Consider the following 57671-nt stretch of genomic DNA (forward strand, 5'->3'; position numbering starts at 1 on the left):
GGGTGAGAATGTTGCGATTACTGTAGAACTGATTGCACCGATTGCTATGGAAGAAGGCTTGCGCTTTGCGATTCGTGAAGGTGGCCGTACCGTAGGTGCTGGTGTGGTTTCTTCTATCATTGCTTAAAAGTTAGAGGCCAGTAGCTCAATTGGTAGAGTATCGGTCTCCAAAACCGAGGGTTGGGGGTTCGAGACCCTCCTGGCCTGCCAAATCAAAAAAACTAACCGGCCATCTGAGTCGGTTAGTTTTTATTAATTTTAAGTTAGGTTTAAAATGACAGAGAAAACACCGTCTGAATCACATTCATCTGAAACAGGCATCAACCAATGGGATAAAAAAAGTAACTCGGCAAAAAAGAAAATAGGCGTTGTTGATTATGCGAAATCTATTGTTGCATTTTCTGTATTTGGTTTAGGGTTGTTGGCATATTATACTAATGTCTTAAGTATTCCATTGTATTTAAGATATGTGATTTTAGCTTTGAGTGGGCTAATTGCAGTGGTGTTGATCTTGTCTTGGTGTCAGTATGGTAGGGACTTTCTTCTCTATGTAAAAGATTCATATGCTGAATTTAAGAAAGTTGTTTGGCCTACTAGATCTGAGTCAACTAGAATTACGATTAGAGTGATCATGTTTGCGCTAGTATTGTCGGCATTTATTTATGCTGTAGACAGCCTGATTACTGTAGTGTTTAATGCGGTATTGTTAAAGGGTTAAAGAAATGTCTAAACGTTGGTATGTTGTCCAAGCCTATTCTGGTTTTGAAAAAAACGTCCAAAAAACCCTAAAGGAGCGAATTGCTCGTGAGAATATGGAAAAATATTTTGGTGAGATTCTTGTGCCAGTTGAGGAGGTTGTTGACATTAAGAATGGGCGACGTACTGTAAGTGAGCGGAAATTCTTTCCAGGGTATGTGCTTGTGGAAATGGAAATGACGGATGAATCGTGGCATTTGGTAAAAAGCACTCCTAGAGTAAATGGTTTTATTGGTGGTACTGCAAATCGTCCTCTTCCTATCTCTCAGGAAGAAGTTGAGGCTCTTATGAGCCAAGTAGTTAAAAGTGGTGTTGATCGTAAACCTAAGCCCAAGGTTGAATTTGATGTTGGTCAGCAAGTAAGAGTAAATGAAGGGCCTTTCGCTGACTTTAATGGTGTTGTTGAAGATGTTGATTACGAGCGTAATAAGCTAAGAGTTTTAGTTCAGATCTTCGGTAGAGAGACGCCAGTTGAGTTAGAGTTTAGTCAGGTTGAAAAAATCTAAGTCTTGTTTAATTTATTTTGTTTAAATGTAAATATGAAGCTGCTTATGAAATATTAAGCGGCTTTTTATTTTTGGATAATGAAAGTTTATTTCATAGATTGCAATTGGAAGAAATAGATGTTATACTTCGAAGCTTGATTTTTGGGGAGTGGAATTGTTTCTACGTTGTACCCGTTATTAGGAGTTTCATTGTGGCAAAAAAAATTATTGGTTATATCAAACTGCAAATCCCTGCAGGTAAGGCTAATCCTTCTCCGCCAGTTGGCCCCGCATTGGGTCAACGTGGTTTGAATATTATGGAATTTTGTAAAGCATTTAATGCTGCAACTCAAGGGATGGAGCCGGGGCTTCCTATTCCTGTTGTGATTACAGCGTTTGCTGATAAATCTTTTACTTTTGTTATGAAAACGCCTCCGGCTGCAATTTTGTTGAAAAAGGCTGCTGGTCTGCAAAAGGGTAGTTCGAATCCTTTAACTAATAAGGTAGGTAAAATAACTCGTGCGCAATTGGAAGAAATTGCGAAAACAAAAGAGCCTGATTTGACTGCTGCTGATTTGGACGCTGCTGTTCGCACCATTGCTGGTTCTGCACGTTCTATGGGTCTTGATGTGGAGGGTGTGTAATGGCTAAGGTATCTAAACGTTTGAAGACATTGAGAGAGTCGGTTGATGCTAGTAAATTGTATTCAATTGATGAAGCTATTTCTTTAGTAAAGAAAGCTGCAACAGCTAAATTTGATGAGTCAGTTGATGCCTCTTTTAATTTGGGTGTTGATCCGCGTAAATCTGATCAGGTGATTCGTGGTTCTGTAGTGTTGCCAAAAGGAACAGGTAAAGTTACTAGAGTAGCCGTGTTTACTCAGGGAGCTAATGCTGAGGCTGCTAAGACAGCCGGCGCTGACGTGGTTGGCTTCGAAGATTTAGCAGAAGAAGTCAAAAAAGGCAATTTGGATTTTGATGTTGTTATTGCATCTCCTGATGCTATGCGTATAGTAGGACAGTTAGGGACTATTCTAGGCCCTCGTGGTCTAATGCCAAACCCTAAAGTGGGAACGGTAACTCCAAATGTTGCAGAAGCTGTTAAGAATGCAAAAGCGGGGCAAATTCAATATCGTACAGATAAAGCCGGTATTGTACATGCAACCATTGGTCGAGCCTCTTTCTCCGAAGCTGATTTAAAAGAAAACTTTGATGCTTTGTTGGATGCTTTGATTAAAGCCAAACCTGCAGCAGCAAAAGGCCAATATTTGAAAAAAGTGGCTGTTAGTAGCACTATGGGTTTAGGCGTTCGTGTTGATACGGCAAGTGTGAATAACTAAATTATATGATTTTAAGCAACTTCTGGATTACTCAGGAGTATTTGGAAGTTGCTTAAGAGTGGGCTACTTAATCAATAATTTTAAGTAGGTGTCCAAGACCGTAGGGATCGAGAGATTTAATATAAAACCCTACGCAGACGGTAGTCCTGAAGTTTTTAAGCAAAATTGCTTGTGAAATGTCTTTTCAGGTTGCCGCGCTGGTGAAATATCTTTTTTTTAAAATATTTCGATTATGAAACAGTGGGAGGTAGGCCTTGAGTCTCAATATTGAAACCAAGAAAGCAGCCGTAGAAGAAATTAGTAAAAATATTGCTAATGCTCAAACTATGGTTATCGCTGAATATCGTGGTATCAGTGTTGCTAGCATGACCGAATTGCGCTCCAATGCACGAAAAGAAGGCGTATATTTACGTGTTCTTAAGAATACATTGGTTCGTCGCGCAGTAGAAGGTACTTCATTTGCTGCTTTGGCAGATCAAATGGTTGGTCCTTTAGTTTATGCTGCATCAGAAGATGCCGTTGCTGCTGCAAAAGTATTGCATCAGTTTGCGAAAAAAGACGACAAAATTATTATTAAGGCAGGTTCTTATAATGGCGAATTAATGGATGCAAGTCAGGTTAGCGACTTAGCATCTATCCCAAGTCGTGAAGAATTGTTGTCTAAGTTGTTGTTTGTTATGCAAGCACCTGTTTCAAGCTTTGCACGTGGACTTGCTGCTTTGGCAGAGAAGAAAGAAAGCGAAGCTGCTTAATAAACAGTTTTGTTATATTTAAAAATTAATTTATTTTAAATTTAAAATATTTAGGAGTTGGATAGCATGGCTATTACTAAAGAAGACATTTTAGAAGCGGTTGGTAATTTGACTGTTATGGAATTGAACGATTTGGTTAAAGCGTTCGAAGAAAAATTTGGTGTATCAGCAGCTGCAGTTGCAGTTGCGGCTGGTCCTGCTGCTGGTGGTGCTGCTGCTGAAGCTAAAACTGAATTTGATGTTGTTTTGGCTTCTGCTGGTGATCAAAAAGTGGGTGTGATTAAAGTTGTGCGCGCTATTACTGGATTAGGCTTGAAAGAAGCAAAAGATATGGTTGATGGTGCTCCAAAAACCCTTAAAGAAGGCGTTTCTCAAGCAGAAGCTGACGATATTAAGAAGCAGTTGGAAGAAGCAGGCGCTAAAGTCGAAATTAAGTAAGCTTTTATCTAAAAGATTGGGCTGGCAGTTTACTGCCAGCCTTATTTCGCTTTATGTGAAAATGTTATTTGAAATTTACATAAATTTGCTGATTGGGGTAATCATTTTGTAAATTTATATAAATTTAGTAATATAAATTGGGCCTTTAAAATTTAATGTTCCAATAAATTCATTTTTATTCTCTTTCCATATTTTGGAGTATCTACATGAGCTATTCGTTTACTGAAAAAAAGCGTATTCGCAAGAGTTTTGCGAAACGCGCGAATGTCTTGAATGTACCATTTTTGTTGGCAACGCAATTGGATTCTTATTCTAAGTTTTTACAGCAAGAAAAACCTTTTGATAAACGTAGTGACAATGGCCTACAAGCTGCATTTAATTCTATTTTTCCAATTATTAGTCATAATGGTTATGCGCGCCTTGAATTTGTGCACTACATTTTAGGTGAGCCTCTATTTGATATTGCTGAATGTCAATTGCGAGGTATTACTTATGCAGCTCCTTTGCGTGCCCGTATCAGATTAGTAATTTTGGATAAGGAATCTTCTAAGCCTACAATAAAAGAAGTGCGTGAAAATGAAGTATATATGGGTGAAATCCCACTAATGACGCCTAGTGGCTCCTTTGTAATCAATGGAACTGAGCGGGTTATCGTATCTCAGCTTCATCGGTCTCCCGGCGTATTTTTTGAGCACGACCGAGGTAAAACACATTCTTCCGGCAAGTTATTGTTTTCTGCCCGTGTGATTCCTTATCGAGGGTCATGGTTGGATTTTGAATTCGATCCAAAAGATTTGTTGTATTTTCGTATTGACCGTCGACGGAAAATGCCAGTAACCATCCTTCTGAAAGCTTTAGGTTACAACAATGAGCAGATCTTAGACACTTTTTATGACAAAGAAACTTTTTATTTGTCTAAAAATGGTATTGAAACAGACTTGGTACCTACCCGTTTAAAGGGTGAAACAGCCAAGTTGGATATCGTTGATGCGAATGGTAATGTATTAGTTAATGCTGGCAAGCGTATTACTGCCAAAAATATCCGTGATATTGAAAAGTCAGGCCTTAAGCGCTTAGCTGTTGAGCCAGATTCATTGTTAGGTAAGATTTTGGCCAAAGATGTTATCGTGCCCGACACAGGGGAAGTATTAGCGGTTGCTAATCATGAGATTACAGAGGAATTGTTAGCACAATTAGATATTCACGGCGTTACTAATTTAGAAACACTTTATATCAACGAGCTTGATCAAGGTGGTTATATTTCAGCAACATTGAGTACCGATGAAACAGCTGATCAGCAAGCTGCGCGCGTAGCGATTTATCGTATGATGCGCCCTGGTGAGCCGCCCACGGAAGAAGCGGTTGAGTTGTTGTTTAACCGTTTATTCTTTAATGAAGATAGCTATGATTTGTCACGTGTTGGTCGCATGAAATTTAATACACGGACATATGAACAAAAATTGACTGATGTTCAAAAAGCGTCTTGGTATGGTCGTTTAATTAATGAAACTTTTGCGGATGCTGCTGATAAGGGTGGCTATGTATTAAGCGTAGAGGATATCGTCGTTTCGATTGCAACATTGGTTGAGTTACGTAATGGCCATGGTGAAGTGGACGATATTGACCATTTGGGTAACCGTCGTGTTCGTTCGGTTGGTGAGTTAACTGAAAATCAATTTAGAAGTGGTTTGTCGCGAGTAGAGCGTGCAGTAAAAGAGCGCTTGAATCAGGCAGAGTCAGAAAATCTGATGCCTACCGATTTAATCAATGCCAAACCTGTTTCTGCGGCTATTAAAGAGTTTTTCGGTTCCAGTCAGTTGAGTCAGTTTATGGATCAGACCAATCCCCTGTCTGAAATTACCCATAAACGCCGTGTATCAGCTTTAGGCCCGGGCGGTTTGACTCGTGAGCGCGCAGGTTTTGAGGTGCGTGACGTACACCCGACCCATTACGGTCGCGTATGCCCGATTGAAACTCCAGAAGGTCCGAACATTGGTTTGATTAACTCGCTATCTGTATATGCCAGAACTAATGAGTACGGTTTCTTGGAGACACCTTATCGCCGTGTAATCGATGGAAAAGTAACCAACGAAATTGATTATTTGTCCGCCATTGAGGAGGGCAGATATGTGATTGCGCAGGCAAATGCCGAGCTGGACGAAGAAGGCAATTTGACCGGTGATTTGATTACCTGTCGCGAAAAAGGCGAAACCATTATGGCAACTGCCGATCGTGTTCAATATATGGACGTTGCAACCGGTCAAGTCGTTTCTGTGGCAGCTTCATTGATTCCTTTCTTGGAGCATGATGATGCGAACCGTGCTTTGATGGGAGCGAACATGCAACGTCAGGCTGTTCCGTGTTTACGTCCTGAAAAACCGATGGTGGGCACAGGTATTGAGCGTTCTGTTGCTGTTGATTCTGCCACTGCCATTGTTGCCCGTCGTGGTGGCGTGGTGGAATATGTGGATGCTAACCGTATTGTTGTGCGTGTGCATGATGACGAGGCTACAGCTGGTGAGGTAGGTGTTGATATTTACAATTTAGTGAAATTCACTCGTTCTAACCAATCTACCAATATTAACCAGCGTCCTGTTGTGAAAGCAGGTGATGTGCTGCAGCGTGGTGACGTGGTGGCTGACGGTGCTTCTACTGATTTAGGAGAATTGGCGTTAGGTCAAAATATGACCATCGCTTTCATGCCTTGGAACGGTTACAACTATGAAGACTCAATTTTGATTTCAGAAAAGGTAGCCGCGGATGATCGTTATACTTCTATTCACATCGAAGAGTTGAACGTAGTTGCCCGGGATACCAAATTGGGTGCAGAAGAAATTACCTGTGACATCCCGAATCTTTCTGAGCGCATGCAAAATCGTTTGGATGAGAGCGGCATTGTGTATATAGGTGCTGAAGTCGAAGCAGGTGACGTGTTAGTAGGTAAAGTAACGCCTAAAGGAGAAACCCAACTAACGCCAGAGGAAAAACTGCTACGTGCGATCTTCGGTGAGAAAGCCAGTGACGTAAAAGACACTTCCTTGCGTATGCCTACCGGCATGAGTGGAACTGTCATCGATGTTCAAGTGTTTACGCGAGAAGGTATCCAGCGCGACAAGCGAGCGCAATCGATTATTGATGCCGAGCTGAAGCGTTACCGCCAAGATTTGGGTGACCAATTGCGTATTTTTGACAATGATGCGTTTGACCGTATCGAACGTATGCTGGTTGGCCAAAAAGCAAATGGCGGTCCGATGAAGCTTACCAAAGGAAGCGAGATTACTGCAGAGTATTTGGCAAGTTTGCCCAGCAAGCATGACTGGTTCGATATTCGTCCGGTTGACGAAGATTTGGCTAAGCAACTTGAGCTGATCAAACTCAGCTTGAAACAAAAACGCGAAGAGTCTGAAGTTCTTTATGAAATTAAAAAGAAAAAAATGACTCAAGGCGATGAGTTGCAACCTGGTGTGCAAAAAATGGTGAAAGTATTTATCGCCATTAAACGCCGTTTGCAAGCCGGTGACAAAATGGCCGGTCGTCACGGTAATAAAGGTGTGGTATCACGTATTTTGCCGGTAGAAGATATGCCTTATATGGCAGATGGTCGTCCTGTTGATATTGTATTAAACCCTCTGGGTGTGCCTTCTCGTATGAATATCGGCCAGATTCTGGAAGTACATTTGGGCTGGGCGGCAAAAGGTATCGGTGAGCGCATCGACCGCATGCTGGCGGAACAGCGTAAAGTCGGCGAAATCCGTGAGTTCCTTAACCGTTTATACAACGGCAGCGGCAAGCAAGAAAATCTGGAGGAGTTGAGCGATGAAGAAATTCTGGCATTAGCTGAGAATTTGAAAGAAGGCGTAACTTTTGCTTCTCCAGTATTCGATGGTGCTAAAGAAGCAGAAATCTACGAGATGCTAGATTTAGCTTATCCGAGCGATGATCCGGAAGTTCAAAAAATGGGCTTCAACGATAGCAAAACACAAATCACATTGTATGATGGCCGTTCAGGCGAACCGTTTGACCGTAAGGTTACCGTCGGTGTGATGCATTACCTTAAGCTGCACCATTTGGTAGATGAGAAAATGCACGCACGTTCGACTGGACCATATTCACTGGTTACTCAGCAACCGCTTGGTGGTAAAGCGCAATTCGGTGGCCAGCGTTTCGGTGAGATGGAGGTTTGGGCACTGGAAGCTTACGGTGCGGCTTATACCTTACAAGAAATGCTTACTGTTAAATCGGATGATGTTACCGGTCGTACGAAGATGTATGAAAACATTGTTAAAGGCGAACACAAAATTGATGCAGGTATGCCGGAATCTTTCAATGTGTTGGTAAAAGAGATTCGCTCGCTGGGCTTGGATATCGATTTGGAGCGCTTCTAGGTTTAAGAAGCAATCATGCCTGTCTGAAAATATCTTTCAGACAGGCATAACTAGACAATCCGATTAAGATCAAGCTATTTATACAAAATAGCCCAGCCTGACAATGATGCCTGTCTGAAACGACCGGATAGGCAAAGCAAGATACTTCCTTTAAGGAGCAAAAATGAAAGCTTTATTAGACTTGTTCAATCCCCTGCAATCAGGAGGCATGGAAGAAGAGTTTGACGCGATTAAAATCGGCATTGCGTCTCCGGAAACCATCCGTTCATGGTCTTACGGTGAAGTGAAGAAGCCGGAAACCATCAACTACCGTACTTTCAAGCCTGAGCGTGACGGCTTGTTCTGCGCTAAGATTTTCGGTCCGGTTAAAGATTATGAATGTTTGTGTGGTAAATACAAACGTTTGAAATTTAAAGGTGTAACCTGTGAAAAATGTGGCGTGGAAGTAACTTTGTCCAAAGTACGTCGTGAGCGCATGGGCCACATTGAATTGGCCGCACCAATTGCACATATTTGGTTTTTGAAATCATTACCTTCCCGCTTGGGTATGGTATTGGATATGACTTTACGCGATATTGAGCGCGTATTGTATTTTGAAGCTTTTGTCGTTACCGATCCCGGCATGACCCCGTTGCAACGCCGCCAATTGCTGACTGAAGAAGATTATTACAGCAAATTGGAAGAATATGGCGATGATTTTGATGCAAAAATGGGTGCCGAAGGTATTCGTGATTTGTTGCGTAATCTAGATATTGCATCAGAAATTGAATTATTGCGCCAAGAGTTGGAATCAACTGGTTCAGACACGAAAATCAAGAAAATTGCCAAACGTTTGAAAGTATTAGAGGCTTTTCAGCGTTCAGGCATGAAGCTTGAGTGGATGATTATGGATGTACTGCCAGTTCTGCCACCAGATTTGCGTCCGTTGGTTCCGCTTGACGGTGGTCGTTTTGCGACTTCTGATTTGAATGATTTGTATCGCCGTGTTATCAACCGTAATAACCGTTTGAAACGTCTGTTGGAACTGCACGCGCCGGATATTATCGTGCGTAACGAAAAGCGTATGCTGCAAGAAGCGGTAGATTCATTGCTGGATAACGGCCGCCGCGGTAAAGCGATGACAGGTGCCAACAAACGTCCGCTGAAATCGCTGGCCGATATGATTAAAGGTAAAGGCGGTCGTTTCCGTCAAAACCTGTTGGGCAAACGTGTTGACTATTCAGGCCGTTCTGTAATTACTGTAGGCCCATACCTGCGCCTGCATCAATGCGGTTTACCGAAGAAAATGGCCTTGGAGCTATTCAAGCCCTTCATCTTCCACAAATTGGAATTGCAAGGTTTGGCTTCAACCGTTAAGGCTGCGAAAAAATTGGTAGAGCAGGAAGTGCCGGAAGTTTGGGATATCTTGGAGGAAGTGATTCGAGAGCATCCGATTATGCTTAACCGTGCACCGACTTTGCACCGTTTGGGTATCCAAGCATTTGAGCCGATTCTAATTGAAGGTAAAGCCATTCAGTTGCACCCGCTTGTTTGTGCGGCATTCAATGCCGACTTCGACGGTGACCAAATGGCTGTTCACGTTCCATTGAGCTTGGAAGCACAAATGGAAGCACGTACCTTGATGTTGGCTTCTAATAACGTATTGTCGCCTGCCAACGGCGAGCCGATTATCGTTCCTTCACAAGATATTGTATTGGGCTTGTATTACATGACCCGAGACAAAATCAATGGTAGAGGTGAAGGCAGCCTATTTGCCGATGTGAAAGAAGTGCACCGTGCTTACCACACGAAACAAGTAGAGCTCGGCACAAAAATTACTGTGCGCGTACGTGAGTGGGTGAAAAATGACGAAGGTGAATTCGAGCCGGTAGTTAACCGTTACGAAACTACTGTCGGCCGTGCGTTGTTAAGTGAAATTTTACCTAAAGGCCTGCCGTTTGAATATGTAAATAAGGCATTGAAGAAGAAAGAAATTTCTAAGTTGATTAATGCATCATTCCGTTTGTGCGGTTTGCGTGATACGGTAATTTTTGCCGACCATTTGATGTACACCGGTTTTGCATTGGCAGCTAAAGGAGGTATTTCGATTTGCGTGGACGATATGGAAGTACCGGAGCAAAAAGCAACCTTACTGGCCGAAGCGCAAAGCGAAGTGAAGGAAATTGAAAATCAATACCGCCAAGGTTTGGTAACGAATGGCGAGCGTTATAACAAAGTAGTAGATATCTGGGGTCGCACCGGCGATAAAATTGCTAAAGCGATGATGGATAATCTTTCTAGTCAGAAAGTAACCGACCGAGAAGGCAATGAAGTTGATCAAGAGTCGTTTAACTCTATTTATATGATGGCTGACTCAGGTGCACGTGGTTCGGCAGCCCAGATTAAACAGCTTTCCGGTATGCGTGGTTTGATGGCCAAACCTGATGGGTCGATTATCGAAACCCCGATTACCGCAAACTTCCGTGAAGGTTTGACTGTATTGCAATACTTTATTTCCACTCACGGTGCACGTAAAGGTTTGGCGGATACGGCATTGAAAACTGCAAACTCAGGTTATCTGACCCGCCGTTTGGTGGACGTAACCCAAGATTTGGTAGTTATTGAAGATGATTGCGGTACTTCCGACGGATTTGTAATGAAAGCCGTGGTTCAAGGCGGTGATGTGATTGAACCGCTGCGTGACCGTATCTTAGGTCGCGTAACTGCTGCTGATGTGGTTGACCCTTCCAGCGGTGAAACCTTGGTTGAAGTGGGTACTCTGTTAAGCGAGCAGCTGGTCGATTTGATCGATAACTCAGGTGTGGACGAAGTAAAAGTACGTACACCGATTACCTGTAAGACCCGCTACGGTTTATGTGCTAAATGTTATGGTCGAGACTTGGCGCGCGGCAAACTGGTGAATGCCGGTGAAGCAGTGGGCGTAATTGCTGCGCAATCCATCGGAGAACCGGGTACTCAGTTGACAATGCGTACCTTCCACATTGGTGGTGCGGCATCTCGAGCTGCAGCGGCCAGCCAAGTTGAGGCTAAATCTAACGGTACGGCCCGTTTTAACAGTCAAATGCGTTATGTAATGAACAACAAAGGCGAGTTGATTGTGATTGGCCGCTCTTCCGAAGTGGTGATTCATGACGAAATCGGCCGTGAGCGTGAGCGTCATAAAGTACCTTATGGTGCCACTTTGTTGGTCAATGATGGTTCAGGCGTAAAAGCAGGCCAAACTTTGGCTACTTGGGATCCGCATACCCGACCGATGATTACTGAGCATGAAGGCCGTGTGAAGTTTGAAAATATCGAAGAAGGTGTAACTGTTACCAAACAAACCGACGAAGTGACCGGCTTGTCTACTTTAGTGGTTATTGATGGTAAACGTCGTGCTTCCAGTGCTTCCAAATTATTGCGTCCAACGGTGAAACTGTTGGATGAGAATGGTGAGGAAGTGAAAATCCCAGGTACGGAAACGTCTGTATCTATGGCATTCCCAGTGGGTGCGATTATTACCGTGCGTGAAGATCAGGAAGTGGGTAAAGGTGACGTGTTGGCGCGTATCCCGCAGGCTTCTTCGAAAACCCGTGATATTACCGGTGGTCTGCCGCGAGTAGCTGAGTTGTTTGAAGCGCGTGTACCAAAAGATGCCGGTATGCTGGCCGAAGTAACAGGTACTGTGTCGTTCGGTAAAGAAACCAAAGGCAAGCAGCGTCTGATTATCACTGATTTAGACGGTGTAGCATATGAAACGCTGATTTCTAAAGAGAAACAGATTTTGGTGCATGACGGCCAGGTGGTGAACCGGGGTGAAACCATTGTAGACGGTGCTGTAGACCCGCATGATATTTTGCGTTTGCAGGGAGTTGAGGCGCTGGCGCGTTATATTGTGCAAGAGGTACAGGAAGTTTACCGTCTGCAAGGTGTGAAGATTTCAGACAAGCATATTGAAGTTATTATCCGTCAAATGCTGCGTCGCGTGAACATTGCCGATGCAGGTGAAACCGGCTTTATTCCTGGCGAGCAGGTAGAACGCGCCGATGTAATGCAAGCAAATGAAAAAGCAATTGCGGAAGGCAAGGAGCCTGCGCGCTTTGATAACATTCTGCTGGGCATTACCAAAGCGTCATTGTCGACCGATAGCTTTATCTCTGCCGCATCGTTCCAAGAAACTACACGCGTGTTGACTGAGGCAGCCATCATGGGTAAACATGACGAATTGCGTGGTCTGAAAGAAAACGTTATTGTAGGCCGCCTGATTCCTGCCGGTACCGGTTTGACCTACCATCGTACACGCCGTAATGAATGGGCTGAAGCTAATGAGGTTGAACAGACAGGTGAAGAAATACCAGAATAAATTCTGATATTTCTAAGCTTGGTTAAAGAACCGTCGACTGATTATAGTTGGCGGTTTTGTTTTTCAGACAGGCCTTGTATGAGGTTCTTGCACAAGATTCGAAAAAGTCATAAGGTTATATGTAACCGTAAAGATTAAATTCCGCGCCAAGTTGGTTTATCTGACTTGAATAGTGCGTCTATTATCTTGTATTAATTTATTATGAGTTTCACCGTATAAAATAGTAATAAATCCGTACTATTCACGCTATATGGTTACAAAAACAAAAAAGCAATAATGATATAAAGGAAAAATAATGAGTAAACGTGAAACCGCTCGTGCTGTGGCCGAGACCATGCTGGCAGGCTTTAACCGCCACTACACACTTTATCGTGAAGCGTCTGCGCGGGCGAAAGGCTTATTTGAAGCCGCTGATTGGAAAGGAATACAGGAATTGGTTGCTTTGCGCATCCAAATGTATGATAACCGTGTTGCTGAAGCAGTGGATGTGCTGCGTGGGCAATACAATGCGGGTAATTTGCCGGATGAAGTTTGGGCGGCAGCAAAAAAAGAATATATAGCCTTATTGATTGATCACAAACAACCTGAATTGGCAGAAACATTTTTCAATTCAGTATCAACTAAACTGCTTGCCAAAGAATATTTCAACAATCAATTTATTTTTGTAAAGCCCGCAACCAGTACAGAGTTCATTGATTCGGAAGAACCGATTTTTCAATCTTTTTATCCCGATATACAAGGTTTGCGAGGCTGCCTGCGTAAAATCCTGCATCATTTTAACTGGAAGGTGCCATTTGAGAACATGAAGCAAGATATTAGCGGTATCTTGCATGCAGCAAAGAATTATTTAAAAGAAGAGTGGCCGCCAAAAGAATTAAATCTACATATTCAAGTATTGAACTCTGCATTTTACCGTAATAAGTCTGCTTATATCTTTGGGATGATTATTAATGGTAGCAGTAAGCATCCGTTTGCATTGGCTGTGGTGCATAATGGGCAGGAACAACTGCAGATTGATGCGGCTTTGTTTGACCCTCAGCAGATTTCTGTACTTTTCTCGTTTGCGCGTGCCTATTTTTTGGTGGATATGCCAGTACCCAGTGGGTATGTGGGTTTCTTGCGTGAAATGCTGCCTATGCGTTCAAATGGGGATTTTTACACATTGGTTGGTTTACATAAGCAAGGTAAAAACATTTTCTGGCGCGAATTTACCCGCCATTTGAGCAATTCGCAAGATAAATTTATTCTCGCTCCCGGCATTAAAGGCTTGGTAATGAGCGTATTTACGTTACCTTCTTTTCCATATGTATTCAAAGTGATCAAAGACACGTTCGGACCCAATAAGGATTTTGATCGGGAATACGTGCGTCAAAAATACCTTTTAGTGAAAAAACATGATAGGGTAGGGCGAATGGCTGACACATTGGAGTTTTCCGATGTGGCGCTGCCGAAAAACCGCTGTGATGAAGCATTTTTAGAAGAGATGCGTACACTCGCCCCCAGCCAGATAGAAGAAACCGATGATTTGGTAGTGATTAAGCATGTTTATATCGAATATCGCTTGAAGCCGCTCAACCTTTTTATGCAAAAAGCTTCACCTGAAGAAAAAGCAGCAGCTGTTATTGACTATGGTTTTGCTTTAAAAGAGTTGGCTAGTGCCAATATTTTTCCGGGTGATATGTTGTATAAAAACTTTGGTATGACTCGTTTCGGACGCGTGATTTTCTATGATTATGATGAAATCGAATATATGACGGACTGTAATTTCCGTAAAATTCCTCCTGCACCGAACCCTGAATATGAAATGTCGGGGGAAGTATGGTATCCGGTAAATAAAGGTGATGTGTTTCCTGAAGAATTTGCACCGTTTTTACTTGGCGAGCCAGACGTACGGCAGGTGTTTTTACAACATCATAAAGACTTGCTTACCCCCGAATTTTGGCAAGGTAAGAAAGACCGTTTGATGAAAGGAGAATTGGATGATTTTTATCCGTATCCACAGTCATTGCGTTTCCGACCAGGAAAAACAGAAGTAGGTTTGGTGGATCGTACAGACGTTTGATGTTTTTAATGTTATATAGAAAATGCCTGTCTGAACGTTTTCAGACAGGCATTGTTTCTAAGCTATCAATATAGATTGATATAAAAGCGGCTTAGCAGCAAATTTGAGATTGTATTTGGATTTGCTCTTGGATAGAGTTTGACAAACCGGTATCAGCGCAAGAGTAGCAGTTAACTGCATCAGCGATTTGTTTGGCATTCCAAGTTACATTGCTATCGGTAAACACGAACTCTTCGATTTGGAATTGGCTGCCTTTAAACCAGTTGTTGATGGTTACGCTGTCTTCAGAAGTTTTGCCGCCATCTTCCGCTTGGCTGGCAATATTGATCAACAGGTCGTTACCAACACGCTCAAAGCACAGATCTGAAGCGGTAATGTCACCGTTGAATTGAAGGATATCTTTGTGCTCAGGATTGGTGTCACAGTCATAAATCACATCGTTATCGAAGCCGCGTGCAAATACATATGTGTCACAACCTTCACCACCATTTAGGATATCGCAGCCTGCGCCGCCGTTTAGGAAGTCGTTACCTTTGCCGCCCACGAGAATGTCATTACCTGCATGACCGTAAAGGTTGTCGTTACCTTCCAATGATTTCAGGAAGTTGTGACCATCATTACCGTGTAATACGTTGTTCAACTTGTTACCGATGGCAGACAGGTTGTTATCAGTCAGCAAGCTGATATTTTCAACATTGCTGGGTGCCGCAATATTTACACTGCTCAGAATAGTGTCATTGCCTTCATTTGCTTTTTCGATAACAACATCGCATTGGTTATCAACATAATAAGTATCGTCACCTTTGCCGCCGATCATGATGTCGTGACCAGACTCTCCATCAAGAATATCATTGCCTTTTTTGGCGATAATGATGTCATTGCCTTTGCCGGTAGAAATATCATCATCTTTGTCGGTGCCGTAAACGATGTCGTTTTTGTCTGAGGGAACTTTGCTTTGTGGCTCGAAATACCAGCCTTTTTTGGTGTCCCAGCACCAAGAACCTTTGATTTGTTTGCCGTAACCGCAATCCCAGCCTTTGCCGTAACTCCAGCCTTTGCCATAGCCAAAATCTTTACCACCCCAGCATTTTATATTACAAGAATCCTTGCTGTATCCCCAGCTTTTGCCGAAGTCTTTACCCCAACCTTTACCATAGTAGGAATCTTTTTCATAACTACAGCCTTTGCTAAAGAAATCTTTGCTGTAACCCCAGCTTTTACCCCAGCCGCCTTTGTGGCCATAGCTATGGCTTGTGTGCCATTTTTGACCGCCTTTAGGCAGGCAATATCCGTAAAAACCTTTAAAGCCGTATGACATTGTATTAACCTCCGAAATTGATATTTTAAAATTGCCTTAAAAATAATGATAAAAATCATTAGAAATCGTGTGTAAAGGCAATGTTTATATTAACTAATGCGGAGAGAATAAATATGTTTTTACGAAACGTGGCCTATTAATAGAACAAACGGTATATTGATAATGATTTGTCATGGTTTTTATACAACAGTTTAAAATATATTAGTTTTAAAACTAAAAATATTCATTTTGGCTAATTTGACTTGTAACAATATGGATATGATATTATTATAATTATTATGAATATTTATTGATATATAGTAACGTTTGTTTTTTTTATTGGTGAGGATGTCAATATACGTCGAGAAATGAAAATGTTAAAAAAAGAATTAATATTTTTATACGATTAGATAGAATTTTTAAAATAATAACAAAACAGGGTATTGTAATTGAATGAACACGTCAGCGCAAACAAACGCTCAAGCAGCTTAGTTATAGGCTATGATTATTCGAACTTCGAACTTCTTTTAACACGGCTTCAGCAGCAAGCTTGGCCGTATCTTTTCGCAATAATTCGTGTAAATGATAAAAATCAGCTCTAAGGGATGCAATACGTTCTGGAGATTCGTACCAATCAGAGGCCGCTAATGCAATAAACTCAGGTTTGGCCATTTCTTGCATGAGTTCGGGCACGGCTTCTTTGTTGAGTAAAATGTTGGGTAAACCGACATGAGGCACTTTAATTTGAGGGCGCACATAGGCATATGTAAGCGGGGAGATTTTATAACTGATAACCATCGGTCGTTTGCACAACGCTACTTCCAAAGTTGCCGTACCGCTGGTAACGATAACTACATCTGCTGCAATCGCGGCCAGAGTAGCATTACCTTCAGTCATTAATACATCAAGTTGGCTGAAATCAGGTTTCGCCAACAGGAGCTTTAGGCGGCGGCGAGTGGCTTCTGTGGCAGCAGGTAATACAAAGCGGGCTAATGGGTAATGTTGTTGCAGAAGGCGGGCTGCTTCTAAAAAAACGGGTGCCATATAATCGATTTCACTGACACGGCTGCCCGGTAATAATGCGAATACGGGAATTTCTCTGGGTATGCCTAATGAGTCGCGAGCAGAGTTTTTGTCTGTCTCCATTGGCATGGTTTCGGCCAGAGGATGACCGACAAATTCAGCCTGCCCTCCGGCTTCGGTATAAAGCTGGGGCTCCATTGGAAACAGGCAGAGCACTTTATTGGTTTGCTTAACGATTTTGTTGACCCGTTTACGCCGCCATGCCCAAACTGAAGGGCTGACATAATGAATTGTGGGAATGCCTGCTTGCTTGAGTTTGGCTTCTACGCCTAAGTTAAAATCCGGAGCGTCAATGCCTACAAAAACATCGGGTTTTAATGCCAGCATTTGTTTTATTAAACCTTTGCGGATTTTTAAAATTTCAGGCAGGCGTTTGACTACTTCGGCGAACCCTCGAACGGCTAGTTTTTCTTGCTCATAAAGACTGTTAAAGCCCAGGGCTATCATTTTAGGGCCGCCTATGCCGATAAAGCGTGCATTGGGATAACGTTGCTGAATAGCTTCGATTAAATGTGCGCCAAGTAGATCGCCGGAAGCTTCTCCGGCGCACATAGCAATAGTAAGAGAAGTAGATGTCATGAAGTAGGGCTGTATTTTAAAATGCGGCAACGCAGATCAATGGATGATATCTTGATTTTATTATTTATCGTTTTAGGGATTTGGCAGGAACACCGATAGCCGTAGTTTCGTCAGGTAAGTTACCAAGTACTACAGCTCCCGCGCCGACGATACAATGATTGCCGATTGTGCTGCCTTCCCGTGTGCAACTTCCGATTCCCATCCAGCTAAAATTGCCAACCCGAGTGTTACCGGCTAAACGCGCTCCGGGGCTGATATGGACAAAGTCTCCTAAAATGCTGTCGTGATCCACAGAGGCGGCCGTGTTGATGATGGCACCTTTACCGATTTTTGCATCGGCATTAACCACCGCTTGGGCAAAAAATACGCTGCCTTCGCTGATTTCGGCAAATTTGCTGATTACGGCACTGGGATGGCATAAACAGGGCAGGGTGAATCCTAGTTTTTTCACAAGATTGAACATTCTGCCGCGGACGATATTGTCGCCAATGGCAACAACAGCATCATATTCATCGGGATGGATACTTTTTCCTAACAGACTGCTGTCGCCCAATAACGGAATACCCATAAATTCGGTTTCATTATCGTTGAAGTCGTCGATAAACACGATTTCCGACCACTTCTGCATTAATAGGGCGGTATCCATCACCACTTTAGCGTGTCCGCCGGCGCCGAGAATAACCAGTTTTTTTTGGGAGGAGGAGGCTGAGGTATCCGTCATGGGTGCAATCCTTAAGTTGTCATTATTAGTTTGTTAGGAATGGTTGTTGATATGTTTAAACGGTGTGACGGACAGAAAGTCATCCGGTTATTTAGATGCTAATGGGAAATTATGCTATATGGGATTTTAGCTTATCTATACTGTTTATGAACAACCAATAGTCATTACATTAATATGATTATCTTATTTTATAAAGACATTTTCCTGAATGGATAGTTTATTTTTTTTAGAAAAATTATGTATGTTTTAGTTTGTGGCCTGTCTGAAACAATCAGTTTGTTTTCAGACAGGCATTAATCATGATGCTAGGTCAGCGCACAATTCCCCGGGTTGATTGCTCAAAGAATGGCTTGAATACATGCAGTTCAGGCTCGGTATCGCTTAACTCCATCACTTGCTGTTTGGCTTCTTCGAAACTTAAACCTTGGCGGTAAATCAGTTTGTAGATATTTTTGACATTGGCGATCTGTTCTGGCGTGAATCCACGGCGTCGCATGCCTTCGGTATTGAGACCTGCCGGTTCGGCACGATAGCCTGCTGCCATCACGTAGGGCGGTACGTCTTTGTGCACGCCTGCGGCAAACGCTGTCATGGCATGGTTGCCGATAATGCAAAATTGGAATACGAGTGTGTAGCCTCCGAGAATAACCCAATCGCCAATGGTAACGTGGCCTGCCAGTGATGCATTATTGGCAAAAATAGTATGGTTACCGATAACACAGTCGTGGGCAATGTGAACGTAAGCCATCAACCAGTTGTCATCACCTATTCGGGTCTCACCTATACCGGTAACGGTGCCGGTATTGAAAGTTGTGAATTCACGGATGGTGTTGCCTTTGCCGATAATCAGCCGTGTAGGTTCATCTTGATATTTTTTATCTTGGGGTTGTGCGCCAAGCGAGGCAAATTGGAAAATCCTATTATTTTCGCCGATAGTAGTATGCCCTTCGATAACCGTATGCGGGCCGATTTCAGTTCCGGCGCCAATTTGTACATTAGGGCCGATGATGGTATAAGGCCCAACTTTGACGCTGCTGTCCAGCTCTGCTTTGGGATCGATAATGGCAGTAGGGTGAATCAAACTCATGGCTGCTTTCTTTATTGGAGGAAATGCCTGTCTGAAAATTCAGACAGGCATAGTTGATCGGCTATTCAACAATACGTTGGGCGCACATGATTTGTGCTTCTACTGCAAGTTGGCCGTCTATTTTGGCAACGGCATTGAATTTACCGATACCGCGTTTATGCGCCAAAAGTTCGACTTCAAAAACAAGCTGGTCTCCGGGGATAACCTGGCGTTTGAAGCGTACATTATCCAAGCCTGCGAAAAGGGTAATTTCACCTTCTTTGCGTTGGGTGCTGCCTTGGGAAAGTACCGCTAACACACCGCAAGCTTGTGCCATGGCTTCAATAATCAATACGCCGGGCATAACGGGCGATTCGGGAAAGTGGCCTTGGAAAAACGATTCATTGAAAGAAACGTTTTTAATGGCTGTGAGTGATTTCCCGGGTTCCGCTGCAATCACGCGATCCAATAATAAAAAAGGAAAGCGGTGCGGTAATAAGTTTTGAATTTCACGAACTTCAATCGGTAATTTGATTTCCATTTTTTTATTGTCCTAAAGTATGGGCGGTCTGTTGAAAGGCGGCCGGTTTCATGCTTTGTTTGTGTGCTGCAGGGCAGCAAGATCTTGCTCAAGTTGTTTGATTTTTTTTGACATTTCGCTTAAATGCCGTATATGTACTGCGTTGCGTGCCCATTCCTTATGGGTTTGCATCGGATAGCAGGTGGCATAATGCCCCGGCTCTTTAATCGAATGTGTTACAGCCGTGCCGCCACCGATAGTGGTTTTATCGGCAATTTCAATATGGCCGACAAACATGGCGGCGCCGCCGATAATGCAATACGAACCGATTTTTGTGCTGCCCGAAATGCCTGCACAAGCTGCGATAACCGTATGTTCGCCAATTTGGCAGTTATGACCGATTTGCACCTGATTGTCGATTTTCGTACCGCGTCCTACCACCGTATCCGTCATGGCACCCCGGTCTATCATGCTGTTGGCGCCGATTTCGACATCATCGTGCAGGGTAACGCCGCCGGTTTGGGGAATTTTAAACCAAGAATCGCCGGCAAAAGCCAAACCGAAGCCGTCGGCACCAATGACGCTGCCGCCATGGATTTCGACTCGGTTGCCTAAAGTACAACCGTGGTAAATCACAGCATTGGGATGGATGACTACTTCATTTCCGAGTTTACAATCATGTTCAATAACCGCGCCAGCCAAAATCCGACAGCCTTCTCCTAAAACAGTATTCGCGCCGACATACGTGTGCGCGCCAATTTCGCAACTGGCAGGTACGGTGGCCGAAGGTTCAATGACGGCAGTAGGATGTATGCCGCTATTGGCTTCGACGACAGGAGAGAACAGTCTGGCAACTTTGGCAAAGTATAAGTAAGGGTCGGAAACCACTATCAGGTTGCGGTTGGTGAACTCATCGGCCACTTTGGCGTTGACAATAATCGCACCTGCTGAACTTTCGCCAACGGTTGCTTTGTATTTTGGATTGGCAAGAAACCCTATGTGGTTGGAGCCGGCACTGTCAAGCGGGCGTACACCTGTAACGGGTATATCTTGGCCACGCCATTCTCCGCCAAGTTCTGCAACAATTTGCGATAGTGTATAGGATGTCATGTTTAAGCCTGAATATTTAAAGCCGATTAACCGAAAGCAGCTTTTCATTGAACCCGGATAGATTCAATGAAAAGCTTGAAATAAAGTATGCCTGTCTGAAAGCTACTGATTCAGTAGTTTGATAACTTGGTCTGTAATATCGAATTTTCCGGTTACATAAACGGCATCCTGAATAATCAGGTCATAGCCTTCCCTTTTTGCCAAATTAACAATGACACGATTGGCATTTTGCTGCAATGCTGCAAATTTTTCATTACGGCTCAAGTTGTAATCTTCAGTTAGCTTGGCTTGCTCCAAGCGGAATTCTTGAATCATATCAGTCAGTTTTTTTACTGCTGCTTCGCGCTCTGCTTCCGGTATCTGGCCTGAAGATAAACGCTTTTCTAATGCTTCACCTTCTTGTTGCATTTTTTGTAACTTGCTTTGGCGCGCGGCAAACTCGCTTTGAAGCGAGGTTTGGATACGCTGAGCCTGTTTGGATTCACGGTACACTCGCTCCGTATCAATAAAGCCAAGCTTTTGAATGCCATCAGCCAAAGCACTACCCGCCATACAGCAGCCTAATACTAAAGACGCTGTAATACGGGAAACGGAATGAATTCTACTCATTAATCAACCTTTATATAAATTTTGCGTTATATTTAGAATGTTGTACCCAATTGGAATTGGAAACGCTGGATCTCATCGGTGGATTTTTTCTTAATCGGATACGCATAACTAAACTTCATCGGACCTAACGGAGAAAGCCAAGTAACGGCCGCTCCGGCAGAATAGCGGAGCTCTTCCTTGAAAGTAGATTTATGCGTTTTACCCAAGCCGTAAACATTTTGCGTTGTATTATTGGTATGGTATTTATCGCTGCTGTCGTCATTATAAGTTTTACCATCCCATACGCTGCCTGCGTCGGCGAACAGGCTTAAACGAACGGTACGGCTGTCTTTGACACCGGGGAACGGAAAGAGGAGTTCAGCCGAGCCGGCTACCATTTTGTCACCACCATAGCTGACTTTATCACCTTCACGGTCATAAACTTTCGGGCCGAGCGTACCGCTTTCATAGCCGCGTACAGAGCCTAAACCGCCGCCATAGAAGTTTTCAAAGAAAGGCAATTCTTTAGTTTTGCCGTAACCATCGGCATAGCCGATATTGCCGCCCAACATTAAAGTAAGGTTTTTATTTAAAGGGAAAAACCATTTTTGATTGTGGGTCAGGCTATAATATTGAAGATCGCCGCCGGGTAAGCCCGCTTCAAGATTTACATCTGTCATGTAACCACGGGTTGGCCATAAGGCATTGTCGGTTTTATTGCGGCCCCAGCCCAAAGTGCTTTTCAGAGTCCAGCCGCTGAATGAGCCTTCACCAGTGGTTTCATTATCAAGCTTGCCATATTCTTTTACAAAATCACGGTAACGTTTCGGCGCATTCTGATAAGTGTTCACTTTAAAATGCTCTGGTGCCAAGCCCAAGTTGATTCGGTCATACTCAGTAACCGGAATGCCTGTGCGGACACCTGCGCCGAATGTAGTAGTCTTATATTGCTGGCGGGTTGAAGTGTCAGATTTTCTCGGGTCATAAATTTTGCCGTATAAATCGTAACCTAAGCTGATGCCGTCAGGAGTAAAATAGGGATCGGTAAACGATAGGGAAGCATTCTTAGTGGTTTTGCTGCGTGATAAGCGGGCAGAAAGGGATTTACCTGTGCCAAACAGATTGTCTTGTGCTACACCAAAAGAAAGCACCAATCCGGTATCTTGCACCCAGCCTGCACTTAAATCCAATGAACCGGTTGAGCGCTCTTCTACACTCATATCAATGTCGACTTGGTCGGGCGTGCCTTCCACCGGCTTTGCGTCAAATTTCACATTGTCGAAATAACCTAATAATTCCACACGTTCTTTAGAACGTTGCAATTTGGAAGAATCATAAGGAGCAGATTCAAGTTGACGTAATTCGCGGCGGATTACCTCATCACGGGTTTTATTATTGCCGGTAATATGAATTTCGTTTACATAAACTTTGCGGCCCGGATCAACCAATAAAACAAAGTCAACTTTGCCGGTTTCAGGATTAGGGCGCGGCTGCACATTTACTTCGCTATATGCGTAGCCCGCACTACCCATAGCATTTTGGATATCTTGCAAACTTTGAACCATGAGTTCGCGTTCATACCATTTGCCTTCTTTCATTTTCAGCAATTTGTATAAATCTTCTTTCGCGACTTCATTGGTGTCGCCTTCAATAGTTACATTACCCCAACGGTAACGTTCGCCTTCATGCAGTTTGACCGTAATGGTTTGCTTGGCTTTATCTTCTTCTACGGTTTGCACTTCGGCATCTAAAATGCGGAAATCAAAATAGCCGTTGTTTTGATAGAAGTCGCTCAGGCGCTCCATGTCTTGATTGAATTTTTCTTGGTTAAATTGGTTACTTTTTGTCAACCAACTCCACATGCTGCCTTCGCTGAGTGACATTTGTCTCAACAAGCGGCGGTCTGAATATTTCTGATTGCCTTCGAAGCGAATGTCGGCAATCTTGGTAGTTTTGCCTTCTTCGATTTTAAGATCGATTGATACACGGTTACGTGCGAGCTTGTTAACGGTCGGAGTAATATTGACCATTTGCTTGCCACGATTGATATATTCTTCTTTTAAGCCGGCAACAGCTTGGTTGAGTTTTGCCTGGCTGAAAGGTTGGGATTGACCCAGCCCAAAAGACGCCAAGTTTTTCTTAAGAGAATCAGCGGGTAGGGATTTTGCGCCGGTAATGGTTAATTCGCTGATGGTCGGACGTTCAACTACAGTAAGCAGGACTTGGTCGCCCATCGTTTCAACGCGAACGTCATCGAAGAAGCCGGTTGCATACAGTTCTTTAATAATCTCTTCGCCGCGTGCATCAGTAAACGTATCGCCCACTTTTACAGGCAGATAAGAAAACACAGTTACCGGTTCGGTACTTTGCAAGCCTTCGATGCGGATATCTCTAATGGTGAAATCAGCCAAGGCCAATGGAGCAAGGCCCATCAATACTAAAGCAGCGGTAATCTTTTTCAGTTTCATAAACTCTATCCAAACAGACGGGTAATATCGTTAAAGAAAGCCAAAAGCATCAGCATCAGCATGGCAGCGATGCCGAAGCGTATGCCTATCATTTGTACGCGTTCACTTAAAGGTTTGCCACGCAGCCATTCAAGGGTATAAAACACCAAATGGCCGCCGTCAAGAACGGGAACCGGCATTAAATTCAATACACCCAGGCTAACACTTACCAGGGCTAAAAATTCTAAATAAGCCTGCGCGCTGATGGCTGCTGTTTTTCCAGCTACATCAGCTATGGTCAAAGGGCCGGAAATATGGTTAATAGAAGCTTGGCCTGTCAGCAGCTTGCCGAAAAATTTTACGGTTAACGTTGAAAATTCTACGGTTTTATCCCAGCCCATTTTAAAAGCTTGGCCGACTGAAGGCGTATATTCTCGGCTGATTTTTTTCTCCCAAGCTTTATCAATACCCGAAGAAACGCCAATTAGGCCTACCAGACGGTTACGGTCGCGCGTTGTTTGCGACTCAGGGCGTATTGCTATTTGTATATTTTGCCCGTTACGCTCAACACCAAGCATCAATTTTTGCCCCGGGCTGTTGCGTATGATTGAGCTCCAGTCTTGCCATGAGGGTGTCATTTTACCGTCAACTGAAATAATGCGGTCACCTTTTTTTAAGCCCGCTTTATCAGCAGCGCTGTTTGCTTTGACTTCCTCTATTAAATCGGAACGTTTAAACGCATCTAAACCGATATAGCCGTTGCGTTTGGCCGCAAGAGAGGCTTCCGGGGTACCGGCAATGTTAATCTGACGTAACGCGGGTTGGTTTTGGTTGTCGACTACCTGTACATCAACTTTCCCGGCATCAAGATTCAGCGTGATTTTTGTACGGGCATCTGGCCAATCTGTAACGGTTTCACCATTAACGCTTAAAACCAAATCACCTTCACGAAAGCCAGATTTGTCAGCAATGCTGTTCTTTTCTACAGTACCGATAAAAGGTTTGACTTCGGTTACACCGAAAGAAAAACTGAGACCGAAAAGCAAAACGGCCAGCAATAAGTTGGTAATCGGCCCTGCGGCAACAATGGCAATACGTTTGGCGGGATGTTGCTTATCAAAAGCATAGGGCAAATCTTTTTCTGCAACATCGCCTTCTCGGGTGTCGACCATTTTAACATAGCCGCCCAATGGAATCGGGGCGAGACACCATTCGGTATCGCCAATCCGTTTGGTATAAAACGGTTTGCCGAAGCCCACGCTGAAGCGCAATACTTTTACACCACATCGGCGAGCAACAAAATAATGGCCGAATTCGTGAAGGCTCACTAATAACAGGATTGCCACCAAAAAGGCAATAATTGTCAGCAAATCAAACTCCTAGCGGTCTAATGCCGCAATAAACTGTGTTGCCTCTGCGCGGGTTTGTGTGTCTTGGGCCAAGAGGCTCTCAAGGCTGTTGCCGTCATTGGAAAAGTTTTGTTCCAAGCAATGTGCAACCACGCGGGCGATGTCTGTAAAACGGATTTTTTCTGCCAAAAAAGCATCTACGGCTATTTCGTTGGCTGCATTCAACACACAAGGCGCGTTACCGCCTGCTTGCATGGCCTGATAAGCCAATTTAAGACAAGGAAAGCGGTTAAAATCCGGTGTTTTAAATGTTAAGCCGCTTAAGGTGTTGAAATCTAATGGCTTAACACCTGCGTCAATGCGAATTGGCAGGCCTAAACAATAGGCAATCGGGGTACGCATGTCAGGGTTGCCCATTTGTGCCAAAACCGATCCGTCAAGATAGCGCACCATGCTGTGAATGACGCTTTGTGGGTGGACAACCACTTCCAGTTTCTCCGGCGGGCAGTGAAATAACCAATGTGCTTCAATTAGCTCCAGCCCTTTATTCATCATGCTGGCCGAATCAACCGATATTTTTTTACCCATGCTCCAGTTGGGGTGTTTTATAGCTTGAGCAGGTGTGATGGTATCAAACGTGTTTAAATCAGTCTCAAGGAAAGGGCCGCCGGAGGCGGTCAGAATGATAGACTGAATTCCGTGTTTGTGCGGATTATCTGTGTAATGTTCGGGCAAAACTTGGTAAATGGCATTGTGTTCGCTATCAATCGGCAGCACTTTTGCTCCCGATTTTGCGGCGGTTTCTATAAAGAGCGCTCCGGAAACAACCAAGGTTTCTTTGTTGGCCAGATAAATGGTTTTGCCTTTTTCGGCAGCCGCTAAAGTGGGCGGCAGGCCGGCTGCGCCGACAATGGCGGCCATTACGCCGGTTACTTCCTCTGCTGTGGCAACATCAATCAATGCCTGCGGCCCGAATAGTACTTCTGTGTCTGTGTTGCTTGCTTTCAGACAGGCATTTAACTCTTGGGCGCAGGCTTCATCCGCTACTACGGCAAATTTGGGGCGGAAAGTATGGCATTGTTCTGCCAGTTTGTTTACCTGGCGATGGCCTGCAAGTGCGAAAACTTCGAATTTTTCGGGGTGCCGGGCGATGACGTCCAGTGTGCTGACGCCGATACTGCCGGTTGCACCAAGTATGGTTAGAGTTTGTTTCATGATGTTGGTTCGTTTTCAGACAGGCATTTACAAGATGCTTATCTGATATGTTTTTTATTTGTTATGTCGTTCAGACAGGCATTGTGCGGGTTATATAGAATGCCTGTCTGAAAAGAAGTAATTAGGCAAACAGGAAATTAATGGCTGCATAAACGCTCAATACGGCAAGTAATGAGTCTGTCCGATCGAGTACGCCGCCGTGGCCGGGTAGCAGATTGCTGCTGTCTTTTACACCGGCGGCACGTTTGAGCCAGCTTTCCAGTAAGTCTCCGCAAATGCTGACAATAGTTAAAATAGCAGCGATACACGCAGCTCCAAGCCATGTGGTTTCAAATCCGAGCCAGCCGGCGCTGCGCACCAGCAGCATATAAATTATGGCGCATAGCATGCCGCCTGCGGCACCTTCCCAGCTTTTGCCCGGGCTGATTGAGGGAGCGATTTTGCGTTTACCGTATGCTCTGCCTACAAAATAGGCAAAAGAATCGGCAACCCAAACTAGCCCCATAATTGCTAAAAGCGGCAGCGCGGATTCAGGTTCGGGGCGTAAGCCGACTAGGGCAAACCAGAATGGCAGCATCAGCATCCAGCCGACAGTCAGGCCTTTCCAGTCATTAGGCAAGGACCATTTATTTTTAAGCCATAAAGGCATCACCAGTAGCCAGAAGCCCAAAACCAGCCACCAAGCAAGTGCGGGAAGCTGCCAGCCGCCTGAGTGGGCAAGCAGCATGAATAAAGCTGTTCCTGCCAGATAGGGCATTTTCTGTTGATATTCCATTTTGCACAAACGGCTGTATTCCCATAGGGCAATCAGGGCAATTAAGCTGCAGAAAAAAGCCCAAAGGCCGTTTGGTGCATAAAACAGCATGCCCAGCATTAAGGGCAGCAATACTAACGCGGTAAGAATGCGTTGTAACATGGTTTAATTCCGTTGCTGGTCCGCCGGCAATTGCTCGGATGTGCGGCCGAAGCGGCGCTCACGTTTTTGAAATGATGCGATGGCTTCGTTGAATGCTGCTGCATCGAAATCCGGCCATAATGTGTCGGTAAAATAAAATTCGGCGTAAGCCATTTGCCAAAGCAGGAAGTTGCTGATGCGTGTTTCACCGCCTGTTCGGATGAATAAATCGGGTTCGGGTGCTTCTGCAAGCATCAGGTGTTTGGCTAAGTCGGCTTCCGTTAGCTCGGTTTTGCCTTCTTTCAAGGCACGATTGGCCGCCTGAAGAATATCCCAGCGGCCGCCGTAATCGGCGGCAACCACCAGAGTGAGGCCGGTGTTGTTTGCGGTAAGCGCTTCGGCTTCTTCAATGCCGTGGCGGATTTCGGCATTAAAGTGGGCGCGCTCGCCGATCACTTTCAGGCGCAAGTTGTTTTTGTGCATTTTGTGTACCCGTTTTTTTAATGCTTGCAAAAACAAACCCATCAAGAAAGACACTTCTTCTTCCGGCCTGCGCCAGTTTTCGGTGGAAAACGCGAAAACGGTCAGGTATTGAACACCCAGTTTGGAGCACTCTTTGCATAGGTTTTCCAAGACCTTAAGCCCGCGTTTGTGCCCCATTACCCGGGGTAACAGACGCTTTTTTGCCCAGCGGCCGTTGCCGTCCATAATCACGGCGATATGGCGGGGAATCTGGGTATGTTCCAGAATGGTTTGGGTGCTGCTCTTCACGGTGTCGCTCCTTCAGGCAGGCCTGTCTGAAAACGGGCCGGGATTAAGCGGCTTAAACAGCCATTAAGTCTTCTTCTTTGGCTGCGAGCGTTTTATCGGTTTCGGCGATGTATTTGTCGGTCAGCTTTTGAATGGCTTCTTCGGCACGGCGTGCTTCGTCTTCTGAAATTTCTTTTTCTTTCAGAAGGTTTTTGATTTCGGTGTTGGCATCACGGCGGACATTTCGAATGGCAACACGGCCTTCTTCCACTTCCCCGCGCACAACTTTAATCAAATCTTTACGGCGCTCTTCCGTGAGCATGGGCATGGGTACGCGTATAACATCGCCCATGGCGGCCGGGTTCAAGCCAAGGTTGGAATCGCGGATGGCTTTTTCGACCGCGGCAGCCATGTTGCTTTCATATACTTTCACGCCGATGGTGCGCGCGTCGAGTAGGGTAACATTGGCTACTTGGCTTACGGGTACGGGGCTGCCGTAATATTCAACGTCTACTTGGTCAAGCAGACCCGTATGGGCGCGGCCGGTACGCACTTTGGCTAAATTGTCTTTCAATACTTCCAAAGATTTCTGCATTTTGCTTTCGGCGCTTTTTTGAATGTCATTAATCATATAGGGTTCTCTTTAAAAATGCTTAAGTTTGCCCAACCGTAAAGTCGGAGTGGATGAAAGGGCCGGATATGGGGCAGGGGTCGGCTGCGTTGGGTATATTCCGGCAATTTGGGTGTAATCGGCTTATTCTAGCCGCGGTTAGATGCCTTCGGCAAATATAATGTCTAAATCCCTTGTGGGGATGAAATTGTGTTTGACGGCGCGGAAATGGTTTGGGCCGACTTTTTTCAGTGATTTATCCCAGCACAATGATACTAATTCGTTTGGATCACGTTCGATGGTGAGCGTAAAGGTACCGATAGGTCCGGCCCAGTTGGCGCCGGTAGTCAGTATATAGCTTAATGCGCTGTGAGCCGGATAATTTTTTCCGCTTGTTTTCATTTTACGGCGGAAATTGTCATCAATACAGTAGGTGGTATAAAAGGTATTTTCTTTATTTTTTCGTGCATCGAAGTGAATGCTGCTGCCTACCAGCGGCGTGTATTGATGTTGGACTTCGGTTATTGAGCTTGCTTTAAAAGTTTGCTTCCAACTGTATATGATTTGGGCAGCCCAAGGAGAAAAGTGGCCGGTGTCTTCTTGTTGGTTAAGGGCGGCTTTTAATTTGTGTATTTGCGGATTGTTGCACCGGCTTAGTTTTTTATGCAGCTTGATGTTGTTGTGTTGTTCAGTCCAGGGCGCCATTAATTCTGAATCGCTGAAGCCGCATTTTTTCAGTGATTCGGTTACATCAACCGGTTTGCCGGTTTGCCCGTGTGCATGCATAAAGGCACGTACATGAATATCGGGCTGTAGATTTTTGCCGTTAACTTGAACTTTAAAGCTTTTAACCAGTGCTGCCGTGTTGGCAAAGTCGCTATTGTAAAAGCGCTCCAATATTGGCAGAGGAAACAGTATGGTTTCGTGGATATCCTGTTTGCTTTGGTTTTTGAACTGATAAGCCACGCGGATTTGCTGTTTGCTGATGTATAAATCTTCGCTCAGCATTTTGATATACGGGTTTTCCAGATATTCAATGCCGCCGGTGCCGATAAAGCCGGAACTGTCGTTGGCTTGTACAATAAGCGGTGTCAGCAGCGATGCAGTAAGTAGCAGGCGTATCCTCATGGTGTTTCCTGTTCATAAACATCTGTTGGGCATGGCCGTATATTATATTGAGCGTTACCTATGTTCAGTATGAATCAAGGTTTGATTGTGTAAGCTTAGAGCGTGCCGTATGTATCTGACGACACGCTCTTTACAGTTTGTCGGTGTGAAATTTCATCATTCATGCGTACTACCTTATAAATTGCAGTTTGGTATGAAATCTCACAGTTATGTAACCAGCCAACAGTTAATTATGAACCAAGGTGCCTTCGTCTTCGCCGAGGATAACGCGTTTGAGGGCACCTTCTTTGCTGATACCGAATACCACGATGTTCAGTTTGCGTTCGCGGCACAGGGCGAATGCGGTGGCGTCCATTACTTTCAGGTTTTTAATCAGCGCTTCGTCAAACGTGAGGGTTTGGTAGCGCACGGCGGAAGGGTCTTTTTTCGGGTCGGCATTATAAACACCATCGACATTGGTGGCTTTCATCATGATGTCGCAGTTCATTTCCGCGCCACGCAGGGCAGCTGCTGTGTCGGTGGTGAAGAACGGGTTGCCGGTACCTGCGGCGAAAATAACCACTTTGCCTTCTTCCAAATATTGGATGGCCTTAGGGCGCGCATAAGTTTCGGCGATTTGCTGCATGGAGAGTGCGGATTGTACGCGGGCTTTGACGCCCAGTGATTCGAAAGCGTCTTTCAGTGCCAAAGCATTCATAACGGTTGCCATCATGCCCATGTAGTCTGCGGTGGCACGGTCCATGCTGCCTGCTTGGGCGGATACGCCGCGAAAAATATTGCCGCCGCCGACAACCACGCCGACTTGCACGCCCATGTCGGTGATTTCTTTGATTTGGCTGACAATTTGCATGATGGTGTCGCGGTTGATGCCGAACGGATCGTTGCCCATCAGGGCTTCGCCAGAGAGTTTCAGCAGTACGCGTTTGTATTTGGTTGTTTGGGTCATGGGGGTATCTCTCTATGCTTTTGGAATTCAAACGCCGATATTATACGCTTTTCAAGCTGGAAAGGCTGCGTTTTTTTAGCGGTTTGGGGCGGGATTTTTGCTTTGTTTTCCCCGCTGCTAGTGTTGTGAAAACTAAACTTTCATAAAAGGTGAGACGAAGCGGTAGGCAATATTAAGTTTTACATTGGCAAACCTGATTTGGCTTGGGCAACATGAGGCCTTACAATTATTGTTTTCTACGAGTAGGGTAAACCATAATGCAAAAGTTGATAGCCGGTGTGGACGAGGCGGGTAGAGGGCCTTTGGTAGGCAGTGTTTTTGCTGCTGCCGTGATATTGCCGACGGATTATCAATTGGCAGGGCTGACTGACTCAAAAAAGCTGACTGAAAAAAAGCGCGACGAGCTGGCTGTGTTGATTAAGGAGCAGGCGCTGGCTTGGTGTGTGGCGTCGGCAAGTGTGCAGGAAATTGCCTGTCTGAATATTCTGCACGCAACCATGCTGGCGATGAAGCGTGCGGTGCAGGGGCTGTGTGTGCAGCCGGAGCATGTGATGGTTGACGGGAACCGTGTTCCTAAGGATTTGGGTGTTTCTGCGGAATCGGTTGTGAAGGGCGACAGCAAAGTTATTCAGATTTCCGCTGCTTCGGTGCTTGCCAAAACAGCGCGTGATGCGGAAATGTATGCTTTGGCACAGCGCTATCCGCAATATGGTTTTGACCGCCATAAAGGCTACGGCACGGCAGCGCACTTGGCAGCATTGCAGCAATACGGTGTGCTGCCGGAGCATCGTTGTGATTTTGCGCCGGTTAAGGCTTTGCTGGTGCAAGGGAAATTATTTGAGTAAGGCTGTGCTGTATGATTGGTCGGGCGGTAAACAAAATGCCTGTCTGAAACATTTTCAGACAGGTATGTTTAATTGATTCTATAAGGTAATCTTTACCAGATTTGATCAATAGTTTGCTCAATCTTGCCGGCAATTTCCGAGCCTAAGTGGCGGCTGAGCAGCAGGTTGAAATCTTCATCCGGTGTGTAATCCACCAGTTTCGGCGCTCTAATCACATCGCGTGACACGCTGTACACACTGCCGAAATCATCAATCAAGCCTACGTTTTTGGCTTCGGAGCCGGTATAGACGCGGGCACTGAAAATTTCAGGAAAGTCTTTTTCTTTCAAACGTTCACCACGGCCGGTTTTCACGGCTGAAATGAATTGCTGATGTATTTCTTGCAGCATTTTTTCCAGAATGGCTTTTTGCTCCGGGGTTTCGGGCGAGAAGGGGTCGCCGAAGCCTTTGTTGCTGCCGGCTGTATGCAGGCGGCGTTTGACACCGAGTTTGTCCATCAAACCGGTAAAGTCGAAGCTGCCGCTGATGACGCCGATGCTGCCGACGATGCTTGAAGGATCGGCATAGATTTTGTCGGCAGCGGCAGCGATGTAATAGCAGCCGGATGCGCACACGTCTTCGGCCACCACGTAAACCGGAATGTTTTTGTGTTCGGCTTTAAGGCGGCGGATTTCGTTAAATGCGGAGCTGGATACTACGGGCGATCCGCCCGGGCTGTTGGCGCGGATGATGATGCCTTTAACGTTTGAGTTGGCATAAGCCGCTTCCAACCCGTCGCGTAACATGGCGACTTGGTCGCGGTAGTGGCTGCTGATTATGCCGTCGAGTTTGATAACGGCGGTATGTTCGCCTCGTGTGCCGACGATGCCTTTGCCTTCTTTTTTCGGGCTGCATGAGCCGATAATGGAAGCGATAAAGGAAACCATCAATAATGCCCAGACACAGCGCCAAAAATTGCGCCAAGTGCGTGCGCGTTGCCGTTCTTTATAGGATTCAAGCAAAACGGCGCGCAGAGTGTTGCGCTCCCAGTTTTCTTGAGGATTGTCGCCCAATTGCGGTGTTGGTTCGCTGTCGCGGCTGATTTTGTATGACATATTACGGATATTCCAATGTATTGAGTAACGTTATTGTAGGGACTTTATACCTGTCTGAAAAGTTCGGTTTTTAAAGTGTGTTGAGAAAATCGGGCAATTCAGACAGGCATGAGAGGATGGCTAAGTGCGGTGCGCTCTGAATTTGCGAGAGGGTGTGTGCGCCGGTTGTGATGCCGACAGCGCGGATTTTGGCATTGGCAGCCATTTCTAAATCATACAGGGTGTCGCCGACCAACAGAGCTTTTTCGGGTTGCACGCCTAATTCGTCGCAGATTTCCAAAAGCATATCGGGTGCGGGTTTGGGCGGGCATTCGCTGGCGCAGCGGGTGGCAAGCCAGTAATCGGCCGTGCCGGTTTGTGCGATGGCTTTGTTTAGGCCGCTGCGGCCTTTGCCGGTGGCAACGGCGAGCCAATAGCCTTGTGCTTTTAATGTGTTCAGACAGGCAATGGCATCATCAAAAAGCCGCATGTTCTGGTTGTTTGGGTTGAGTTGGCTGCGGGTGTAAACAAGGGCGATGTGCTCTTGCCGGCTGGCGGGCAGGTTGGGCGCAAGTGAGTGGATGATGCCCGGCAGGCTTTTGCCGATTAATGATCGGATGTCTTGCTCGGAAGGCGTGTCCAAATCGCATTCGGCAAATGCGTGCTGCATGGTGCGGATGATGGGGAAGGTGGTATCGGCCAGCGTGCCGTCCCAGTCGAAAATGATGAGTTTTGGGGGCATAGTGATTGTTCTTTGTTGGGGATGTGAGTGCGCATTGTATTACAATGCGCCATGTTTTCAATAGCTTGGGGTGGTAGTGCCTGTCTGAAATACTTTTTTCAGACAGGCATTTCTATTTGGTTGAATAATGAGATTTCAGCTGCAACTGTTATCCAGTATCAATAATATTTGCTGCAATTCTTGCGGCAATTCGGCTTTTAGAACCAGTTTTTCGCCTGTTAGGGGATGATGAAGGTGCAGTTCAGCGGCGTGTAAAAACATTCTTTTTAACCCCAGTTTCTGCAAGCGTTTGTTGGCTTGATAGTCGCCGTAGCGTTCGTCACCGGCGATGGGGCAGTTTTGAGATTGCATATGCACGCGGATTTGGTGGGTGCGGCCGGTTTTCAAGGTGGCCTCCACCAAGGTTAATTCAGACAGGCCGATCTGATGCAGCGTTTCGCCTGAAAAACGTTTCAGTGTACGCAAAACCGTGTGAGCCGACTGGCCGTCTTCGCTCACTCGCACCATCTTTTCGCCTTGCGCGCCCGTGTATTTAAACAAGGGCAGTTTCACATGCAGCTTGTCTTGTTTGAGTGCGCCCACGCCAAGGGCGAGGTAGATTTTTTTCGGATGGTCGTTGCGGATGGCTTCGTGCAGCTTAACCAGTGCGCTGCGCTTTTTTGCAATCATCAATAAACCGCTCGTGTCTTTATCCAAACGGTGGACTAACTCAAGATAGCGCGCTTCAGGGCGGGCGCGGCGGATTTGCTCAATCACGCCGAAATTCACACCGCTGCCGCCGTGAACCGCCACGCCGGAAGGCTTGTTGATCACCAGCATGGCATCGTCTTCATAAACAATGCCAAACTCGCGCGCCGGGGCAAGCTGAGAGGCAGGAAGTGCCTGTTTTTCGGCCGTGCGCACCGGCGGGATGCGCACTATATCGCCGGTTTCAATGCGGTCGGAAGGTTTGCATCGCTTTTTGTTCAAACGCACTTCGCCAGAGCGGATAATGCGCAAAACATGGCTTTTAGGCACGCCTTTTAAAACTTTAAACAGAAAGTTATCAAGGCGTTGCCCCGCATCGTTTTCAGAAATATCCAAATGGTTGACTAAGTCTTTGCTAATTGCAGGCATTTTCTAATATAATCCGCAGGCTTGCTCTTAAAACAGGCAAGTTAATTGATTGATACCAAACCTGTAAATCATTATTGAAACGGCCGGGCCATAAGCTTCGTGAAGCAGATTGGGCAGAGGCGTGCCGAACGATAAAAAATCAGTTTGATTAGGGTTTGGTGGGCTATTTTATATTAAAAACGCACTCTACAAAGCATTTCTTCCGGCTTGCCGCCAAGCCCGCCAAGCCGGATACAGTAATTAAGTTTGACTTTAGGTTTGAATAGGCAGCCGCTACAGCCGTAAGACGTTAAACACAACGCCGCTTCGGGCGGAAAACCGTTCAAACGATAATTTAAGAAGTTGATGGCTCTATTCCGGGTGTTGTTGGGGGTGGGATTTGTCCTGCAACAGCACTGTAAAAATATCGGGTTTCTGCCCGGCCGGCGTGCATAAACGGCACGACAATCGTTCTTTATTGTTCCTTCTTTAAATTAATATTCCGCACATGCCGCCGCCGTTTGAGCAAACCATGCAAACCACCGGCCTTAATATTTTTCAGACAGGCATGATTGCTGCGGAAGCAGAGTCTAAATACTGGTTACGCGCTTCGTATAGTGCCTTATGGGTTTTAAAAATATTTAAAACCAAGAGGTTATAATAAAATGAAACGCATGTTGTTCAATGCTACGCAAGCCGAAGAGCTGCGCGTAGCAATTGTAGATGGCCAAACCCTACTGGATCTGGACATCGAAACGCTGGGTAAAGAGCAGCGTAAAGGTAATATCTATAAGGGTGTGATTACCCGCATCGAACCGTCGTTGGAGGCCTGTTTCGTTGATTACGGTACTGACCGCCACGGCTTTCTCCCGTTCAAAGAAGTTTCCCGTTCCTACTTTCAAGATTACGAAGGCGGCCGCGCGCGTATCCAAGATGTGCTCAAAGAAGGCATGCAAGTTATCGTACAGGTGGAAAAAGACGAGCGCGGTAATAAAGGCGCAGCCTTAACCACCTTCATCAGCCTTGCCGGCCGCTATTTGGTTTTGATGCCGAATAATCCGCGCGGCGGCGGTGTATCGCGCCGAATAGAAGGCGACGAGCGTCAGGAATTGAAAGCAGCGATGGCCGAATTAGACGTGCCGCGCGGCATGAGCTTGATTGCACGTACGGCAGGAATCGGCAGAAGCGTTGAAGAACTGCAATGGGATTTCAATTATTTGCTGCAATTGTGGCAGGCGATTGAAGAAGCGGGTAAGGCGCATCAGGAGCCGTATCTTCTGTTTATGGAAAGCTCGCTGCTGATTCGCGCCATCCGAGATTATTTCCGCCCGGATATCGGCGAAATCTTGGTTGATAACCAGGAAGTGCATGATCAGGTTTCTGAATTCATGAGCTACGTGATGCCGAGTAATGTCGGCCGCTTAAAGCTTTATCAAGACCATACGCCGCTGTTTTCCCGTTTTCAAATCGAGCATCAGATTGAAAGCGCCTTTTCGCGCAGCGTAAGCCTGCCCGGCGGCGGCGCGATTGTTATCGACCATACCGAAGCATTGGTTTCGATTGATGTGAACTCCGCCCGCGCCACACGAGGCGCCGATATTGAGGATACGGCGTTTAAAACCAATATGGAAGCGGCGGAAGAAGTGGCCCGCCAGATGCGTTTGCGTGACTTAGGCGGCTTGGTGGTAATCGACTTTATCGATATGGAAAATCCCAAGCATCAGCGCGATGTGGAAAATGTGTTGCGTGACGCCTTGAAAAAAGACCGTGCGCGGGTGCAGATGGGCAAACTTTCCCGTTTCGGTCTGTTGGAGCTTTCACGCCAGCGTTTGAAACCCGCTTTGGGCGAAAGCAGCCATATTGCCTGCCCGCGTTGCGCAGGCACCGGCGTTATCCGCGGTATCGAATCGACTGCACTGCATGTGTTGCGCATCATTCAGGAAGAAGCGATGAAAGACAACACTGGCGAAGTGCATGCGCAAGTGCCGGTGGATGTGGCTACCTTCCTGTTGAATGAAAAACGTGCCGAACTGTTTGGTATGGAAGAGCGTTTGGATGTTTCGGTGATACTGATTCCGAATATCCATTTGGAAAACCCGCATTATGAAGTAACCCGCGTACGGATTGATGATGTGGATGAAGATGCGGCGCCGAGTTATAAGCGCGTGGCGGAGCCCGAAAAAGAAGATACCGTGCCGTTTTCTTCTAATAAGGCAACCAAAGCCGCGCGCGTTGAGCCGGCGGTAAAAGGCGTGCGCCACGACCAGCCTGCGCCTGTGGTTGAAGAGAAAAAAGATTCCTGGTGGGATAACTTCAAATCTTGGTTTAAAGGCCTGTTCGGGGGCGGTAAAAAAGAAGAAACCAAGCCTGAACCGCAGCGTAAAAGCGGCAATACCCGACGCAATATGAAAAGCAACCGCCACAGCGGCCGCCGCGGAGGCAACCGGCGCAATGCAGGCCGTAGCACCGCTGCCAACTTGGATGCAGAGGACGGAGAGAAAAACCGCGAAGAGGTGGTAAATGCGCAAGAGCAAGTGAAACAAACGCAAAGCCGCCGCCAAAGCAACCGTCAGGAAGAGCGCAATCAAGAGCGCCGCGATAATCGTAAAGAGCGGAAAGAAGCGCGAGATTCTGCCGGAGAGGACAATGTGAAAGCTGTTCAAAACGAGCAGCAAAACAACCGCCGCCGCAACCGAAAAGAACGCAGCAACGAAGATACGGTGCCTGCGGCACAGGCTTTGATGCCGATAGGATCCGCCAATGTTGCACCAATGGATGCGGTTGATCATGTGCAGGCGGAAAAAGCAGCGTCAGAAAAACCTGCCAAATCAGGTAAAGGCAACAAAGTCGAGCAGGCTGCAAAATCCGAAAATGCCGAAAAACCCCGCCGCAGCAACCGCGAGCGGAACGAGCGTAACCGTTCAAATGATCGGCGCGGCGGCCGAGGCGAGAAAAAACGCAATATTCCTTCTGCCGAGAAAATCGAACGTAACCTGATGATCCCGGCCATCGGTGACCGTGTACGCGATGCGGTGGCTCATGTGTTCGGTGAGAATAAAGCCGCGCCTGTGGTGGTGTCGGTGCAAGGTTTTGAAGATGAAGCCGCAAACACTCCGTTGGTGATTACGATTCCCGAACCTGTGGTAGACGCGCCTATGCCTGCGCCTGTTGCTGCTTTGTTTGCAACAGAGGAGGATAAGGAAGCTGCTATCATTGCCGAAAGCAGCGCCAAAGTAAAAGAAGCAGTCCGTATGATTGTGGGAGAGGTGGAAGCCGCGCCGGCGGAAATTGTGCCGCAAGCTGAGAAGCCCAAAGCCAAGCCGGAGGCCGCCGCCAAACCGAAACGCAAAACCGCTTCTGCTGCCAAGACGAAGCAACCCCAAGCGGACTTGGGCGGATTGATATTGGTGCAAACCGATAGTGCAGCCATGGCTGCGGCTGAGCAAATCGAGCAGCCGGAGCTGCCCAAAGGCCGCCGCCGCTCAGATGTGCCGCGATCTTCTGCGGAAGATTCGGTAAGCAGCGAACCTTTGCAACAAGTGGAAACCACTTCTTCTTAACTGAGATATGATATGGAATGCCTGTCTGAAAAATGTTCAGACAGGCATTTGTTTGACCATCCTGAAAGTATGTATTGAAGTGAAAAACTCATCTTTCCGATATTGGTTGGCAGCAATGCGCCTGCGAACTTTGCCGCTGGCTTTGGCATCTGTTTTGTGCGGTGCCTTACTGGCGAAGTTGCAGCAACAGCATGATTTTGCGGTGACATTGTTGTGTTGCATAACTGCAGTGGTTTTGCAGGTGTTCAGCAATCTGGCCAATGATTTCGGAGATGCCTGCCACGGGGCGGACCATGCGGATAAGCAGCCGCGGCGTATGGTGGCGTCTGAGCTGATTGCCAAGCAAACCATGCGCCGTGCGCTGGCGGCCGTGGCAGGATTGTGTTGTTTAAGCGGCATTGTGTTGCTGGCACGAGCATTACCGGCCATCGGGTCGACAGGTGCATTGGTGTGGCTGCTTTGGTTGGGATTGGGAAGTGCGGCGGTTGCGGCGGCATTTACCTATACGGCGGGTGCTAGGCCTTACGGTTACGCGGGCTGGGGTGATTTGGCGGTGCTGGTGTTTTTTGGTTGGCTGGGTGTGCTTGGAAGCGAATATTTGCAAACCGGTATGCTGAGCGGTTGGTCTTTGCTGCCGGCAACGGCGTTGGGGCTGTGGTGCAGCATGGTGTTGAATTTAAATAATATGCGTGATATCGAACACGATCAGGCTGCCGGAAAAATGACGGTGGCCGTACGTTTGGGATTGTCAGGTGCGAAGTGTTACCACTTGGTATCGGCTGTTTTTGCCGCAGGTTTGTGGCTGATTTGGCTGGCTCATGCGTTTAACGGTGTTGCTTATGCCTGTCTGAATATGATTGTTGTGGTGCTTTCGGGAATCCATCTTTATCAAGTGTTTCATTCCTGCCGAAGCCGAAGCGGTTTGGACAAACTCTTGCGGCGGTGGAGTGTTTCGGTGTTGTTTTGGGTGGTGTGTTTGTGGCTGACAGCGCTCTAATTAAGCAAGAAGTAAAGCCATCTGATTTGTGTAATGTTATGTAATAACAATGGTTTACATCTGAAAAAGGGTTGTGTATGATAATGGATACCATATACCTCAATCAGAAAAGGAGCTTGCTATGAGCGAATGTAAAATCCATCAAAACCATGATCATGTGCATGGCAAAGGTTGCGGCCACACCGCTATCAAACACGGTGATCATGTTGACTATCTGCATGACGGCCACTTGCATCACGAGCACAACGGCCATTATGACGAGCATGTTTTGGAAGTGAATGAAACCAATCCCGATGGCTGCCATCCGGTGCATGATTGTGCCGGCCATGTGCACGGTGAAGGTTGTGGTCACGAAGCCGTGCCACACGGCGACCATATCGATTATATCGTGAATGGTCGTTTGCATCACCAACACGGTGATCATTGCGATGACCACGGCCCGGTTGAAATCGTGAAATAAAAAATCGAGCGTAATTATAAATGCCTGTCTGAACTGTTTTCAGACAGGCATTTTATTTGGCGCGTTGTAGGGATTCAGGAAGCTTATAAACCTGCTGCCGCTTTCAATGCGGCGGCTTTATCGGTGCGTTCCCAAGTGAATTCCGGCTCTTCGCGGCCGAAGTGGCCGTAGGCGGCGGTTTTGCTGTAAATCGGGCGCAAGAGGTCGAGCATCTTCACAATGCCTTTGGGGCGTAAATCGAAATGCTCGCGCACCAGAGCGATCAATTCTTCTTCATTCAGTTTGCCTGTGCCGAAGGTATCGATAGAAATCGAAGTGGGTTTAGCGATGCCAATGGCGTAGGAAACTTGGATTTGGCATTGGGTGGCCAAGCCTGCGGCAACAATGTTTTTAGCAACATAGCGACAGGCATAGGCAGCGGAGCGGTCGACTTTGGTCGGGTCTTTGCCCGAGAATGCGCCGCCGCCGTGCGGTGCTGCGCCGCCATAGCTGTCCACAATGATTTTGCGCCCGGTTAGGCCGCAATCGCCTTGCGGGCCGCCGATGACGAAGCGGCCGGTCGGGTTAATCAGGTATTTGGTTTCGGGCGTGAGCATTTCTGCGGGCAATACGGGTTTGATGATGTGCTCCATCACGGCTTCGCATAATGCTTCATGTTCGATTTCCGGATCATGTTGGGTTGAGAGCACCACAGTGTCGATGCGTTTGACTTTACCTGTTTCAGCGTCGTAAACGCAGGTGATTTGGGCTTTGGCATCGGGGCGTAGCCACGGCAGTCGGCCGTCGCGGCGCACTTCGCTTTGGCGCTGCATCAGGCGGTGGCTGTAATAAATGGCAAAAGGCATCAGGGTTGGGGTTTCATCGCAGGCGTAGCCGAACATCAGGCCCTGATCGCCTGCGCCTTGTTCCAAATCCAAACCTTCACCTTCGTTTACGCCTTGCGCGATATCGGGCGATTGCTGGTCGTAACACATCATCACGGCGCAGCCTTTGGCATCGAAACCCAGCTCGGAAGAATTGTAGCCGATGCGCTGGATGGTTTCGCGGGCGACTTTGATGTAGTCGACATGCGCGGCGGTGGTTACCTCGCCTGCCAATATGCACAAGCCTGTGTTGACTAGGGTTTCCGCCGCAACGCGGGCGGTAGGGTCTTGCGCTAGGATTGCATCGAGAATGGCATCGGAAATTTGGTCGGCAACTTTATCGGGGTGGCCTTCGGAAACGGATTCAGAAGTGAATAGATATTCGCTCATTGGGAAATTCTTTCTGCAAAAGGGCAAACAGATTTTCCGTTTGCCGATAGAAACCAAATGGCGCAAATTATAGCAGAGAACAGGGCAGAAAGGCGGTTTTATCCGGCGGCAAAATAAACAATTTGCGTGCCCAATTTGATTGTTTCGCGCGACCTGATTATTAAGCTCCGGATTCACTACCTGCTTAAACTGAAAAGCATACCTGTCTGAAAGCGGTTTTCAGACAGGCATGCTTATTGATTCGGAGCTTGCGGGGCGCCTGCGGGATGTTTGTAGCGGTTGTAGGCAAACAGGTATTGGGTGGGGAAGCGGCGCACCCAGTATTCGACATTGTCGTTGATGGTTTGGGCGTCGTGGGTTTTGTCGCCGCTGAGTTCGCCTTGTAAAGGTTCGATATGCAGCACGAAACCTTGCCCGTTCGGCAGCCTTTCGCCGCAGAAAAACAGGGTTTTTACGCCTTTTACTTGGGCGAGTTTGCCGGCCAGCGTCATGGTGTAGGCGTCGTGCCCGAAAAACTTGGCCCATACCCCGTCGCCTTCTTCAGGTGCAGGCACATGGTCGGGCAAGACGATGGTTGCTTCGCCTGCACGCAGGGCTTTGATGATTTTTTTGACACCCTGCATATTGGTTGGTGCGGTTTTGCCTTTGCCGCGCACGCGGCCTGCCTGCATCACGGCATCGAATGCTTTGATTTTGGGCGGTTTGTACATGGCGGTTAATGGAAAGGGGAGTTGCTGGCTGATGTAGCGGCCGGCCAGGTCGTAGCTGCCGATATGCGGTGTGATAAACAGCAGCCCTTCGCCTGCGTTTAATGCGGATTGAACGTGTTCCCAACCGTGTACCGCTTTAAACAGGGTTTCGATGCTTTCTGGCGATCTGAAAAAGGCTACAGGTAATTCGAGACCGCCTTTGGCAGTTTCTTGCAGCACGGCTTTTACCGTTGCATCGTCCGCATTCAGGCCTGCGGCTTGCAAGTTGGCTCGGATGCGCTGTTTGTCGGAGGAGTCGAAATAAAATGCCAGAGTGCCCAATATTGCCCCCAAGCGGTGCAGCCAGGAAAGCGGTAAGGCAGCCAAACAGCGGAACAGGAAAAATACGAGGCTCTGCATAATGTGGATTTATGAAATGGAAAGCGGATTGTAATAGAAAATGGCAGATGCGCCCAACAGAAGCGGCTATTTGATTGGTAAATGTATCGGATGCCTGTCTGAATAAAACACTTAGGGATCTTTGAACAAACGTTATCTTGCTTTAAGCGTTTGCCCCTGATAGTTGCCGTTTGTCTAAATTATGATGAATATGTATGCCAATGAAAATAGAATAAAGCAATATATTTGAGAATAATTAGGTTCAATACAAGCATTGTCGTTTAATCTGTAATGAACTAAAGAGGTGTGAAAAGCGTCTTTAATATGACTGCAAAAAATTGATTTATGAGCAGTCTGTTTAAGGGTAATAACATATAAGAGAAAATGTAATATGAGAGAAAACCAAACTATTTTGGCTGCGGGCAACCAAGCGGCCAATGTTGCAGGCGACAGATTTACCGATGGTGACGAAGCCGTTAAGGCAACCAGCAACAAGCTGGTGGGCTATGTATTGGATAATGCGAGCAATGCAGAGTCGGCTGTGGTGGAGAGTTATTCCATTAATGGTATGACCTACAAAGCAGGTGACACAGCCTCTATTTTCGGTATTGGTACATTCAAGCTGAATGCAAACGGCATTTATGATTTTTCAGTGGAAGGGCAGCGTGTTCAAAAGATCCAAATGCCCGTGGTGCGCTACACCGTGAAAAACGGTGATCAAACCGATCAATCTGAATTGACCATCACGCTCGATAAACAAATCGTTTCCCAAGCTTATCCTGAAGCCAATGAGAAAGCCAATGTGGCGGTAAATTTGAATACCACCGGTGTGTTGAGCAATGGCGAAGCCAGCGGCAACGTGTTGCACAATTATGAAGGTTCAGACAAGCCTTATATTGCAGGTTTCCTCGTGGGCAATGCTTATTATGCCAGCGGGCAGACTGTGAAAGTGGATAACTTCGGCGAGGTTACGGTTAACCGCGACGGTTCTTACACCATAAAAGCCGACGCTTTGAAAGCGGGAGCAAAAGCGCCGGTTATCGCGTTTACCGTGAGCAACGGCTATGCCGCTTCCTCTTCCAGCTTGGTGTTGCGCGTGCCTTCAGATAACGAAAGCGTGCTAACCGATGATGATGAGCTTCAGGCAGAAGTTAGCGGCAATGTGCTGGAAAACGCCAGCAGCACGCTGGGAGGCAAACCTTTTGGAAACTTGGGCGTAACCAGCTTTAAAGAAAGCGGTATGAATTACAAGCCGGGCGACAAAATTCAGTTTGACGGCGGTACCTTGCAGCTGAAAGCCAACGGCGATTACGAATTTGTTTCCAACGGCGCATACACAGTTTATGAAACGCCGGATGTGACCTACACCGTGAGCAACGGCAAACAAACCGATAAATCAACGCTGAAAGTAAGCTATGACTGGGGTCATATGGAGGGGGAATTCGGCAGGTTTGTGGAAGACAAAGGCAAAGTTTTAGCAGGTGATAACCGAGTGAGCGGTTCTGCCAAACTGTTGGGCGGAGTAGACGATTCCGATTTGCTGCTGGGCGATGCGTTCAACGTAGCGGCGGCAGGCAGCGATACTATCATTGCCGGTACACGTGCTGCTTCAAGCTCTTCGGATATTTTGGTTGGCGACCGACTGAATATTGATCACTTGAGCTGGAAGTCAGGTGACGGCACTACCGTTCAAGGCAGCAGCTATGACAACGCCGTAGCCGGCATTCGTGATTATTTGAGAGCAAACGGTATTTCCAGCAGCGATGAGGAGGTGATCCGTTATGTGCGCGAAAACTACAAAGATTTGGTCGACACCAATCCGCAAGGCGGTGACGACAAACTTGTAGGCAGCCACAATAACGATATCCTAATCGGCGGTGCCGGCAACGACACGCTCACCGGCAATGCAGGCAAAGATGTTTTTGTGTTCGCCGCCAACAGCAACAGCGGCAAAGATGTGATTACCGATTTCACCCGCGGCTACGACAAAATCGTGTTTACCGATTTGAACGATCCTTCCAAACTGAACTGGAATGCTTCCACCGGTGTATTGAGCTTTACCGGCGTGAAAGACGGCCACACCTACCAAAACAGCATTACCATTCACAATGCTTCGACTGATTGGAAAGTGGAAGATTTGGTAACCAATGCCGGGCTTGTTTAAGCTGTCGGGTTTTTCGGTTGTCTTTATGAATCAATAAACAATGCCTGTCTGAAAAATGTTTCAGACAGGCATTTTCGTTGGTTGGATTAAAGTTGGCCGGAAGAGGCGGGCGTAGCTTCTTGTTGCGACGCTTTAGATGATTTGCTCAGATTTTTTTTCTGGGCTTTTTTCTTTTTAGCACTTTTCTTTTTGGCTTTGGTGGTTTTTGCCTTTTTGTCATCTTTCACTTCTTTGTCAACAGCAGAGCTGGTTTCTGCATCGGCAGGCAGAGCCGAAGGCACGGGAGAAGTTGGGTTAGTAGGCGCAGCCGTTGGGGCTGCTGGAGCTGCTGGGGTTGAAGGCAAAGAAGTAGGCTGGTCAGGCGTAGGCAGGTTAGGTGTGTCCGGTGCAGCCAACAAGCTGCCTGAAACCAATAACGATGATGCTAATACAACTAATTTTTTCATATTCAATCTCTCTCTGTTTTTTAAAATATAAGCTGCGGGTTGCAGCGGTTTTCATGCTAACCGCTTTGGCGTAAACAGGTGTTAATGAGGGGATAATTTGAATAGTTTTCCGTAATTTTCAATAAATGCGGTAAATAGAAGGTGGATCGCCGTAAATCTTTTTATATCAGCGACTTAGGCGGATTGTGCTGTTTATGCAAAGTCAATAAATTTTGCGGCGGGTAAAGTTGGTTTAGATTTTTGAACTTTTATCAGCTTGGTTTTGGTGCGAACAGGCGGTTTCAGACAGGCATAATGCCGCGCTACAGCTGAAGAAAGCTGCCAATACTGTACACCACGCCCATCACCCCAATCACGAAAATAACCAAAGCGGATAGTAAAGACAATCTCCTCATCCGGGTAACAATGAGTTTGTGATTGGCGATGAAAATATAAGTGCATAAAATCAAAAAATCACAAACTATCCATGAAAATACCAATATGCCCAAACTTTGCTCAGGTTGGGGCATGATTTTCATAAATTGGGGAAAGAAAGCAACGCAAAAAATAATGTCTTTGGGATTGGATATCCCGATTGCAAATGCGTTTAAAACAACAGAAGTGGAATTTGGTGTTGTTTGAAGCTTGCGGCTTACATTGCGTGTTTCTTTAAACATCCGGATGGCTAACAGAGCCAGGAACAAGCTTCCGGCCAAACTGACCAAGTTAAAGATGAACGGGTTGATAGCGAATGTGCCAAAGATGATTAAGGCTGCAAATACAATCAAGCCAAGTGATGCGGCGTTGGTTCCGATTGCAGCCAAAACAGCTTTTTTCCAGCCGTATCGATAGGAAGTATGCACCATATAGCCAACCACAGGGCCGGGTGTGGCTATCAGGAGAAAAATGGTCGCGAGATAAGTGATATAAAGTGGATAATTCATGAATTTGCCTTAGATTATGATGATTTTTTGTAATGCAATATTATGAGTTGACTCATGATATTTATTTGGTGGCAGGAAAACAAACAGATATAATTCCTGATTAGCATAACTTAAACTCATGAATAGCTTTGGCATAATGGCAAAACCCCTTCCTCCTTTATACGCTCTCCGAGCCTTTGAACGGGCTGTTCACTTGGAATCGTTCACGCTGGCGGCACAAGAACTGCACATCACCCAAAGTGCGGTTAGCAAGCACATAAAAACCCTTGAAAACCATTTTGGATGCCTGCTTTTTATCAGAAAGGGCCATAAGCTAACCGTTACAAACCACGGCAAAATCCTAGCCCGTGATTTGCAAAGCGCTTTCAAACTTATAGAAGGCTCGTGCCGATCATTTGAAGAGAATCGTTCTGTTTTGCGGCTGAAAGTGCCGACAAGCTTAATGATGTCTTGGTTGATTGATTGCCTGAAAGAATATAAAAAGTTAGAAAAACAACCTCATATTCATGCTTCAAGCGTTTGGATGGATACGGATTTTGTGGATTTTTCTTCGGAGCCTTTTGATTGCGCGATTCTTTTATCAAACGGGAATTTTGAAGCGGGCATAAGCAGCATTAAGCTTTTCGATGAATGGTTGGTGCCTATCTGCTCGCCAAACATATTGGAAAGAGACGGCTCGATTGATTTGGATAAACACGATGTTATCCAACCTTCGCCGGATAGAAGGGATTGGAAACGATGGCAAGCGGCCACCGGCTATGCAAAAGAAATAGCCGGCTTGCCGGGGCAAGTGTTCGACACATTGGCGCAAGCCGCATCGGCTGCCGCTGCCGGGCATGGGCTGGGCATTGGGGATTTGGCTTTATGCGCCAAAATGATTCAAGCGCAGCAGCTTGCCGTTCCGATAAAAATGGCCGTGCAAACGGGAGATGCTTATTATTTGGTGATGCCTACGGATTCTAGAAAAGAATCGGTTATTCAAAAATTTGCGGATTTTTTAACCGGCTATATCCCGGATATTCGCTTGGTAGATTCCTTAATAAATTGGTATGGAAAATAGTGTGTTGTTTGTGGGGCCGAGTTGCAGAATGCCTGTCTGAAAACTTTTCAGACAGGCATTTTGATTGGGAAAGCAATTCGGCGTTTAACCCGTATTGCGCAAGCCTTGTGCCACGCCGTTGATGGTGAGGTGGACGAGTTTGAGGATGTCCTGATTTTCCGGCGAGCGGCGCAGTTCTTTTAACAGCAGCACTTGTAGGCTGTTGAGTGCGTTCAGGTAAGGAATGCGCAAGGCGAGGGAGCGGGCGAGGCTGCGGTTTTCGCTGAGCAGCTCGTCGGTTTGCAGGATTTTGAGCAGGGCTTCGCGGCTGACTTGGTATTCTTGTTTGATCATATCAAACAAGGCGCGGGTGGCCTCGGGGCGGTCGCTCAAGGTGGTGTAGTTTTCCGCGATGGTCAGGTCGGTTTTGGCCATCACTTGCTCCATATTGGAGAGCATGGCGCGGAAAAAGGCGTTGTTGCGGGCGTGTTCCTGCAAGGCTTCCAGTTTGCCGGGTTTTTGGCAAAGTGTGGCTATGGCGGTGCCGAAGCCGTACCAGGCGGGGAGCATCAGGCGGTTTTGCGTCCAAGAGAATACCCAGGGAATGGCGCGTAAATCTTGAATGCGTGCCAGTGTTTTGCGGCTGGCGGGGCGGCTGCCGAGATTCAGGGTGGCGATTTCTTGAATCGGGCTGGTTTGCAGGAAATAGTCGATAAAATTGGGATGGGTGATGAGGGCACGGTAGTGGTTGAACGCGTGTTCTGAAAGCGCCTGCATCAGCTGCGGATCGGGTTCGCCGCCGGCATAGGGCAGCAGGCTGGCTTCCAGTGTGGCGCTGACCAGGGTTTCGAGGTTGCGGCAGGCGTTGGCAGGGTCGGCATATTTGGCGGTAATCACTTCACCTTGTTCTGTGATGCGGATGCGGCCGGCCACGCTGCCGGCAGGCTGGGCGAGAATGGCTTGGTAAGAAGGGCCGCCGCCGCGTCCGACGCTGCCGCCGCGCCCGTGGAACAGACGCAAACGCACGTTGTGGCGGCGGAAGAGTTCGACCAATTCCTGCTCGGCCTGATAGAGGCACCATGAGCTGGTTACGTAGCCGCCGTCTTTGTTGCTGTCGGAATAGCCGAGCATGATTTCTTGGATGTGGCCGCGGCTTTTGAGCAGGGCTTGATACCACGGCAAGGAAAACAAGGTGTCCATCACGCGGGTGGCGTTTTGCAGCGCTTCGATGGTTTCAAACAGCGGCACGATGTTGATGCGGCTTTCAGGCAGGCCTTCTTTGATGGAGAGCAGGCCGCTTTCTTTCAGAATCAGGGCAAGGGCGAGCAGGTCGCTGGGCTGCTCACAGTTGGAAATGATGCTTTGGCAGATGGCTTGCTCGCCGAATTCGTTTTTCACGCGGCGGGCTTCGTGGAAAATATCCAGTTCGTGTTGCGTGTGTTCGCTGTAAGTAACATAGGGGTTGTAAAGCGGGCGTTGGGTGTGCAGCTCGCGCAGTAAAACAGTTTGTTTTTCGGCTTCGCCCAGCGATTCGTAGGCTTCCAAACCGGCGTGGCGGAACAGCTCGGCCACTACTTCGCCGTGTTTGGCGGCATGTTGGCGTAAATCAAGCGGCATCAAATGGAAGCGGAACACAGAGGCGGCGCGTATCAGATCGGCAATGCGCGCTTCGGCCAGTAGGCGGCTGCCGTTGTCGAAGAGTGATTGCTGCAAAGTGCGCAAATCGTTGATAAATGCTTGGGCGTCGGCATAAGGTTTGCCCAAGCCCCAGCGGCAGCCGAGCGTAAGACCAAGTGCATGACCGGTGGCGACGATACGTGAGGAAATCAGTGCGATGGCGCGGCGATAAGGCTCTTCGGCATGGGCGATTTCGGTGTCGGGCGATTGCTCCGAGAGCAACAATACGGCATTGCTAACCTGCACACGGCGGGTGGATAAGGGCAGGTCGGCGAAGAGTTCGCCAAGCTGCTTGCGGTAGTAGTGGAACACGGCGTCGGCGTGCTGCTTGAAGGCGTGGCGCAGGGTTTTGGCGGAAACAAACGGGTTGCCGTCGCGGTCGCCGCCTATCCAGCCGCCGATGTGCAGCAAATCAGGCAGTTTGATTTCGGGAAAGCCTGTCTGAAAAGTTTGCTGCATGCTGCGGTAGAGCTGCGGCACGGCCTGAAAGAAGCTGAGTGGGAAAATGGATACGCCGTTGTTGATTTCGTTTTCTACGGTGATTTTGTAATGGCGGGTTTCGCTGGTTTGCCATAAAGCCAGCAACACGGTTTCGATTTCGCGCTGCAGGCTGTTTAATTCGTCTTGGCCGATACATTGTTCGCGCAAAGGTAGCAGGGCGCGTATGCGGCGGTGGAAATTTAAGGTGGCCTGTCGCTGAACTTCGGTAGGGTGTGCGGTCAACACGGCGGCCACGGTGGTTTGCTCGAGCTGGTTTTGCAGGGTTGCTTCATCAATGCCGGCATTTTTGAGCTTTTCGATCAAACCGGATACGCTGCCCTCGGCATGTTGGCTGCTGCTTTGTTCATAAGCGCGGCGGCGGCGTTGGTGGTGCACATCTTCGGCGATATTGAGCATTTGGGAAAACAGGCTGCACGCGATGATCAGGTTTTGGGTTTGTTTGCCGTTGAGATTGGACAGCGCGGCGGCGATGATGCGGGTGCTGTCTTGGCTTTCGGCAAGCTGTTTGACCACGGAAATCACGGCTTCGCTGGTTTCGGTTTCCAGCATACGGATAAGGGCTTGGGCTAAAAAAGCGGCGTCTTCGGCCAGCGGGGCGTCTTTAGGATTGTTAATCTGATGAAATTGCATGGTGTGCCTTTACGATGTGAAGCTCGAACGCAGGCGGATGCCTGTCTGAAAAATAGAGAAAGGGAAGTATTGTTAGCAATGTAGTGAAATGTAGTCAAATGAGGCGTGAATAAATGCCTGTCTGAAAAAGTTTGGCAGGAGAGGATACAGGCGAGAATAAACTCAAAAAATAGTGAGTTTGCCATATCTAGATTTGATCCGGATATGACGAACCATAATCCAAAACAAGTTTATTTGTTGCGCCTGAACGGATATTAACAGGCTTGTTTTGCCGCTTTCAGCGCGTCGCGCACTTGTGCGGAGGCTTCGATTAATTGTTGCGCCTCCTGTCGCCAAATAGTTGGGTGAAACGTAATAGGTTTCTCATTGATGTGGTGCGGCCAGCTTTCAGACAGGCATGCCTGTCTGAAAAAATAACAGCCAATCCGGTTTAAGGTAATTACCGAATGCAAACCGGATTGGCCGTAAACCGGAAATATTTTCGGTTTATATAAAGCCGCCCGAATGAGGGAATACAGAAAACTTTCCGGGCGGATTGCTGCTGAAAAGTTGTCGCGGTATTTGCGGTATAGTGAATCAATTTAAAAACAGTACACTCGCCATACCCGGGCTTGCCTCAAGTGCTTTGAATTCTGGTAATGTTGGGAGATACTCGGGTTGAGTCCGGGTATGACGGCGCTGTTATTATGTGAGTGGTTTAACGATCATTGGTGTGTCATAGACATTGGTTTTCAGACAGGCATGACTGTCTGAAAACCAGTTGTCGTTACGACACAGATTAGAAACGGTAATTCACACTCAGGCGGAAATCGCGGCCGGGTTCGGTGAGGCTGTTAGTGCCTGCCCGCTGACTATGGTTTTTGTAGTTTTTATCCAGCACGTTGTTGATGGAGAAGTTGACGTTCAGATCGTCTTTGCCGGTCGGTTTCCAGTTGGCATAAAGATCGTTCACGCCATAACCGGAGCGGCGCACCAGAGAAGATGAAACCGAACCGTTTGAACCGCGCGAGCTTTGGGTGTAGCCGGCATTTTGCACATAGCGGCCGCGCCAGCCGATTTCCAGATTCGGATTGTCAAACTGATAAGCCAAACCGGTTGTCCAAGTGCGGCCCATCGGGATGGCGGTGGTGATGGTGTCGGCAGTTTGGCCGTCGAGCTTGGGTTTGCTGTATGCCACGCCGGCGCGGGCGGTTAAGCCGCCCCATTTGTAGGAAGCGCCCAGCTCATAGCCTTTGTTTTTCAGCTTGCCGCCGTTATACCAAGTGATGTTTTCCGCATCGCTGGTATAGGCTTGAACGTCTTTGATGGATTGGTGGAATACGCTGCCGGTTAAAGAGAGGGCGGAATTCCAGTTATATTTGACGCCCAGCTCTAGATTGCGCGAGCGTTCGGCTTTCAAATCCCCCTCATAGGAAATGTTGCGCCCGCCCGCTAAAGCAGCTTCATACATGCGCGGGCTGCGGGTGGCGTATGCCAAGCTGGTGTTGAACGACAAATCATCGGTCACGTCGTAAATCACACCGACACTAGGATTAAGGTTGTTGCCGGAAACTTCTTTGCCGCTGGATGTGCGCATTTTGTAATAGTCGTGACGTAAGCCGGTTGTCAGCGTTACAGGGTGCAGATCCCAAATGCCTTCAACATAGGCACCTAAATCGGTTTTTTTCTCGTTAACCGTATTCAGCAGCTTAGGTTCACCGCCACGGTTTCCTCGCGGTCTGTACATACGGCTGTCGGGTTTGGCTTCTTGCAAACGCCAGTTGAGGCCGTATTTCAACGTGAGGCGGTCAAACAGGCGGCTGTCGAGATTTAAGTTGGCGCCGATAGTTTCCACTTGGTTGGTCGGATTTTTATCGCCTGCGGGTTCTTCCCGTTTGGTGTTCATGCGATAAATATTGGTTTTTATTTTGTCGATAAAGCCGAAGCCGCCGCCTTTATATTCTAAGTTGGTGGTGTCTTGGGTCAGGATGCGGTAGCGCGGCGCATTGTTTTCAGTGTTGGGCGTTAGAGGATCAACTAAACGGGTAACAGATTCCCCGTTAGGGCCGCGCACGGTTTCGGTTTTCCAAGCTTGGGAAAAGTCGAACTCTTCGCGCAATGCACGTTGACCATAAGTTTTTTCCTGGCGGTGGCTCAATTCAACGCGGTTGTCTTCATTAAAGCGCAAGCCGCCTTTTATCAAAAGGGCACGCTGGCCTAAGGCGCTGTTTAATACGGTGTCGTTGCCTTCCAAATTTTTGTAGTGGCGGCCGCCTTTGTAATCACGGTCTTTTATCCAGTTGCCGGCTACCAAACCGTCAAACATGCCGTTTTCGCCATACACGGATGCACCGTATGACCAGCCTTTATTGCTGCTGGCACCTGCGTCCACTTTAAAGCCGATATTTTGACCTTCGCGCAATAAATCACGCGCTTCTACGGTTTCCGCCACGATCGCGCCGCTGGTTGCGCCGATGCCGGCAGAGGCCGAGCCCGTACCTTTTTGTACGGCAATTACTTTGACCAACGCAGGATCAAGAATGAAACGGCCGTTGTGGTGGAAAATTTGCGCATCCGAATAAATATCGTCCACTTTAACGTCAATTTGATCTTGGCCCATACCACGGATGGTAAACCATTGGGATGTACCGTTACCGCCGCCGATGCTCACGGCAGGTTCGTTGAACAAAACGTCTTTCAAATCAGTGGCTGTGCTTTCTTCCACGCTTTTGGTGGTTACGCGATGGGTAGAAGTTACACCTTCACCTTTGACATGAACGGCTTGAACTTCTGTGCTGTCTGTATTGTCGGCAGCGTAGGTGAAGCCGGAAATCACGGCAAGTTGCAAAACGGTTAGTTTAAATAAGGGTGCAGCAGGACGCATGGGGTTATATCCTCAAGTTTGGTGTATTTAAAAAACTTAGCATTCTCACTTTGCTTTTATATATGAAAGAAAATTATTATCATTTTAAAAAGCAACAGCATTTTAACTGAACTATAAAACAACTGTCTAATATGAAATGTTTTAATAGACAGGTTTTAAAATGAATTAAAGAATAGGGCGCAATGGAGCAAGGTGAGTGTAAACATAATGCTTGTCTGAAAAAAATTAATGCGGGCCTCTTGAATTTTCGGGTACAAACCTTATCTAGCTCCCCGTTAACAAGGTTTGTTTGTTTTGTTTCCGCGAAACAAATAGTTATGAGTTTAAGTTATTTTATTGGAGATATTTTATGGGTATCCGTCCTTTACACGACCGTGTGGTTGTAAAACGTTTGGAAGCTGAAGAGAAAACAGCATCTGGTATTGTGCTGCCTGGTGCGGCTGCAGAAAAACCCGACATGGGTGAAGTGATTGCCGTAGGTGCAGGCAAAGTCGGTAAAGACGGCCAGCGCCGCGCATTGGATGTAAAAGTAGGCGATAAAGTGATTTTCGGTAAATACAGCGGCCAAACTGTTAAAGTGGACGGTGAAGAACTGCTGGTGATGCGCGAAGAAGATATTTTCGGTATCGTTGAATAAGTTTATCAATCAATTGAAAAATTGGGTTTTCCGCTATTTGTATTGTTATACGGCACCAAAGGTAAAACTGCTTAACAGGCTCTTACACCATAAAGGCAGTGCCAAATGCAAACAAGCGTGCGATTGGGTTGATGTATAGTCCAACCTAAAATCTATATTGTCAAACCAGTTTGGAAGCGCATATTGTCAGTAGCTTTGGAAATAGGGTGTTTTAATTTGCTATTTTCAGAAATTAATTCTGAATTCGTGTTCAAGCCAAAAAAGCACTTTATCCATATTTTCTCTGGCGGCGGTTTGTTTGCAAGTAATATAGGAAAACCTGATAAGATTTTATAAATTCAATATTTTAGGAGTATTAAATATGGCAGCTAAAGATGTACAATTTGGTAATGACGTACGTCAGAAGATGGTTAAAGGCGTGAACATTTTGGCAGACGCCGTTAAAGTAACCTTAGGTCCGAAAGGCCGAAATGTTGTGCTTGACCGTGCTTTCGGCGGTCCGCACATCACCAAAGACGGTGTAACCGTAGCTAAAGAAATCGAGCTGAAAGATAAGTTTGAAAACATGGGCGCACAAATGGTAAAAGAAGTAGCGTCCAAAACCAACGATATCGCAGGCGACGGCACCACTACTGCTACTGTTTTGGCTCAAGCTATTGTAGCGGAAGGTATGAAATACGTTACCGCCGGTATGAACCCGACTGATTTGAAACGCGGTATTGATAAAGCGGTTGCTGCTTTGGTTGAAGAGTTGAAAAATATCTCTAAACCTTGTGATACCTCTAAAGAAATTGCGCAAGTTGGTTCTATTTCCGCTAACTCCGACGAGCAAGTTGGCGCCATTATTGCCGAGGCGATGGAAAAAGTGGGCAAAGAAGGCGTGATTACCGTTGAAGACGGTAAGTCTTTGGAAAACGAATTGGATGTTGTTGAAGGTATGCAGTTTGACCGCGGTTATCTGTCTCCATACTTCATTAATGATCCTGAAAAACAAATTGCTGCTTTGGATAATCCTTTTGTTTTGCTATTTGACAAAAAAATCAGCAATATCCGAGACTTGTTGCCTGTGTTGGAGCAAATTGCCAAAACCAGCCGCCCGCTTCTGATTATTGCCGAGGATGTTGAAGGCGAAGCATTGGCTACTTTGGTGGTTAATAACCTGCGCGGTATTTTGAAAACTGTTGCTGTTAAAGCTCCAGGCTTCGGTGACCGCCGTAAAGCCATGCTGCAAGATATTGCTATTTTGACTGGCGGTACGGTAATCGCAGAAGAGGTAGGCTTGTCTTTGGAAAAAGCGACTTTGGAAGATTTAGGCCAAGCCAAACGTATTGAAATCGGCAAAGAAAACACGACGATTATCGACGGCTTCGGTGACGCAGGTTTGATCGAAGCACGCGTTGCGGAAATCCGCCAGCAGATTGAAACGGCAACCAGCGATTATGACCGTGAAAAATTGCAAGAGCGAGTAGCCAAATTGGCCGGCGGTGTTGCCGTGATTAAAGTGGGGGCTGCTACCGAAGTAGAAATGAAAGAGAAAAAAGACCGTGTGGATGATGCGTTACATGCAACTCGTGCTGCGGTTGAAGAAGGCATTGTAGCCGGTGGTGGTATTGCATTATTGCGTGCCCGTGCCGCTTTGGAAAAACTACATACCGGCAATGCTGATCAGGATGCAGGGGTACAAATCGTGTTGCGCGCTGTTGAATCTCCCCTTCGCCAAATCGTGAAAAATGCCGGTGGCGAACCGAGTGTGGTAGTGAATAAAGTATTGGAAGGCAAGGGTAACTTTGGTTACAACGCCGGTAGTGATACTTATGGCGATATGCTGGAAATGGGTGTATTGGATCCGGCTAAAGTAACCCGCTCTGCATTGCAACATGCTGCTTCTGTTGCCGGCCTGATGCTGACTACCGATTGCATGATTGCCGAAATTCCGGAAGACAAACCTGCTATGCCGGATATGGGTGGCATGGGCGGTATGGGTGGCATGGGCGGCATGATGTAATGCTTGTCTGAAACCCTTTGGTTTATTTTAAGATGCCTGTCTGAAAGTTTTCAGACAGGCATTTTGTTTTGATAAACGGAAAGTTGTGAATGGGTATAGTGAGTGAATCTATGTAGTCAATCAACGCATTTTTGATACAAAGCAGTAGGCCGAAGACAGTACAATACAAGTAGTACGGGACTGATTTTGTTGCTACTTCAGAAGCTTACAAAATCGTTCTCTTTGAGCCAAGATGCAGTAACACCGTAGCAGAAATAAAGTTTATTTGCGATATAAAAGTGTCATGATGCCTGTCTGAAAACAGCTTTTCAGACAGGCATCATTTCATTCCTAATCATGTCGGCCTCAAGTTTGCATTAAGTATTTTCTTAAATCTAAAAGCTTAGCTGCAGCGGGTAGAAATGTATGGTTCTCCGGCTGGCTTTAAGTGGATAAAAAAAGCCGACTGTCTTGTGTACAGTCGACTTTTTTATCTGGATCATGCTTTTGTTAGAATAAAGCATCCAGATTGCTATTGCCTCCTCTTCCTGAGTTTTCAGGCGTAGGTCTGTTAATCGGCTCTACAACGGTCTCTTGGCCGGAGTTAGACGTATTACCCGGAGAGCGCGGTTTGGATGCGTTTCCGCTCGGGCGACGTTGAGATGTAATTGGTCCGCTTGCGCGATTGTCGAGAGCCAGTTTGGGGTTGGTGGATTGTTGCTCTTTTAGGAAATACTCGCCACCTCGGTTAACTAGTCCGGAAGGAACAGCCATCCCTTTACTGGGTGTGCCTTTTAGAGCGAAACGCATATAACTTACCCAAACAGGTAGGGCGATCGTGCCGCCGTAACCTGCGCGCCCCATGCTGGTTGGTTTGTCGAAGCCGATGTAAACGGCGGTGACAATCTCAGGGTTGAAACCAACAAACCAGGCATCTTTATTGTCATTGGTAGTACCCGTTTTACCTGCGATATCCGAACGGCCTAATGCATTGGCTCGGGTGGCAGTACCGCGGCGGACAACATCCTGCATCATTTTATACATGATGTAAGCGTTACGGGGATCAATAACTTGCGGAGCAGTTTCTCCTGCCACTAAGGGCTTCATTTGCGCACGCAGATTATTGTTACTGTCATAAATCTTATCAATCACAAAAGATGAAACTTTATAACCACCATTGGCAAATACAGCGTAACCTTCAGCTACTTGCAGCGGTGTTGCTAGCCCCGTACCCAAAGACATAGACAAGCCGGCAGGATGGTCTGCGGCATTAAAGCCAAACCGCTGAATATATTGTTGTGCGTAAGGTATACCGATCGACATCAGAATTCTGATGGAAACCATGTTCTTCGATTTGGTTAATGCCTGACGAAGCGTGATAAAGCCTGAATAGGTGCCATCCGCGTTTTTGGGCTGCCACGGTCGGCCGCCTGTACCATGTCCGGGAAGTGACAAAGGTGCGTCGTTTATCACGGTAGCGGCAGTCATGCCTTTGGCTAAGGCGGCAGAATAAATGAAAGGTTTAAAGGTTGAACCGGGTTGGCGTTGCGCCTGTGTGGCACGGTTGAAGCTTTTGCTGTGGAAATCATAACCGCCGACTAAGGCGCGGATTGCCCCTGTTTTGGCTTCAAGAGAAACCAAAGCACCTTGCAAGAGTGGCTCTTGTACTACTGTCCAACCGCCGTTTTTAAGTTTGCTTAAACGGATAACGGCGCCACGGCGGATTTGTGCATCCCCCATCTTTGTGTTGTTCAGGGCGCGGGCGGCAAAGCCTAAGTTGATACTGGTTCGTTTACCATTAGGCAATTGGACTTGCACACCTTTCTTGCCCGCAGAAGTAACAACAGCAGGAACCATGCCGTCTACGGCATAGAGTTTGGATAGATAATCGTTGATATCCTCTTCTTCGTTTTCACTTTTTTCTAAATCAATGTAATGCTCTGCTCCACGATAGCTGCTTCCTCTGTCAAAGCCGCGTAGTGTACGGCGCAGGGCTTCAGTAGCCACTTTTTGATTTTCTGTGCTGACCGTTGTATAGACTTTAAAACCTTGCGTATAAGCGGATTCGCCGTATTTTTCATAAAGCTCTTGGCGAACCATCTCGGCAACATACAAAGCACTTTGATCAATCTGTTGTACATAGCGCTCGTAATGTAAATTTTCATTTAGTGCCTGTGCACGCTCGCTGGGAGTGATCATTTTTTCTTCAACCATGTTGTTTAAAATGTACTCTTGGCGGAGTTTGGCTCGTTCAGGATTTACAATAGGGTTGAATGTTGACGGAGCCTTGGGAAGGCCGGCCAGAATGGTTGCTTCTGCTAAGGTTAGTTTTTGTACAGGTTTATTGAAATAGATTTGAGAAGCTGCTGCAAAACCGTAAGCCCGTTGCCCTAAATAAATTTGGTTGAAATACAACTCTAAAATTTGGTCTTTGGTTAGAGACTGCTCGATTTTGTAGGCAAGCAAAGCTTCATTGAATTTTCGGGTAAACGTCTGCTCGTTTGTTAAAAAGAAATTTCTTGCAACTTGTTGCGTAATTGTACTGGCACCGGAGCGTACGCCACCTGTCATATTGCTGATTACCGCGCGTCCGACACCGATGACATCAACGCCCCAGTGGTTGTAAAAACGCTTATCTTCTGCTGCCAATACAGCATCTTTTAAAACTTTTGGGAAATCCTCTATTTTTGTAAAAGCGCGCCGTTCCTCGCCGTATAAACCAATTAACTTTCCATCGGAAGAATAAATTGTGAGGGGCATTCTGGGCTGATAATGTTGGACGGTATCTAAAGAAGGGAGTTTAGGATAGGTAACTAACACTGCTATGGCTA

The 57671-nt window shown here is 46.7% G+C and carries 43 protein-coding genes, 1 tRNA gene and 1 pseudogene (1 of these 45 running past the window's edge); 19 read left to right on the forward strand and 26 right to left on the reverse strand.

The window, feature by feature from the left end; all coding sequences use genetic code 11:
- The 11 genes and pseudogenes from AKG09_RS11785 to aceK form a co-directional block, all read left to right on the forward strand.
- A pseudogene (locus AKG09_RS11785) lies at window positions 1–127 on the forward strand (elongation factor Tu); the annotation flags it as partial.
- Between the two features lie 7 nt (window positions 128–134).
- Window positions 135–210: transfer RNA gene (locus AKG09_RS00005), tRNA-Trp, on the forward strand.
- Between the two features lie 64 nt (window positions 211–274).
- A complete protein-coding gene (secE, locus tag AKG09_RS11555; protein ID WP_082391708.1) occupies window positions 275–718 on the forward strand; it encodes a preprotein translocase subunit SecE in 444 nt (147 codons plus the stop codon).
- 4 nt (window positions 719–722) lie between these two features.
- Complete coding sequence (gene nusG / locus AKG09_RS00015; protein ID WP_054617473.1) at window positions 723–1262, forward strand: transcription termination/antitermination protein NusG; 540 nt, start codon at window positions 723–725, stop codon at window positions 1260–1262.
- A 191-nt stretch (window positions 1263–1453) separates the two neighbouring features.
- A complete protein-coding gene (gene rplK, locus AKG09_RS00020; protein ID WP_054617474.1) occupies window positions 1454–1885 on the forward strand; it encodes a 50S ribosomal protein L11 in 432 nt (143 codons plus the stop codon).
- Window positions 1885–2580 (forward strand): 50S ribosomal protein L1, encoded by a 696-nt coding sequence (rplA, locus tag AKG09_RS00025; protein ID WP_054617475.1) that lies wholly within the window; start codon window positions 1885–1887, stop codon window positions 2578–2580. Before rplK ends, rplA begins: the two co-directional genes overlap by 1 nt.
- Before the next feature lie 254 nt (window positions 2581–2834).
- Window positions 2835–3332 carry a 50S ribosomal protein L10 gene (gene rplJ / locus AKG09_RS00030; protein WP_054617476.1) on the forward strand — a complete coding sequence of 166 codons (498 nt, stop codon included), beginning with the start codon at window positions 2835–2837 and terminating at the stop codon, window positions 3330–3332.
- Window positions 3333–3398: 66 nt separating this feature from the next.
- Complete coding sequence (rplL, locus tag AKG09_RS00035) at window positions 3399–3770, forward strand: 50S ribosomal protein L7/L12 (RefSeq protein ID WP_009117518.1); 372 nt, start codon at window positions 3399–3401, stop codon at window positions 3768–3770.
- A gap of 206 nt (window positions 3771–3976) precedes the next feature.
- Complete coding sequence (rpoB, locus tag AKG09_RS00040) at window positions 3977–8155, forward strand: DNA-directed RNA polymerase subunit beta (RefSeq protein WP_054617477.1); 4179 nt, start codon at window positions 3977–3979, stop codon at window positions 8153–8155.
- A gap of 163 nt (window positions 8156–8318) precedes the next feature.
- A complete protein-coding gene (rpoC, locus tag AKG09_RS00045; protein ID WP_054617478.1) occupies window positions 8319–12497 on the forward strand; it encodes a DNA-directed RNA polymerase subunit beta' in 4179 nt (1392 codons plus the stop codon).
- 295 nt (window positions 12498–12792) lie between these two features.
- A complete protein-coding gene (aceK, locus tag AKG09_RS00050; protein WP_054617479.1) occupies window positions 12793–14559 on the forward strand; it encodes a bifunctional isocitrate dehydrogenase kinase/phosphatase in 1767 nt (588 codons plus the stop codon).
- Between the two features lie 91 nt (window positions 14560–14650).
- On the opposite strand, the gene AKG09_RS00055 is transcribed toward aceK, so the two are convergent.
- From AKG09_RS00055 to pyrH, 15 genes are all read right to left on the reverse strand, one after another.
- The gene (locus AKG09_RS00055) at window positions 14651–15877 is read right to left on the reverse strand and encodes a calcium-binding protein (RefSeq protein ID WP_054617480.1); all 1227 of its coding nucleotides are present in this window, start codon (window positions 15875–15877) and stop codon (window positions 14651–14653) included.
- 471 nt (window positions 15878–16348) lie between these two features.
- Window positions 16349–17518 (reverse strand): lipid-A-disaccharide synthase, encoded by a 1170-nt coding sequence (gene lpxB, locus AKG09_RS00060; RefSeq protein WP_054617481.1) that lies wholly within the window; start codon window positions 17516–17518, stop codon window positions 16349–16351.
- A 64-nt stretch (window positions 17519–17582) separates the two neighbouring features.
- Complete coding sequence (locus AKG09_RS00065) at window positions 17583–18239, reverse strand: acetyltransferase (protein ID WP_054617482.1); 657 nt, start codon at window positions 18237–18239, stop codon at window positions 17583–17585.
- A 310-nt stretch (window positions 18240–18549) separates the two neighbouring features.
- Window positions 18550–19326: an acyl-ACP--UDP-N-acetylglucosamine O-acyltransferase gene (gene lpxA / locus AKG09_RS00070; RefSeq protein ID WP_054617483.1), complete on the reverse strand. Its 777-nt coding sequence runs from the start codon at window positions 19324–19326 to the stop codon at window positions 18550–18552.
- Between the two features lie 61 nt (window positions 19327–19387).
- Window positions 19388–19846 carry a 3-hydroxyacyl-ACP dehydratase FabZ gene (fabZ, locus tag AKG09_RS00075; protein ID WP_054617484.1) on the reverse strand — a complete coding sequence of 153 codons (459 nt, stop codon included), beginning with the start codon at window positions 19844–19846 and terminating at the stop codon, window positions 19388–19390.
- 48 nt (window positions 19847–19894) lie between these two features.
- The gene (lpxD, locus tag AKG09_RS00080) at window positions 19895–20935 is read right to left on the reverse strand and encodes a UDP-3-O-(3-hydroxymyristoyl)glucosamine N-acyltransferase (protein WP_054617485.1); all 1041 of its coding nucleotides are present in this window, start codon (window positions 20933–20935) and stop codon (window positions 19895–19897) included.
- 102 nt (window positions 20936–21037) lie between these two features.
- Window positions 21038–21535 carry an OmpH family outer membrane protein gene (locus tag AKG09_RS00085; RefSeq protein WP_369814075.1) on the reverse strand — a complete coding sequence of 166 codons (498 nt, stop codon included), beginning with the start codon at window positions 21533–21535 and terminating at the stop codon, window positions 21038–21040.
- 41 nt (window positions 21536–21576) lie between these two features.
- Window positions 21577–23991 (reverse strand): outer membrane protein assembly factor BamA, encoded by a 2415-nt coding sequence (gene bamA / locus AKG09_RS00090; RefSeq protein ID WP_054617487.1) that lies wholly within the window; start codon window positions 23989–23991, stop codon window positions 21577–21579.
- A 5-nt stretch (window positions 23992–23996) separates the two neighbouring features.
- On the reverse strand, window positions 23997–25340 hold the full coding sequence (gene rseP, locus AKG09_RS00095) for an RIP metalloprotease RseP (RefSeq protein WP_054617488.1): 1344 nt from the start codon (window positions 25338–25340) through the stop codon (window positions 23997–23999).
- 9 nt (window positions 25341–25349) lie between these two features.
- Window positions 25350–26537: a 1-deoxy-D-xylulose-5-phosphate reductoisomerase gene (gene ispC, locus AKG09_RS00100; protein WP_054617489.1), complete on the reverse strand. Its 1188-nt coding sequence runs from the start codon at window positions 26535–26537 to the stop codon at window positions 25350–25352.
- A 118-nt stretch (window positions 26538–26655) separates the two neighbouring features.
- Window positions 26656–27450, reverse strand: a complete 795-nt coding sequence (locus AKG09_RS00105; RefSeq protein WP_054617490.1) for a phosphatidate cytidylyltransferase — start codon at window positions 27448–27450, stop codon at window positions 26656–26658.
- A 3-nt stretch (window positions 27451–27453) separates the two neighbouring features.
- Window positions 27454–28200, reverse strand: coding sequence for an isoprenyl transferase (locus AKG09_RS00110; protein ID WP_054617491.1), 747 nt, complete (start codon window positions 28198–28200; stop codon window positions 27454–27456).
- A gap of 52 nt (window positions 28201–28252) precedes the next feature.
- A complete protein-coding gene (gene frr, locus AKG09_RS00115; protein ID WP_054617492.1) occupies window positions 28253–28810 on the reverse strand; it encodes a ribosome recycling factor in 558 nt (185 codons plus the stop codon).
- A 138-nt stretch (window positions 28811–28948) separates the two neighbouring features.
- Window positions 28949–29917, reverse strand: coding sequence for a DUF4424 family protein (locus AKG09_RS00120; protein WP_054617493.1), 969 nt, complete (start codon window positions 29915–29917; stop codon window positions 28949–28951).
- A gap of 226 nt (window positions 29918–30143) precedes the next feature.
- Entirely contained in the window at window positions 30144–30863 is a 720-nt protein-coding gene (gene pyrH / locus AKG09_RS00125) for a UMP kinase (RefSeq protein ID WP_009117498.1), read from the reverse strand.
- Window positions 30864–31120: 257 nt separating this feature from the next.
- Here pyrH and rnhB point away from each other — a divergent pair, with 257 nt between their 5' ends.
- Window positions 31121–31708: a ribonuclease HII gene (gene rnhB, locus AKG09_RS00130; protein WP_054617494.1), complete on the forward strand. Its 588-nt coding sequence runs from the start codon at window positions 31121–31123 to the stop codon at window positions 31706–31708.
- A gap of 92 nt (window positions 31709–31800) precedes the next feature.
- On the opposite strand, the gene AKG09_RS00135 is transcribed toward rnhB, so the two are convergent.
- From AKG09_RS00135 to AKG09_RS00145, 3 genes are all read right to left on the reverse strand, one after another.
- Window positions 31801–32802, reverse strand: coding sequence for a S49 family peptidase (locus AKG09_RS00135; protein WP_054617495.1), 1002 nt, complete (start codon window positions 32800–32802; stop codon window positions 31801–31803).
- 70 nt (window positions 32803–32872) lie between these two features.
- Window positions 32873–33523, reverse strand: a complete 651-nt coding sequence (locus tag AKG09_RS00140) for an HAD-IA family hydrolase (protein ID WP_054617496.1) — start codon at window positions 33521–33523, stop codon at window positions 32873–32875.
- Between the two features lie 135 nt (window positions 33524–33658).
- Window positions 33659–34639 (reverse strand): RluA family pseudouridine synthase, encoded by a 981-nt coding sequence (locus AKG09_RS00145; protein ID WP_054617497.1) that lies wholly within the window; start codon window positions 34637–34639, stop codon window positions 33659–33661.
- Between the two features lie 644 nt (window positions 34640–35283).
- Between AKG09_RS00145 and AKG09_RS00150 the strand changes: the two genes are divergently transcribed.
- From AKG09_RS00150 to AKG09_RS00160, 3 genes are all read left to right on the forward strand, one after another.
- Window positions 35284–38178, forward strand: a complete 2895-nt coding sequence (locus AKG09_RS00150; RefSeq protein WP_054617498.1) for an Rne/Rng family ribonuclease — start codon at window positions 35284–35286, stop codon at window positions 38176–38178.
- 52 nt (window positions 38179–38230) lie between these two features.
- On the forward strand, window positions 38231–39175 hold the full coding sequence (gene menA, locus AKG09_RS00155; RefSeq protein ID WP_231623878.1) for a 1,4-dihydroxy-2-naphthoate octaprenyltransferase: 945 nt from the start codon (window positions 38231–38233) through the stop codon (window positions 39173–39175).
- 121 nt (window positions 39176–39296) lie between these two features.
- The gene (locus AKG09_RS00160) at window positions 39297–39635 is read left to right on the forward strand and encodes a hypothetical protein (protein ID WP_054617499.1); all 339 of its coding nucleotides are present in this window, start codon (window positions 39297–39299) and stop codon (window positions 39633–39635) included.
- An 83-nt stretch (window positions 39636–39718) separates the two neighbouring features.
- Here AKG09_RS00160 and metK read toward each other — a convergent pair whose 3' ends face one another.
- Entirely contained in the window at window positions 39719–40888 is a 1170-nt protein-coding gene (gene metK, locus AKG09_RS00165; protein WP_040667191.1) for a methionine adenosyltransferase, read from the reverse strand.
- Window positions 40889–41121: 233 nt separating this feature from the next.
- Complete coding sequence (locus tag AKG09_RS00170) at window positions 41122–41997, reverse strand: lysophospholipid acyltransferase family protein (RefSeq protein WP_054617500.1); 876 nt, start codon at window positions 41995–41997, stop codon at window positions 41122–41124.
- 370 nt (window positions 41998–42367) lie between these two features.
- Here AKG09_RS00170 and AKG09_RS00175 point away from each other — a divergent pair, with 370 nt between their 5' ends.
- Window positions 42368–44140: a M10 family metallopeptidase C-terminal domain-containing protein gene (locus AKG09_RS00175; protein WP_054617501.1), complete on the forward strand. Its 1773-nt coding sequence runs from the start codon at window positions 42368–42370 to the stop codon at window positions 44138–44140.
- A gap of 86 nt (window positions 44141–44226) precedes the next feature.
- Here the strand turns inward: AKG09_RS00175 and AKG09_RS00180 are convergent, their stop codons facing one another.
- Together AKG09_RS00180 and AKG09_RS00185 are read right to left on the reverse strand one after the other, a co-directional pair.
- Complete coding sequence (locus tag AKG09_RS00180; RefSeq protein ID WP_054617502.1) at window positions 44227–44586, reverse strand: hypothetical protein; 360 nt, start codon at window positions 44584–44586, stop codon at window positions 44227–44229.
- Window positions 44587–44888: 302 nt separating this feature from the next.
- On the reverse strand, window positions 44889–45509 hold the full coding sequence (locus tag AKG09_RS00185) for a LysE family translocator (RefSeq protein ID WP_054617503.1): 621 nt from the start codon (window positions 45507–45509) through the stop codon (window positions 44889–44891).
- Between the two features lie 136 nt (window positions 45510–45645).
- Here AKG09_RS00185 and AKG09_RS00190 point away from each other — a divergent pair, with 136 nt between their 5' ends.
- Complete coding sequence (locus AKG09_RS00190; RefSeq protein ID WP_054617504.1) at window positions 45646–46569, forward strand: LysR family transcriptional regulator; 924 nt, start codon at window positions 45646–45648, stop codon at window positions 46567–46569.
- A gap of 84 nt (window positions 46570–46653) precedes the next feature.
- Here AKG09_RS00190 and ppc read toward each other — a convergent pair whose 3' ends face one another.
- From ppc to AKG09_RS00200, 3 genes are all read right to left on the reverse strand, one after another.
- The gene (gene ppc / locus AKG09_RS00195; RefSeq protein ID WP_054617505.1) at window positions 46654–49356 is read right to left on the reverse strand and encodes a phosphoenolpyruvate carboxylase; all 2703 of its coding nucleotides are present in this window, start codon (window positions 49354–49356) and stop codon (window positions 46654–46656) included.
- Between the two features lie 254 nt (window positions 49357–49610).
- The gene (locus AKG09_RS11790) at window positions 49611–49808 is read right to left on the reverse strand and encodes a hypothetical protein (protein WP_156320757.1); all 198 of its coding nucleotides are present in this window, start codon (window positions 49806–49808) and stop codon (window positions 49611–49613) included.
- Between the two features lie 326 nt (window positions 49809–50134).
- Complete coding sequence (locus AKG09_RS00200; RefSeq protein WP_054617506.1) at window positions 50135–52219, reverse strand: TonB-dependent siderophore receptor; 2085 nt, start codon at window positions 52217–52219, stop codon at window positions 50135–50137.
- A 349-nt stretch (window positions 52220–52568) separates the two neighbouring features.
- On the opposite strand from AKG09_RS00200, the gene groES reads away from it, so the two are divergent.
- Window positions 52569–52856, forward strand: a complete 288-nt coding sequence (groES, locus tag AKG09_RS00205) for a co-chaperone GroES (protein ID WP_054617507.1) — start codon at window positions 52569–52571, stop codon at window positions 52854–52856.
- 361 nt (window positions 52857–53217) lie between these two features.
- The gene (groL, locus tag AKG09_RS00210) at window positions 53218–54861 is read left to right on the forward strand and encodes a chaperonin GroEL (protein WP_054617508.1); all 1644 of its coding nucleotides are present in this window, start codon (window positions 53218–53220) and stop codon (window positions 54859–54861) included.
- 489 nt (window positions 54862–55350) lie between these two features.
- Here groL and AKG09_RS00215 read toward each other — a convergent pair whose 3' ends face one another.
- On the reverse strand, window positions 55351–57671 hold the 3' portion of the coding sequence (locus tag AKG09_RS00215) for a penicillin-binding protein 1A (RefSeq protein ID WP_054617872.1). The gene runs 70 nt beyond the window's last position; the window shows 2321 of its 2391 coding nt (coding positions 71–2391); the start codon falls outside the window, past its right edge — the gene reads right to left on this strand; its stop codon occupies window positions 55351–55353.

This window comes from Neisseria sp. 83E34, assembly GCF_001308015.1.
Classification (GTDB): domain Bacteria; phylum Pseudomonadota; class Gammaproteobacteria; order Burkholderiales; family Neisseriaceae; genus Neisseria.

Excerpts from the sequence above, each read along its gene's own strand:
- secE (WP_082391708.1), top strand. The coding sequence starts at position 275 with ATGACAGAGAAAACACCGTCTGAATCACATTCATCTGAAACAGGCATC.
- nusG (WP_054617473.1), top strand. The coding sequence starts at position 723 with ATGTCTAAACGTTGGTATGTTGTCCAAGCCTATTCTGGTTTTGAAAAA.
- rplA (WP_054617475.1), top strand. The coding sequence starts at position 1,885 with ATGGCTAAGGTATCTAAACGTTTGAAGACATTGAGAGAGTCGGTTGAT.
- rplL (WP_009117518.1), top strand. The coding sequence starts at position 3,399 with ATGGCTATTACTAAAGAAGACATTTTAGAAGCGGTTGGTAATTTGACT.
- rpoB (WP_054617477.1), top strand. The coding sequence starts at position 3,977 with ATGAGCTATTCGTTTACTGAAAAAAAGCGTATTCGCAAGAGTTTTGCG.
- rpoC (WP_054617478.1), top strand. The coding sequence starts at position 8,319 with ATGAAAGCTTTATTAGACTTGTTCAATCCCCTGCAATCAGGAGGCATG.
- aceK (WP_054617479.1), top strand. The coding sequence starts at position 12,793 with ATGAGTAAACGTGAAACCGCTCGTGCTGTGGCCGAGACCATGCTGGCA.
- AKG09_RS00055 (WP_054617480.1), bottom strand. The coding sequence starts at position 15,877 with ATGTCATACGGCTTTAAAGGTTTTTACGGATATTGCCTGCCTAAAGGC.
- lpxB (WP_054617481.1), bottom strand. The coding sequence starts at position 17,518 with ATGACATCTACTTCTCTTACTATTGCTATGTGCGCCGGAGAAGCTTCC.
- AKG09_RS00065 (WP_054617482.1), bottom strand. The coding sequence starts at position 18,239 with ATGACGGATACCTCAGCCTCCTCCTCCCAAAAAAAACTGGTTATTCTC.
- lpxA (WP_054617483.1), bottom strand. The coding sequence starts at position 19,326 with ATGAGTTTGATTCACCCTACTGCCATTATCGATCCCAAAGCAGAGCTG.
- fabZ (WP_054617484.1), bottom strand. The coding sequence starts at position 19,846 with ATGGAAATCAAATTACCGATTGAAGTTCGTGAAATTCAAAACTTATTA.
- lpxD (WP_054617485.1), bottom strand. The coding sequence starts at position 20,935 with ATGACATCCTATACACTATCGCAAATTGTTGCAGAACTTGGCGGAGAA.
- bamA (WP_054617487.1), bottom strand. The coding sequence starts at position 23,991 with ATGAAACTGAAAAAGATTACCGCTGCTTTAGTATTGATGGGCCTTGCT.
- AKG09_RS00105 (WP_054617490.1), bottom strand. The coding sequence starts at position 27,450 with ATGTTACAACGCATTCTTACCGCGTTAGTATTGCTGCCCTTAATGCTG.
- frr (WP_054617492.1), bottom strand. The coding sequence starts at position 28,810 with ATGATTAATGACATTCAAAAAAGCGCCGAAAGCAAAATGCAGAAATCT.
- AKG09_RS00120 (WP_054617493.1), bottom strand. The coding sequence starts at position 29,917 with ATGAGGATACGCCTGCTACTTACTGCATCGCTGCTGACACCGCTTATT.
- pyrH (WP_009117498.1), bottom strand. The coding sequence starts at position 30,863 with ATGACCCAAACAACCAAATACAAACGCGTACTGCTGAAACTCTCTGGC.
- rnhB (WP_054617494.1), top strand. The coding sequence starts at position 31,121 with ATGCAAAAGTTGATAGCCGGTGTGGACGAGGCGGGTAGAGGGCCTTTG.
- AKG09_RS00135 (WP_054617495.1), bottom strand. The coding sequence starts at position 32,802 with ATGTCATACAAAATCAGCCGCGACAGCGAACCAACACCGCAATTGGGC.
- AKG09_RS00140 (WP_054617496.1), bottom strand. The coding sequence starts at position 33,523 with ATGCCCCCAAAACTCATCATTTTCGACTGGGACGGCACGCTGGCCGAT.
- AKG09_RS00145 (WP_054617497.1), bottom strand. The coding sequence starts at position 34,639 with ATGCCTGCAATTAGCAAAGACTTAGTCAACCATTTGGATATTTCTGAA.
- AKG09_RS00150 (WP_054617498.1), top strand. The coding sequence starts at position 35,284 with ATGAAACGCATGTTGTTCAATGCTACGCAAGCCGAAGAGCTGCGCGTA.
- AKG09_RS00160 (WP_054617499.1), top strand. The coding sequence starts at position 39,297 with ATGAGCGAATGTAAAATCCATCAAAACCATGATCATGTGCATGGCAAA.
- metK (WP_040667191.1), bottom strand. The coding sequence starts at position 40,888 with ATGAGCGAATATCTATTCACTTCTGAATCCGTTTCCGAAGGCCACCCC.
- AKG09_RS00170 (WP_054617500.1), bottom strand. The coding sequence starts at position 41,997 with ATGCAGAGCCTCGTATTTTTCCTGTTCCGCTGTTTGGCTGCCTTACCG.
- AKG09_RS00175 (WP_054617501.1), top strand. The coding sequence starts at position 42,368 with ATGAGAGAAAACCAAACTATTTTGGCTGCGGGCAACCAAGCGGCCAAT.
- AKG09_RS00180 (WP_054617502.1), bottom strand. The coding sequence starts at position 44,586 with ATGAAAAAATTAGTTGTATTAGCATCATCGTTATTGGTTTCAGGCAGC.
- AKG09_RS00185 (WP_054617503.1), bottom strand. The coding sequence starts at position 45,509 with ATGAATTATCCACTTTATATCACTTATCTCGCGACCATTTTTCTCCTG.
- AKG09_RS00190 (WP_054617504.1), top strand. The coding sequence starts at position 45,646 with ATGGCAAAACCCCTTCCTCCTTTATACGCTCTCCGAGCCTTTGAACGG.
- ppc (WP_054617505.1), bottom strand. The coding sequence starts at position 49,356 with ATGCAATTTCATCAGATTAACAATCCTAAAGACGCCCCGCTGGCCGAA.
- AKG09_RS00200 (WP_054617506.1), bottom strand. The coding sequence starts at position 52,219 with ATGCGTCCTGCTGCACCCTTATTTAAACTAACCGTTTTGCAACTTGCC.
- groES (WP_054617507.1), top strand. The coding sequence starts at position 52,569 with ATGGGTATCCGTCCTTTACACGACCGTGTGGTTGTAAAACGTTTGGAA.
- groL (WP_054617508.1), top strand. The coding sequence starts at position 53,218 with ATGGCAGCTAAAGATGTACAATTTGGTAATGACGTACGTCAGAAGATG.